Below are 56,146 nucleotides of genomic sequence, written 5' to 3' on the forward strand. Positions count from 1 at the left end.
AGAACCAGCCCGCGCATCTGACGCTGAAAGACCCGACCGTGCCGGTCAACGTCAACTGGCAGACCTATGCGGGTCCGGAGTCGCGCTACTGCCCCGCTGGCGTGTATGAATTCGTCAAGAACGATGAAGGCAACGAGCGGCTTGTGATCAATGCGCAGAACTGCGTGCACTGCAAGACCTGCGACATCAAGGACCCGACGCAAAACATCGTGTGGGTCACGCCGGAAGGTGGTGGCGGGCCGAACTACCCGAATATGTAACCAAGCGGCGAAAGCGACTTCGAGCATGACTCGAACATCGTTGACGCTTCATGAATTTTTTAGTATTTTCATGTATACGCGTGTTTTTCGAAGCACGCTAACCAGGACAGGAGAAGTTTGATGACGCAGGCCAAGTACGACGTCGTGGTGGTGGGGGGCGGCAATGCAGCGCTGTGCGCGGCGCTATCGGCGCGTGAGAAGGGCGCAAGCGTGCTCGTGCTGGAACGCGCACCCGAGGATAAGCGGGGCGGCAACAGTGCGTACACCGGGGGTGGCTTCCGCATGGTTCATCACGGCGCCGACGACATCAAGGCGATTGTCCCTGACCTGACGGAAGATGAGATCGGCCGCACGGATTTCGGCCAGTACACGCGCGAGGATTACCTCGACGATCTCGGCCGCATCACGCAGTACTACATCGATCCTGATCTCGCCGAAGTCATCGTCGACAGCAGCACCGACACGGTTCACTGGATGCGCGGGCGCGGCGTCAAGTTCGTCCCGAACTATGGCCGCCAGGCGTACAACGTCAACGGTCGATTCAAGTTCTTTGGCGGCGTGGTGATCTACGCGAACGGCGGCGGACGCGGCCTCGTCGATCAGCTGTACAAGGCGGCCGAAGCGCAGGGCATCGATGTGCGTTACGGCGTGCAGGCCAAGGGACTCGTCGTCGACGAGCGCGGTGTGTGCGGTGTGCGCGTCGTGGCGAATGGCCGCGAGAGCGTCATCGACGCGAAAGCGGTGGTGCTCGCGTGCGGCGGCTTCGAGGCGAATCGGGAGATGCGCACACGCTATCTCGGCCCCGGCTGGGATATGGCGAAAGTGCGCGGCACCCGCTACAACACCGGAGACGGCATCCAGATGGCGCTCGACATCGGTGCCCAATCGTACGGGCAGTGGTCCGGTTGTCACTCGGTCGCGTGGGAGCGCTATGCGACGGACTTCGGCGATGTCGATCATCCGCATGCGGGTTATCGGCACAGCTATCCGATGGGTATCATGGTCAATGCCGACGGCAAGCGTTTCGTCGACGAAGGCGCCGATTTCCGCAACTACACGTACGCAAAATACGGTCGCGTTGTGCTGCAGCAGCCGGGCAGTTTCGCATGGCAGATCTTCGACCAGAAAGTGAAGCCGCTGCTGCGCGACGAATACAAGCTGCGCGGCGCGACCAAGGTGCTTGCCAACACGCTCGAAGAACTCGCCGATCGTCTGCAGGACGTCAACGGCCGCCAACTGCTCGAAACGATCCAGCAGTACAACGCGTCGATCCGCAAGGACGTGCCGTTCGATCCGAACGTGCGCGACGGACGCTGCACCGAAGGGCTCGACGTCAACAAGACCAACTGGGCCAACACGATCGAAGACGGTCCGTTTGAAGCGTATTCGGTGGGCTGCGGCATTACGTTCACGTTTGGCGGCCTGAAGATCGACACGTCGGCAAACGTGCAGGACATCGAAGACCAGCCGATCGCGGGTCTCTACGCGGCAGGCGAACTGGTCGGCGGCCTGTACTATTTCAACTATCCGGGCAGCACCGGTCTGATGGCCGGTTCGGTGTTCGGACGCATCGCGGGCCGCGAAGCCGCCACGCATGCGGCTAGCGTGCAGGCAGCCGCCACTGCGTAGCAGCGCTATCGACGGATACGGTCCGGTTCGCGCTGCGTCGACGAACAACGCCGCTGCATACACTGATCGAAACGTCATTTAAGGAAATACGCTGACATGGCAACCACATCCACGCGCTCACGCAAGAAGGCAACCGTCGAGGCCGCCGAGCTGGAAGTACGGGACGAAAAACAGCACGGCTCGCGTAGCGACTACGTGTACCAGATGCTGCGCAAGCGCATTGAAAGCGGTGAACTGAAGCCGGGCGACCGCGTCATGGAAGTCGAGATCGCGGAGCAGCTCGAGGTCAGCCGCACGCCGGTGCGGGATGCGTTGCGGCGGCTCGAAAGCGACGGCATGGTGGTCATCGAGCCGCGCGTCGGCTTGCGGATCGCATCGCTTAGCCGCGGCTCGATTCTCGAGTTGTATTTGATGCGCGAACTGCTCGAAGGCACCGCGGCGGGACTGTGCGCGACGCATGCGACGGAACTCGAGCTGATGGAGCTCGAAGAGCTGGTGCGCAAGGAGAAGTCGTTGCAAGGCGACTACGAAGCGCTGGCGCGCCACAACCGGCGCTTCCACGAAGCGATCTATCACGGTGCGCACAACCGCTATCTCGAGAAGAGCCTGAACGCGGTGAACGATTCGATGTGGCTGCTTGGCCGCAGCCTGATGTATAAGCCCGAGCGTGCGGAAACCGCGTACCTGCAGCATCGCGAACTGCTCGAAGCGATTCTCGCGCGTGACAGCGTGACGGCCGAAAAGCTTGCGCGCGAACATATCGCAGCCGCGAAGAAGGTCAGATTGCGCGCTCTTTTCGATAGCCAGGAATAGGGACAAGGAGGCCCAGATGGGTCAGACGATCGCTGAGAAGCTTTTCAGCAAGAACAATATTCACGGACAGCCCGCCTATGCGGGCGACGTGATCGAAGCGCGCATCGATGGCGCGATGATGCACTATCACGCGTCCGAGCCGATGCATGACATGGCGCAGCAAGCCGGCTTCAAGAATGGCTTGCCGCGTGTGTGGGATCCGGAGCGCATCTTCGTGCTGCTCGATCATCATCAGCCGACTCTCTCCCAGAAGCAGGCCGACGAGAACGCGCTGGTGCGCAGCGAAGTCGAGCGTCTCGGCATTCGCTGCTTTCACGATTCCGAGCCCGGTATCGCGCATCAGATGATGGCCGACTACGGCCTGATGCGTCCGGGCGAACTCGTCGTCGGCAACGATTCGCACACGATCTCGTACGGCGCGCTCAACGTCGGCGGCACGGGCATCACGCGTGCCGACATGTTCTACGTGCTGTTGTTTGGCGAATTGTGGTTCCAGGTGCCGGAGTCGATCCGCATCACGCTGAACGGCACGCAGCCGAACTATCCGATCGCGAAAGATATCATCCTGTATCTCGCCGGCCAGTACGGTGACGATTTCGCAAGCGGCAAGTCGATCGAATACACCGGTTCGCTGGTGCCGCAGATGTCGATCGACAGCCGCATGTGCCTGTCGGCACATGGCGTCGAAGTGGGCGCGAAGCTTGCAATGTTTCCCTACGACGAGCGTACGCGCGACTATGTACAGAAGCGCACCGATCGCGGATACGAGCCGATCGTTGCGGACGCTGACGCGAAGTATGTGCGCGAGATCACCGTCGATGTCGATTCGATGCCGTTCGTGGTCGCGAAGCCGCATCAGTTCGGCAATGTCAGTCCGATCGACGAGGTGCGCGGCCAGCGCATCCATCAGGCGCAGATCGGTTCGTGCGCGAATGGCCGGTTCGAGGACATCGAGATCGCCGCGCGCGTGCTAAAGGGCCGTAAGGTCGCAAAAGGCGTGCGCTTCCTGATTTCGCCAGCGTCGCAGAAAGTTTATCTCGAGTGCATGAAGGCAGGCCTGATCGAAACGCTGCTGGAAGCGGGCGCGCAGGTCATCACGCCTGGCTGCGGCATTTGCCAGCCGAAAGTGGGTTTTCTGTCGAACAAGGAAGTGTGCATCACGTCGACGACGCGCAACTTCAAGGGACGCAAGGGCAGCCTCGACGCCGAGATTTATCTGGCGGGTCCGCTTTCCGTCGCGGCGGCGGCGCTGGCTGGCGAAATCGTCAATCCGAAGGAGCTCGTCAATGCGCTTTGATATGAACCGCCCGATCCAGGGCCGCGTATGGAAATTCGGCGATTCGATTGAAACGGACGCTATCAATCCGTACTACCACTATCCGACGATGGACGAGATGAAGCTTCACACGATGGAAGCGTATCGTCCGGAGTTCGCGAAAGAGGTCAAGCCCGGCGACATTCTGGTCGCGGGGCACAACTTCGGTTGCGGTTCGAGCCGGCCGGGCCTCGTGCTGCGCGAAGTCGGCATCGCGGCGATCGTCGTCGAATCGGTGTCGCGGCTCTTTCTGCGCAACAGCATCGCGCGCGCGATTCCGATCTTTCTCGCGCCCGGTATCACGAGTCTGGTCGACGACGGTCAGACACTGCGCATCGATTATCCAGGCGGTAAGGTGATTAACGTCGACAACGGCAACGAGATTGCGATGCGCCGCTTCCCGCCACTGATCGAAGCGATTTTCGGCGCAGGCGGTTTGCCCGAATACGCATACGAGCGCTACATGCGCGAGCAGCAGATCGTTTGACGCGGCGAGGCGTGTCACTGCGCCGCGATGTTCTCAAATTATTTTGGTTGACTAAGTAAAAGGAGGCGAGGTGCGTAACCGGTTCAATCACTGCGTGAGAGCAGGATTGTCTTTGCTGGCGCTGCTTGGCGCGATATCGACGGCACATGCCGCCGACGCGTATCCCGACAAGCCCATCCGCATGCTTGTCGGTCAGGCGCCGGGCGGCGGCACTGACGTGGTCGCGCGTCTGGTGGCGAAAGAAATGACGCAAACGCTCGGTCAGTCGGTCGTGGTCGAAAACCGTACCGGCGCCGCGGGCTCGATCGCCGCGAGCGTGGTGTCGAACAGCGCGCCGGACGGCTACACCGTGTTGCTGGTATCGAGCAGCTACGCGATCGATCCGAACCTGATGAAACTGCCGTTCGATCCGATGAAGGATCTCGTGCCGGTGAGTCTGCTTGCACAGGTGCCGTTCCTGCTCGTCGTGAATCCGAAACTGCCGGTGAAGAACGTCGGCGATCTGCTGGCGCTCGCGAAGCAAAAGCAGGGCAGCCTCACGTTCGCGTCGGGCGGCCCGGACAGCTCGGGGCATCTCGCGGGCGTGCAGCTCATGAACCTGTCGAAGATCCCGATGACCCACGTTCCGTATCGCGGCGCGGGGCCGGCTCTCGTCGACGTGATTGCCGGGCAGGTCGACTTCATGTTTGCGAGCGTGTTGTCGGCGACGCCGCTCGTCAAGCAAGGCCAGTTGCGCGCGATCGCCGTGTCGAGCGACAAGCGTTCGGCGTCGAATCCGCAACTGCCGACGGTCGCTGAATCCGGCGTGCCCGGATATCGCTCAGGTAGCTGGTACGCACTGCTCGCGCCGAAGAATGCGCCGCCTGCCGTGCTCGACAAGCTGCAGGACGCGGCCGCTAAAGCCGTGCATGCGAAGGTCGTGCGTGACACGTTGAGCCTGGACGGTGCCGAGCCGGTCGGCAGCACGCGGCAGGAATTCCAGAGCTTTCTCGCCGGCGAGATGGACAAGTTCAAAAAGCTCGTGGAGATGGCGCGTGCGTCGGTCAAGTAATGTAATCGCAAGAGGGTATAACGCATGAAGGTTCTGGTAACCGTGAAGCGCGTCGTCGATCCGAACGTCAAGGTGCGTATCCGCGGCGACGGTTCGGGGGTCGATCTGGCCAACCTGAAGATGACGATGAATCCGTTCGACGAAATCGCCGTCGAGGAGGCGGTGCGACTGAAGGAGCAGGGCGTCGCGAGCGAGGTCGTGGCGGTGTCGGTCGGGCCGTCGCAGTGTCAGGAGACACTGCGCACCGCGATGGCAATGGGCGCGGATCGAGGCATTCTTGTCGAGAGTGCGGCAGGGCTGGAGCCGCTCGCTGTCGCCAAGCTGGTGCGCGAAGTCGTCAAGGCTGAAGCGGCCGATCTGGTTATCGTAGGCAAACAGGCGATCGACGACGATTGCAATCAGACTGGCCAGATGCTTGCCGCGTTGCTTGGCTGGCCGCAGGCGACGTTCATTTCGAAGCTGGAATTGCGCGACGGGCATCTCCTGCTGACGCGCGAGATCGACAGCGGCAGCGAGACGCTCGAATTGCCACTGCCTGCCGTCGTGACTACCGATCTGCGGCTGAACGAGCCGCGCTATGCGACCTTGCCCAGCGTGATGAAAGCCAAGCGCCTGCCGCTCGCGGTGAAGAAAGCCGATGAGCTCGGCATCGATCTTACGCCGCGCCTGACGCAGCTTGGCGTCGAGGAACCCGCGATGCGCGCGCCGGGCGTGCGTGTCGCCAGCGCAGCCGAGATGGCTAGCAAACTCCACTCCGTTCTGGGAGCCGATTGACATGGCAGTACTGGTGATCGCCGATCACGACGGCGAAAAAATGAGCGAGAGCGTACGCAACGTGGTGACCTGCGCGCGCGAACTGAGCAATGAGGTCGACGTCATCGTCGCGGGCGAGACGGTCGGTGCGCTGGCCGAAAGCGCGCGGCGTATCGCGGGCGTGCGCGTTGTGAAGACACTCGAGGCGACCTGCTATCGCGGCAGCGCGGCGGAGAACGTCGGGCATGCGCTCGCCGCGATGATCGACGGCTATACGCACGTGCTGGCCGCCGCGAGCGGCTATGGAAAGAATCTGGTGCCGCGCCTCGCCGCGCTCGCCGACGTACAGCCAGTTTCCGATGTGATGCAGGTACTTTCCGCCGACACGTTCAAGCGGCCGACGTACGCCGGCAACGTGATCGCGACGGTTCGCTCGAGCGACCGCATCAAGCTGATGACGGTGCGCGTCACCGCGTTCGCGGCCGCACCGCTGGATGGTGACGCACCCGTCGAAGCGTGCGGCGCCACCGCGGATCTGCAACTGTCGCGCGTGGTGTCGATCGACATCGCGCACTCGGATCGTCCCGATCTGTCGAGTGCGCGCGTGGTCGTGTCGGGTGGGCGCGGGATGGGCAGCGCGAAGAACTTCGAGGTGCTCACGCCGCTCGCCGACAAGCTCGGTGCGGCGATCGGCGCGTCGCGCGCGGCGGTCGATCTCGGTTTTGTGCCGAACGACTATCAGGTCGGGCAAACGGGTAAAGTCGTCGCGCCGGAGGTCTACGTTGCGGTCGGCATTTCCGGCGCGATCCAGCACCTCGCGGGCATGCGCGACAGCAAATACATCTTCGCGATCAACCGCGATCCCGAAGCGCCGATCTGCGCGGTTGCCGATTATTGGCTCAACGAGGATCTGTTCGAAGCCGTACCCGCACTGGTCGATGCGCTGTAGTCACGCGTGCGATGCATGAATCGCGCTATGACGTGATGGACCGCAGAGTCCACGCGAAGTCGAAAGACGTAGGAGACATAAGATGCAAAGTACTAGCCGGATTGGGCGGCTCTTTAACCGTCGCAATCAGGATTACTACGCCGGCACGCTGATGATGATCATCGGGTTGTCGGCGGCCTATACGGGCAGAAGCTACGGCGTCGGTTCGTTCTCGCGGATGGGCGCCGGCTTCTTTCCGGTCGCCCTCGGCGGACTGCTCGTGCTGGTGGGTATCGGTATCGCGATGAGCCGCAAGCACACCGATACCGCCGTCGAAAGTCAGGTCTCGACCGAGATGCCGCGCAAATCCGACGTATCGCTGGGTCTGCGCATGCGCGGCTGGCTTTGCATCATCGCGAGCATCATCGCGTTCGTCGTGCTCGGCAGATACGGCGGCCTGCTGCTGGCGTCGTTCGCCGTCGGTCTGATCGCGGCGCTGGGAGACCCCGACAACCGCCTGCGCGATGCGTTGCTGCTCGCGCTCGCGCTGTGCGTCGTCGCGACGGTCGTGTTCTGGTGGGCATTGCGCATGCAGTTCCCGCTGTTTACCTGGGGTTAAGCCGATGCTCGCTCAATCCCTCTTCGATCTGTGGCACGGCTTCGCCATCGCGCTCGAACCGCACAACCTGATGTGGGTGTTTTTCGGCGTACTGGTAGGCAATCTGATCGGCGTACTGCCCGGCATGGGAGCGCTCTCGGCGATGTCGATCCTGTTGCCGCTGACGTATGCAATGCACGCGGTGCCGGCCGTGCTGATGCTCGCGGGCATTTTCTACGGCTCGCAGTACGGCGGCGCGATCGGCGCGATCCTGCTTAATCTGCCGTGTCATCCGCCGCACGCGGTCACCTGTCTGGACGGCTATCCGATGACGCGGCAAGGGCGCGGTGGCGCGGCGCTCGGCATCACGATGATCGCGTCGTTTGTCGCGGCGTCGTTCGGTATCGTCGTGATGGTATTTGCTTCGCCGGCGCTGGTGCGTATCGCCTTCAAGTTCGGTCCTGCGGAACTGTTTTCGATCATGCTGCTCGGGCTGATCGTCGGCGGCACGATGTCGCGCGGTGCGCCGCTCAAGGGCATCGCGATGGTGCTGGTCGGCCTGCTCGTCGGCATGGTCGGTACCGACGTCAATACCGGCACGATGCGCTTCACGTTTGGTTTCATCGATCTGGCCGACGGCGTGCAACTGGTCGCGCTCGCGCTGGGCCTGTTCGGCGTTACCGAATTTCTGCGCAACGTCAACTGCATGGACGCGGTCGGCAGCGGCACGAAGGTGAGCCTGCGCGACATGCGACCGAGCGGTGCGGAGTTGAGGCAGGCGGCGGGGCCTATCGCGCGCGGTACGCTGATCGGTACGCTGTTTGGCGCGATGCCCGGTACGGGGCCGACGATCACGACGTTCATCGCGTACGCGCTTGAAAAGCGTATCGCGCGTCAGCCAGGACGCTTCGGGCAGGGGGCGATCGAAGGCGTTGCGAGTCCCGAGGCGGCGTCGCATTCGAAGACCCAGGTCGACTTCATTCCGACGATGTCGCTCGGCATTCCCGGCGATGCGGTGATGGCGCTCATCCTCGGCGCGCTGCTGATCCAGGGCATCCAGCCCGGCCCGCAACTGATCGTGCAGCATGCCGATCTGTTCTGGGGCTTGATCGCGAGTTTCTGGATCGGCAACGTCCTGCTGATCGTGCTGAACGTGCCGCTGATCGGCCTGTGGGTACGCATGCTGCGCGTGCCGTACCGGCTGCTGTTTCCTGCGGCGCTGTTCTTCATCGCGGTTGGTGTGTACTCGACCAACAACAGCCTGTTCGAAGTGCTCGAAGTGCTGGTCTTCGGACTGGTGGGCGCGGTGTTCGTGCTGCTTGAGTTTCCGGTCGCGCCGATCCTGCTCGGTTACGTGCTCGGTCCGATGGTCGAAGAGAATTTCCGTCGCGCGATGGTGCTGTCGCAAGGCGATCCGGCGATCTTCGTCGAGCGGCCGATCAGCTGCGCGTTCGTATCGTTGTGCGCGTTACTGATCGTCGTGCAGTTGGGCTTCTGGCTGCGCCGGCTGATTGGCCGACGGCGCAGCCGCGATGTCGGCATGGAGCGGCGGGCATTCGAAGGCAAGTAACGTCGTGGCCCGGCGCACCGATCTGCGCGCGGCCGGGCGCGACCGGAGAGTAGCGATGGCATCCCGATACCGGCTGGTCTTGCTGTTGTGGGCTATGCAGTTCGTCAACTACCTCGATCGCATCAATATCTCGGTCGCTGCGCCGACGATGATGCGGTCGCTATCGATCGATGCGGGCGCGTTCGGCATGGTGCTCGCCGCGTTCACGCTCGGTTACGCGCTGATGCAGATTCCCGGCGGCATGCTGGCGGACCGCTATGGCGCGAAAAGATTGCTGGTGTGTGCGCCGATCGCATGGTCGCTGTTTACAGGGCTCACCGGGTTCGTGCAGACGCTGACCGCGCTGATCGCGGTACGGCTGTGTTTCGGTCTCGCGGAAGGTTCGGCGAACGCGTCGCTGTACAAGCTGGTCGGCGACAACTTTGCATCGCGCGAACGCGCCGCGGGCAACGGCGTGTGGCAAAGCGCGCTCGCGATCGGACCGGCGGCGGTCGCGCCGCTTTCCGCATGGCTGCTGCTCGAAGCGGGATGGCGGCAGATGTTCTTCTGGTTCACGATTCCAGGTTTGCTGATCTCGGTGGTGCTGTATTTCGGTGTACCGTCGCGTGGCGAGATCGTGCGCGATGCCGAACCTATCGCTAAAGACCTGTCATCCGGCTGGTCCGGGCTGTTCCGCCGTCCGGGCACGTGGCTCGTGATGCTCGGCTACATGACGTTCAACATGGGCTATTGGGGGTTTCTCGGCTGGATGCCCGGCTATCTGGCGCTCGAGCGTCATCTGGATCTGCACGCGCTCGGCTACGGCGCGTCGATTCCGTATCTCGCGGGGCTCGTCGGGCTGATCCTGTCTGCGTGGCTGAGCAGCACGGTGCTGCATCGCTATCGTCCGCAACTGATTGCGGCGGGCTATCTCGCGGCAGCCGTCGCGCTGTATATGACGTTCAACGCGCAAAGCCTGTCGGGCTGCCTTGCGTATCTATGCGTCGCGGCGTTCTTCATCTACGGCAATTTTCCGCCCACGGCGGCCGTGCTGCTCGATGTCGGTCCGCAGAAAGGCCGCGGCACGTTCGTTGGTATCGCGAATACCTTCGGTCAGGCGGGCGGTTTCGTCGCGCCGCTGATGGTCGGTTTTGTCGTGCGCATTACGCATTCGTTCGCGGGCGGCTTCGCGTTCATGGTGTTCGCGCTGGTTTGCTCCGCTTTGAGCTTTCTTGCGCTGTATCCCTATGTGGCCAGGGCGAAATCGTCTGCGTGGGTGCGAGGTGAGGTTTAGGAGAAGCCGTAGTCGTGGGGCCGTCGTGCAACACTTGAGTTTCCCGGGCACGTTGGAGCTGTGGTGTCCGGTTTTTCATGAGTCTTCGACCGTAGGGCGAAGCCTGTATTGCCGGGCGATTTCACCCGGCGGCAAATCTACTGCCCACACATCGCGCGAAGTGCCTGCACCACTTCATCGGGGATTTCGAGCCGGTCGGTCTCGACGCGCGCCGCACGCTCTGCCATCGATCGCTCGAACGGCATACGTACGGGCGCACCGTTTTCGACCGGGCGGGTGGAGTGGATTGCATCCGTATAGCCGTCGACGGCGGCCTTGTAGTCATCGAGCGAGGTGAGCAGATCGGGCCGCACGGCGATCGCCAGAAAACCGAAGTCGCGCAACTCGCCCGGCATGATGGGCGAGCCGGCCAGCATGCCGAGCAGATGCACGATGATCGCGAGGCCGCTGCCTTTGTGGCCGCCCCATGGCGCCAGCGCGCCGCCGAGCGCGGCGGTAGGATCGCGCGTTTCGCGGCCGGCCGCATCGAATGCGACACCGGCCGGCAATGCTTCACCAATGCGTTGCGCGAGTTTCACCTGTGCATGGATGATCGATGAGGTGCCGATATCCCAGATCACCGGCTGGCGGTTCGACGGAAAGCCGAAGCAGATCGGATTGGTGCCGAAGCGGCCCTCGGTACCGCCATGCGGGGCAACCCACGGTGAGGCGTTCGACGCGAGCATGACGATGAGATCCTGCGCAACGGCCATTTCCGCGTAGTAGGACAGCATGCCCGTGTACCAGGTGTTGCTCGCGCCGACGATCGCGATGCCTGCGCTCGACGCTTTGTCGATCGCCAGCCGCGTGGCGCGTTCTGCGACCAGATAGCCGAGCTGATCGCCGCCGTCGAGCCGCGCCGATACCGCGGACTCCTTGACGACGGCAATCGGGTGCGTCGGACGTGGCGTGTCCGCGAGACGTTCCGCAATGCTCAGAATACGCGCGAGTCCACTGAAGCCGAGTCCGCGCAATTCGCAATCCATCAGGTGCGCCACGATGATCCGCGTTTCGGCGTCGCTATAGCCGAGTTGCATCAGCGATGCATGTGCGAGTTCGCGCGCTGCTGTAACGGTCAGATTCATCTACGATCCCCCATGCAATCCATTAGCGCGGCGCAGCGTCGAGCCGCACGATCCAGTCCTCGGTTTCCTTGCTGTGCGCCGGATAGCGCGTCAGCACGGCGGGATCGTGGCCGGGTATCACATGTTGTGCGGAGCCGGCCAGTTCATGCACGAGGCGGTAGCCTTCGATCATGTCGCCGACGTTGTAGACGGCCGGAAACGGACGGTTCTGCTCCATGTTCGCGTACAGGTGCGACGCATCCGACGCGAGCACGACCCAGCCGCGCTCGGTATGCACCCGTACGACCTGCAGGCCGTCCGTATGGCCGCCGACACGATGTACGCTGAGTCCCGGCGTAATGTGCGACGTCCCGTCATGAAACACCACGCGACCGTCGAAAATGCGGCCCACCATCGACTTCACGTCTTCGGGATCGAACGGATGATTCAGCGCGCCATGGCACATGCAGCGGCCGGTGCAATAAGCCATCTCGCGATCCTGCACGTGATAGCGCGCTTTCGGAAACAGCGAGCGGTTGCCGGCGTGGTCGTAGTGCATGTGCGTGACGATCACGTCCTCCACCGCGCTGGAGTGAATGCCGATCGCGGCGAGGCCCTCTTCGACCGGACGCGTGATGATACGGCGGCGCTTCGCGCCCACTTCGGCATCGAAGCCCGTATCGACCAGAAAGCTGCGACTCTCGCCGACGACGGCCCACACGAAATAGTCGAGCGGCATGTTCACGTCATGCGGATCGCCGCCGAGAAAGTTGTCTCGCGCGGGGCGGTCGTGATGCGCGTACTTGATCGCGTAAATCTTGTAATTTTCGAGTGCGGTTGTCATGACGAGTGTCTCCTATCCTCAATGTATGAGAGCGCTATCATAACTCTCTCGCGGCTCGTTGTGTTGAGTCGTCGCGCGGGTTGCTGCAGGCGCGAATGGCGTGCCGCTGTTGTCCGTTGTCATGGGCGAGCCTCGTCTGGCCCAAGGGCGGGGGGCGTTCAAGGCGGCGTGGAGCGCCGTGCCGCATGCGCTACAATCCATCATCGAACTGAAGAGTCGGATGGACGAGTGAAAAAGCGTGTGGCGGCCGTCGACGACGGAAAGACCGGGTTGAAAAGCGGAACGAAAGCCGCGCTGAAACCAGCTGTCGGTACGGGCAAGACACGCACGGGCGGACAGGCGGTGCGCATGATCGACGTGGCGAACGCGGCGAACGTGTCACTGATGACTGTATCGCGGGCGCTCAACGAACCCGAGCGGCTCTCCGAGGAAACCCGTAAGCTCGTGCTCGATACGGTGCGCCGCATTGGCTACGTGCCGAATCACATCGCATCGAATCTCGCGTCGGCACGCTCGAATGTGGTCGGCCAGATCGTGCCGAGTATTCAGAATTCGCTGTATTCGCACAGCATCAAGGGCTGCGCGGACGTACTGCGTGCCGCCGGCATGCAGTTGCTGTTGGCCGACAGCGGCTATTCGCTCGAAGAGGAAGAGGCGCTGATCGATGCGTTTATTGCACAGCGCGTGTGCGGACTGGTACTGCACAATACGGTCCATACGCCGCGCGCCGCGCAGGTGATCCGCGCGGCCGGCATCCCGATCGTCGAGACGGGCGACCTCGCGCGCACGCCGCTCGACATGGCGATCAGCTACTCGAACTACGCCGCCGCCAGGGAGATGACGCTGTATCTGGCCGGCCGCGGCTACCGGTCGATCGGTTTCGTCTGCCTGACTACCCGTAACAACATGCGCGCTCGCGAGCGTCTGAAGGGCTATCACGCGGCGCTCGCCGCGCTCGGCCGTGAGCGCAATCCGGCGCTGGTGCGTGAAGTGGAGGGCGGCCTGACCTCGGGCGCGCACGCGCTCGTGGACATGATGCAGCGCGTGCAGGACGTCGACGCGATCTTCTTTGCCGGCGATGTGCTGGCTATCGGTGCGCTATTCGAAGCGCAGCGGCGCAACTGGAAAGTGCCGGAGCGCATCGCGATTGCCGGCTTCGACGACCTCGACATCCTGCGCCATACGGTGCCGCGTCTCACCTGCCTGAATCTGCCACGGCTCGAAATCGGCCGCCGCAGTGCCGAAGCGTTGCTGCAACGCTTGCGCAGCAACGAGCCAGCCGTGCCGACGCGGCTCGATCTCGGCTTCGAGATCATTCAGCGCGAAAGCACCTGACCCGGCGGGCACTCTGCCCGTCATGTGTCCGAAGCGGCCCCGTTCCGCCGCCGGTTTGTCAGCATCAGCGTGCGATATGCCGCTTACTTTTTCGATGGTTCCAGCCACGGCGTTCCACGCATGAGTTTCGCGTGGCGCCGCGCGTATTCCATTTTGCGTTTTTTTCCGGCCTGCTGCCTAGCAATGCTCCGGGCAACTCCCTATGTTGCAGCACTTTGTCTTTTCATATAAGTTAGCGCTACCATTTAACGCGGCGGGTAGTCTATACTTCGCCGAAGCCCGGCGACGGGCGCGCCAGTCGACAAGGAAAATCGCAGAATGAAGGGGAAAACTGCACTCGTAACGGGATCGTCTCATGGTTTGGGCTTTGCGATGGCCGATGCACTAGCGACAGCCGGCTGTCAGGTCGTGCTGCATGGCGTCGAGCCGCCCGCGCACGTCGAGGAGGCACGCGCGGCCTTCGAGGCAAAGCATGGCCGCCGCGCCGATTACCTGCAGGTGGATCTCGGCGATGCGTGCGCCGTCGAGCGGATGATGTTCGAAGTGATCGAGCGGCTCGGCTCGATCGACGTGCTGGTCAATAACGCGGTAGTACGCCATTTCGCGCCGATCGATGCGTTTCCGGTCGACAGGTGGGAGCAGGCGCTGGCGGTCAACCTCAGTGCGGCCTTTCACTCGATTCGCCTCGCCTTGCCGGGGATGCGCGAACGCGGCTGGGGCCGCATCTTTAATATGACGTCGGTGTACGGTATGCGCGGCACGGTCAACCGCGTCGATTACGTGACGACCAAGTCCGCGCTGCTTGGCCTTACGCGCGCGGTCGCCGCCGAAACGATGGGGCAGGGGATTACCTGCAACGCGATCTGCCCGGGTGCGGTGCATACGCCGACTAGCGAAAACCGGATTCAGGCATTGATGGAAGACACGGGACTCGACCGCGAGACGGCGGTCGAGCGTTTTCTGACCGGCAAGCAGCCGACCGGCCGCTTCGTCGAAGCGGCGCATGTCGCCGATCTCGTCGTGTTCCTGTGCGGCGATGCGGCGGCGCAGATGACAGGCGCGATGCTACCGGTGGAGGGAGGCTGGCTCGCGATCTGAGCCGTGGCGCTGCGAACGGGCCGTCATGGCAAGCTCGGGCATGCTGCGCTTGCCGTGCTTCGCTACCCGATCACGCAACTCAGCGCGAACAGATCCACCTGTGGTTCGCGCACGCGGCTCGCCACGCTTTCAATTGCGCGGCACGCAGCCGCCACACAAGCTTCGAGTGCGGTTGCTCGCGCGCTTTCGAGCATCAGCAGATGTCCGACGGTATCGTCGTGATCCGGCTCCGCATGACGTTCGACCGCGCAATGCACACCCATCATGCGCGGTTCGCGCATGATTGTGTCGCATAGCGACACGCCCTGTCGCGCATCAATTTCCCTCGGTATGCGCAGACGCAGTGTTGCCAGTGCGCCGCCGATGCCGTCTCCCGTCGTAGCCAGCACGCCGAAAGTGCCGCGCGCCGAGGTGCGCAGATGCGGCTTCATTTGCTGCGTCCATGGCGTTGGTGACGCGACGCGCGCCTGATAGGGGGCTTCGGTCAGCACCTGGTCATTGGCCAGCTCATAGCAGGCGAAATAGGCCGGGTGCCCGGTATCTAACGACGTATAGCGCCGTGCCCGCACGAAGCCGGGAATATCGACTCGCTCGCGCAAGTGTTCGCGCGTGATCCACGCGTCGTATTCACTTTCGTGAAGTTCGGGCGCGATCGTATTCCAGATCGCGAGCACTGCCTTGCCGGCAACGGCCATCGTGACGTCTCCTCGTGGTTGAAGGGATCGCGGCACACCGATTGCACGGCCGGCCGCGCTGCCAGGACTTACGATGGTAGCGCTATCCATTCGAGGCGGCAAGCAGTGAGGCGGTATGACCGATAACCTCGGATGATATGAACTATCCTGACTTTATCGGCCCGCGCGAGGTCGTGACGGGCAGCGGCACGGCATTGAGCCGCGAAGTGGTTTCGCGTTTCGTACGACGTGGCACCGAAGTCATGGCGGCAGACATTCCGCGGCGAATGCCGGGTCCGTCTCCTGCCCGGAAAGCCGGCTTCAGCCCATCAGTTCGCGCCAGCTAACTTTGGGGTCGGCGAGCGCTATCGGGTCGAGTCGTCCGTTTTTCGCCAGCACGCGGCGCAATGCGGAAATATCGCGGCCGGCATCGAAGGCGATGGCGCCCGTTACGCGGCCGTCCGCATCGAAGGCGAACAGGCTGTGCGCACCGTCCGCCGTACCGCGCATGACCCACACCGGCGCATCCGGAATGTGGCCGAGCATCTGGATGTTCACGCCCAGTTGATCGGACCAGAACCACGGTACGTCGTCGTAGCGTCGCGGCTCACCCGCCGCCGTTGCGCCGGCCGCCCGCGCCTGCAGTTCGGCGACTTGCCACGACTCGATGCGGTGCAGGCCGCTGCGGCCCTCGACCGGATGGCGCGTTACCTCTCCCGCCGCGAAGATGTACGGGTCGTCGGTACGTCCGTATGCGTCGACGAGAATGCCGTCGTCGACAGCGAGGCCCGCCTGCTGCGCCAGCTCGGTGTTCGGTATGACGCCGATGCCGATCACGATCAGGTCCGCATGAACCGGATGCGCGGCGTCTTGCAGCGCGATGCGCACGCCGCCTTGCGGTCCCTGTTCGATACGTGCGATCCGTGCACCGAGCCGCACATCGACGCCCGCCGCTCGATGCATGGCCAGTACGCGACGGCTCGCGGCGTCGGGAAACACACGTGCGAGTAGCCGGTCAGCCAGATCGATCACGGTGACGGTGCAGCCGTGGTGCCGCGCTGCCGCGGCCACCTCGAGGCCGATGAAGCCGCCGCCGATCACGGCCACATTCGCGCCGGCCCGCAGGCGCGGCTGCAAACGATGCGCGTCGTCGCGCGTGCGCAGATAGAAAACATCGTCGTCCAGTTCGCGCGGCAGCGGCAGACGTCGCACGCGCGAGCCGGTGGCGAGAATCAGTTGCCCGTAGCGATAGCGATGACCCGCGGCGGTATCGACCACGCGGGCCGTTTTGTCGACCGCTGTCGCGCGCTCGCCTGGTCGCACCTCGATACGTTCGTCGGCGAACTGTGCGGCGCTGAGCTTTTCGCACGCGGCGCTATTGGCCAGATCATGCAAGACGTCTTTCGAGAGCGGCGGGCGATCGTAGGGCAAATGCATCTCATCGCCGAGAATCGCGATGCGCGCGTCCGGCCGTACCGCGCGTGCGGCTTGCGCGGCGCATCGTCCTGCCTGACCGCCACCGATTATCAGAATGTCGAACTGTTGGTTCATGGATTCACGCAAATGAAAAGGACGGGACAGGAGCGCAAGGATTGCATGCAATCCGTTTTCGCGAATGTCGGGTATCTACTCATTCCATGCATTTAGGTTAGCGCTATCATAGCGCCACGCGAAATCGATACGGTGAAGTCGAAAGGGTCCAATACCAGGGAGACACGACGCATGAGATTCGGGGCATTCTGCTGTGCGGCCATCACGGTACTTTCCGCCGGCTGGTCAATCCAGGCATCGGCGCAGATTTCAGGCGACGCCGTGAAAATAGGCTTTCTCACCGATATTTCGGGAACCTACGCCGACAACGACGGGCAGGGCGGCGTGGAGGCGATCAGGATGGCAGTCGCCGATTTCGGCGGCACGGTCAACGGCAAGAAGATCGAGCTGCTGTATGCGGATCATCTGAACAAGGTGGACGTCGCGAACAACAAGGCGCACGAGTGGTTCGATCAGGACGGCCTCGACATGATGATCGGCGGCGCTAACTCGAGTGTCGGCCTCGCGCTGGCGAAACTGTCGGCCGAGAAGAAAAAGCCGTTCATGGCGGTCACCGCGGCAACCGCGCGGCTCACCAACGAAGACTGCACGCCGTACACGGTTGCCTACGCATACGACACGATCTCGGTGTCGCGCGGCACGGGGGGCGCGATCGTCGATCAGGGCGGCAAGACCTGGTTCTTCATCACCGCGGACTACGCGTTCGGTACATCGCTGCAGGACGAAACGGCGAAGGTCGTGCAGGCGAAGGGCGGCAAGGTATTGGGTTCGGTCAGGCACCCGGTGGGTGCGTCGCCTAACTTCTCCTCGCTGGTGTTGCAGGCACAGGCGTCGAAAGCGCAGATTCTCGGCTTGGCCACCAGCGGCGGCGATCTGATCAATGCGGTGAAAACGGCGAACCAGTTCGGCGTCAACAAGACGATGCACCTCGCCGCGATTCTTACGCACATCACCGAGATAAATTCTCTCGGCCTCAATCTGACCCAGGGCATGTATCTCACGGACAGCTGGTACTGGGATCAGGATGACGAATCGCGTGCGTGGTCCAAACGCTTCTTCGCGATCGTGCATCGCATGCCGACCGCGATGCAGGCGGCCGACTACTCGGCCACACTCACTTATCTGAAAGCGGTCAAGGCGCTCAATAGCGATGACGGCGACAAGGTGATGGCCTACATGAAGACGCATCCGATCGACGACCTGTTCACGAAGCATGGCACGATCCGTCCCGACGGACGCATGGTGCACGACATGTATCTACGCCAGGTGAAGACGCCGGCCGAGTCGAAATATCCGTGGGATTACTACAAGACGATTCGCACGATTCCAGGCGATCAGGCATTCAACACGAAAGCCGAATCGCAATGCAAGTTGTGGAAGTGACGCGGCGGGCTTGCGGAATCAGATATGGAAATTTTCGGCTATCCGGTACAGGCTGTCCTGTCCCAACTGGTGATCGGTCTCGTCAACGGCTCGTTTTACGCGATGTTGTCGCTCGGTCTCGCGATCATTTTCGGTTTGCTCAATGTAATCAACCTGTCGCACGGCGCGCTGTACATGCTCGGCGCGTTCGCGACGTGGATGGGGCTCGACTATCTCGGCCTCAGCTACTGGGCAATGCTGATTCTTGCACCGCTGATCGTCGGGTTGATCGGCGTCGTGATCGAGAAGACGATGCTGCGCTGGCTCTACAAGCTGGATCACCTGTACGGGCTGCTGCTGATGATCGGCCTCGCGAGCTTTCTCGAAGGCCTGCTGCAGTCGTTCTATGGCGCCTCGGGCGTGTCGTATTCGGCGCCCGACGCGCTGAACGGTGCCGCCGATCTCGGCTTCATGGTGCTGCCGGTGTATCAGGCGTGGGTCGTCGCGGTAAGCCTCGTCGTATGTTTCGCGACCTGGTATGCGATCGAGCGCACACGTCTGGGCTCGTATCTACGGGCGGGCACCGAGAACCCGCGCCTCGTCGAGGCTTTCGGCATCAACGTGCCGCGCCTGATCACGCTGACCTACGCTTTCGGCGTGGGCCTCGCCGGACTGGCCGGCGTGCTGGCCGCACCCACGGTGCAGGTGTCGCCACAGATGGGTTCGAACCTGATCGTCGTGGTGTTCGCGGTGGTGGTGATCGGCGGGTTGAGTTCGATCGTCGGCGCGATCGTCACGGGGCTCGTGCTCGGGGTGGCGGAAGCGCTGGTCAGCCTGTTCTATCCGCAGGCGTCGGCTACGGTCGTATTCGTCATTATGGCGATCGTACTGGTGCTGCGCCCAGCGGGCCTGTTCGGCAAGGAGCGTTGAACATGCATGCATCCGACCGTTATGTGCTTCACGGGAGATTCGCGCGATGATCGACAGAAAAGTCGCTTATGGCTTCGCAGTCGTCGTATTCCTGCTGGCTCCGCATTTCGTTTATCCGCTGTTTCTGATGAACGTGCTGTGCTTCGCACTGTTCGCGTGTTCGTTCAATCTTCTGATCGGCTTCGCCGGGCTGGTGTCGTTCGGGCATGCCGCGTTCTTCGGTGGCGCGGGTTATATCGCCGGCTATGTGCTCGCGACGCTGCACTGGCCGTTTGCGCTCGGCATCGTCGCCGGCATCGTGACGGGCGCATTGATGGGGCTGGGCTTCGGCCTGCTGGCCGCACGTCGCAACGGTATCTATTTCTCGATGATTACTCTCGCGCTCGCGCAGATGATTTACTTCGTATTCCTGCAGGCACCGTTTACCGGCGGCGAGGACGGCTTGCAGGGGATTCCGCGCGGCACGCTCGCGGGTCTCGATCTGACCGACGATATGACGTTCTATTACGTCGTGCTTGCAATCACCTCCCTCGGCTACGTGCTCATGCTGCGGGTCGTGCATTCACCGTTCGGCCAGGTACTGCTCGCGATCCGCGAAAACGAAGCGAGGGCCGTGTCGCTCGGGTATGACGTTACGCGTCACAAGCTGCTTGCGTTCGTGCTGTCGACCTCGCTCGCCGGGCTCGCGGGAGCGACGAAGGCAGTCTCGGTCGGCACGCAGACGCTCACCGATGCGCACTGGGCGATGTCCGGCCTCGTCATCCTGATGGTGCTGATCGGCGGTATGGGCACCTATTTCGGTCCGGTGATCGGCGCGTTGGTCATCGTCGCACTCGAGAGCAAGCTCGGCGACTTCGGCAATCTGCTCGCGGAGACCACGCATGTCGACTGGTTCAGGCAGATCGGCGTCTCGGTGACGATGGTGACGGGGCTGATCTTCGTGGTGTGCGTGCTGACGTTCAGGCGTGGCATCGTCGGTTCGATGCTGGCGTTGTCGCGCAAGGCGGGTGGGCAGGGAGCGCGTCAACATGGATGACCTGATTCTCGAAACGCGCGATCTGAGCAAGGACTTCAAGGGCTTCACCGCGGTCAATCGCGTGAACCTGAAAGTGCGGCGCGGGCATATCCATGCGCTGCTCGGGCCGAACGGCGCGGGCAAGACGACCTGCTTCAACCTGCTGACGAAGACGCTGGCGCCCACTTCCGGCCGCATCTTGTTCAACGGAATCGACATTACCTCGCAACGGCCGTCGCAGGTCGCGCGACGCGGCATTGTGCGTTCGTTCCAGATTTCGGCGGTGTTTCCGCATATGACGGTGTTGCAGAACGTGCGTGTCGGCTTGCAGCGCGCGACGGGCACGTCGTACCAGTTCTGGCGTAGCGAACGGGCGCTGAACGTGCTTAATGAGCGCGCCATGCAGTTGCTGGAGGAAGTCGATCTCAGCAGCTTCGCGGATCGCGTCGTCACGGATCTGCCGTACGGCCGCAAACGCGCACTCGAAATCGCGACCACGCTTGCGATGGACCCGGAACTGATGCTGCTCGACGAGCCGACCTCCGGCATGGGACACGAAGACGTCGAACGCGTGACCGAACTGATCAGGAAAGTGTCGGCGGGACGCACGGTGTTGATGGTCGAACACAACATGGCAATGGTCGCGGGTATCAGCGACCGCATTACGGTGCTGCAGCGCGGCGCGATTCTCGCCGAGGGCGATTACCAGACCGTGTCGACCGATCCACTGGTTGTCGAAGCGTATATCGGCGCGCCGCAGGAACCGCAGCGCAGGGAGGTTGCATGAGCGAGGCCGCATTGCAAGTCAGCAACCTGCATGCCTGGTATGGGGAGTCGCACGTGCTGCATGGCGTCGACCTGACGGTCGGACACGGCGAAGTGGTCAGCTTGCTCGGTCGCAATGGTTCCGGCCGTACGACGCTGCTGCGCGCGGTGTTCGGCCTGACAGGTGCCCGTAAGGGGTCGATCCGGATCGGCGGGGTCGAGGCGATCGGCCGGCCCACGCATCGTATCGCGCATATGGGCGTCGGGTATTGCCCGGAAGAGCGTGGCATTTTCGCGTCGCTGAACGTTGAGGAAAACCTGCTGTTGCCGCCCGCGTTGTCGAAGCATGGCGAAGGGATGTCGATGCAGGAGATCTACGAGGTGTTTCCGAATCTGCACGAGCGCCGCACGAGCCAGGGTACGTGGCTGTCGGGCGGTGAGCAGCAAATGCTCGCGCTCGCGCGCATCCTGAGAGCCGGTGCGCGGATTCTGTTGCTCGACGAGATTTCGGAGGGGCTCGCGCCGGTGATCGTGCAGGCGCTCGGCCGGATGATCCGCATGCTCAAGGAGCGCGGCTACACGATCCTGATGGTCGAGCAGAATTTCCGCTTCGCCGCGCCGCTCGCGGACCGTTTCTATGTGATGGAGCACGGCGAGGTCGCCGAATATTTCGCGGCGCCCGAGCTGCCGTCGAAGATGGCGCGCCTTGGCGCGTTGCTCGGCGTCTAGCGCATGGGCGCACGGGCACGGCGCGCAGTCGCCGGTTTGATCGTGAAATGTTACGCGCTGGGTTGGGTTTGGATGGATGGCGCTAACACGAAGTTTTTTCCGTATTCAGGCGGATCGCCCGGACTCAGACGCTCGCGGCCCGGGCGCGGTGAGTGAAGGACGACAACGAGAGCGGCAACGCTCCATTTGGGAGAACGTGAATGTCTAGTCGGACCGGTGCGCAGGTATTGATCGAACAACTGGCGGCTCGCGGCGTGACGCGGATTTTCGGCGTGCCGGGCGGCGATTGCAGTCTCGATGTGATCGAGGCGGCAAACGAGGCAGGGATCGAATTCGTCGTGACGCGCACGGAAAACTCGGCTGCGATGATGGCGGCAGTCACGGCCGAACTGACCGGCAGTCTCGGCGTCGTGCTGACGACGCGCGGCCCCGGTCTCGCGAACGGCGTGAACGGTGTCGCGTATGCAGCGCTGGACCGCGCGCCGATCGTGCTGATAGGCGACGGTTACGAGCACGAGCAGGCTTTTATCAGCCATCAGCGTTTCGATCAGACGCGCGTGCTGGAGCCGCTGATCAAGGGCGCCGCGCGGCTCGACACGCCGGTTGCGCTGCCGGCCGTCGGCGCGTTGCTCGACACCGCGTTGAGCGCACCGTACGGACCGGTCTATCTGGAAGTCACCGGCGCGGGCATGCGCGGTACGGTGCCGGCCGATGCGGTGCCCGTGCAGGTCGCGAGGCCAGTGCCCGCCGCTCCCGGGCCCGCCGTCTTCGAGCATGCGCGCAAGGTGCTGGCAGCGGCGAGGCGGCCTGTGATCATCGCTGGTTTGCAGGCGGCCGAGGCGCGTGCCAGCGAAGCCTTGCGCCGGCTCGCCGCAAAGCTGCAATGCCCGGTGTTGGCGACGTACAAGGCGAAGGGCGTATTGCACGACGCCGATCCGCTCATGCTCGGCTCGTACATCGGTGGTGCCGCGGAAGACGAGACGCTGCGCAGTGCGGATCTGTTCGTGCTGTTCGGCGCGGACCCGGTCGAATTCGCGCCGCAGCCGTGGCGCTATACGACACCGGTGCTCGATATCGCGCTGCATTCATTCCCGCGTCACTACTTTAACCCGGTCGCATCCGTGATCGGCGATCTGGCCGTTGCCGCCGCGCAACTTGAGGTCGGTCTTGCACGCAGCGACTGGCACAGCACGCAGCTCGGCACGCTGAAGGAAGGCATGCGTGCGCGCGCGCTGACGCACGGCGGCGGCCCGATTACGCCGCAGTCGCTAACCGAGGCCGCCTGCGCGGCGCTGCCGGCGAACGCACGTATCACTGTCGATGCAGGCGCGCACATGCTGCCCGTGATGGCGCACTTCCAGGCGAACGCGCCGCGCGACGTGCTGATCTCGCGCGGTCTCGCGACAATGGCCTTCGCGTTGCCGGCCGCGATCGGCGCGGCGCTCGCCGAGCCGAACCGGCCAGTGGTCGCCTTCACCGGCGACGGCGGGCTGATGATGTGCGCGGCCGAATTCGCCACCGCCGTGCAGGCAGGCTGCAAGCTGACGGTAGTGGTTTTCAACGACTCGAGCATGACGCTGATCGGCGTCAAGCAGCGTCGCCGCGATCTGCCGCATGCCGGGGTCGATTATTCGCACACCGACTTCGCGCAGGTCGCGCGTGGTTTCGGCGCCAGGGGCTGGCGCGTCGAGGATCCGGCGCAACTGGCCGATGCGCTGAGTGCGGCGCTCGCGGCCGACGGTCCGAGCGTGGTCGACGTCGTGATCGATCCGGAGCCGTATCACGCGCAGATCCGCTCGCTGCGCGGCTGAACGCCGCGTGGCGCGACGCAGTAGATATCAGGACCACTGAAGGAGAGCCGCAACGATGACTCAGCAACCTGGGAGCATGCAGGACCTCGACGCTGCCGGCCGTGCGCAGATACGCGCCGAACTGCGCGATTTCTACGACGACTATGCATTCGCGCTCGACGAATTCGACCTCGATCGCTGGTCGACATTTTTCACCGACGATTGCCTGTATCGGGTGGTGTCGCTCGAGAACCATACCGCGCAACTGCCGCTGTCGACGATGCAGTGCGAGGGCATCGGCATGATCCGCGACCGCATTGCCGGCATCCGCGAGACGGCCGTGTTCGAGCCTCGCGTGCTGCGCCATATGGTGAACGGCGTGCAGGTCAACGCGATCGACGCGCAGGGCTGGTCGTCGCAGGCGAACTTCGCGATTTTCGAAAGCATGTCGGACCGCGAAGCGCATCTGCTGCTGGTTGGCCGCTATATCGACCGCGTCGTGCGCGAGGGCGGCGCGCTGAAATTCCGTCAGCGGATCTGCGTGTTCGACAATTACCGCATCCGCACGTCGTTGATTTATCCCGTCTAACGAGGCACGCCGAATGAATACGAGCACGGTTTCCACCGCGCAGTTGCGCCGCTGGCCAGAACAGCGCGACGCGCGCATTCCTGCCTGGATCTATTCCGATCCGGATCTGTTCAAGCGCGAAATGGAAGTCTTCTACGAAGGCTCCACCTGGAATTTCGTTGGTCTCGCCTGTGAAATCGCCGAGCCGGGCGCGTTCAAACGCAGTTGGATCGGCACGCGCCCGGTACTGATGGTGCGCGATGAAGACGGCACCATCAATGTGGTCGAGAACCGCTGCGCGCATCGCGGATCGATGCTGTGCTGGAAAAACAATGGTGTCGTGAAGGACTTCACTTGTCCCTATCACCACTGGAGCTACGATCTGAAGGGCAACCTGCTCGGCCTGCCGTTTTTACGCGGCGCAATGGGCAAGGGCGGCATGCCGCGGGATTTCGCCAAGGGCGAGCACGGCCTGCGCAAGCTGCGCGTAGAGGAACGCAAAGGTCTCGTGTGGGCGACCTTCGACGAATCGGCACCGGATCTCGAGGCCTATCTGGGTGACGAAATCGCCGCGCTGATCGATCGCGCAACCGGCAACGGCCGTCTCAAACTGCTCGGCTACAACCGCCAGCTATTGCCATGCAACTGGAAACTGTATGTCGAGAACAGTCGCGATCCGTATCACGCGACGCTGCTGCACAGCTTTTTCCTGACCTTCGGCCTGCTGCGTGCGGATACCGCGTTCAAGGCGGTGCCGACGCTCGGCGGCCGCCACGCGATCATGGCGTCGACCTATTCGGCCGCTACCGCGAGCGAGAAGAACGAAGTCACGCAGCAGCTTGCGTCGCTGAAAAGCGATTTCTCGCTGCAGGACATGGACATGGTGCGGCCCGTTGACGAATTCGGCGACAGTTCGATGATCAATTTCTCGGTATTGCCGTCGGTGTTCTTTCAGCAGCATGGAAATTCGCTGGCGATCCGCCATGTGATTCCGAAGTCGGAATCGCAGACGGAGCTGTCGTGGACGCACTACGGCTTCGAGGACGACGACGAGACGATGCAGAACCGCCGCATCAAGCAGGCGAATCTGATGGGGCCGGCCGGCTATGTCGCGGTCGACGACAGCGAAGTGCTCGCGCTGATGCAGCCAGTTGCGCAAAGCGCGCCGGATTCGGTGCAGGCCGTCGAGATGGGCGGGCGCGATTACGCGCCGCAGGAAACCATGCTGACGGAGACGCTGATCCGCAGCTTCTATCACTACTACCGCGAAAAAATGGGCCTCTGAGCTGCCCGACTGGGAGACAGACACGATGAGCGAATGGCACCCCGCAATCCAGGCCGACGCCGTGGCGGAGGGCACGCCGTGCCCGCTGCTGATCGGCGATACGCCAATCGCGCTGTACCGGCTGGGCCGCGAAGTCTATGCGATCAGCGACCGCTGCACGCACGAGCCCGAGGTGCGGCTGTCGGATGGTTTTATCGACGGCGACGTGATCGAATGCCCGATGCACCAGTCGTGCTTCTCGATCCGCACCGGCAAGGTGATCGGTCCTCCCGCGCGTGAAGACGTGCGCGCGTATCCGATCAGGATCGAAGACGGCACCGTCTACGTCGAGTTGTAGCAGGCGGTTATCGCGCCGCGGTTCATGCGATCGCGGTTCGGAAAAGGGCAGGTAGCAGCGGTAAGAGGCAGGCCACGGTCCGCCCGCAAACACATCGGCTTGCGATGCGCGCGATGCCGGGTGGCATTAGGTTGCATCGCCAGTTAAGTGTTTAGGATCACATATAAAAATCTCAAAATCACATTCAATGGAGACACCGGGGTGGACTTGCACCTCCCGGTCAGGAGAACAACGATGAAGAAGAAACTGATTCTGGCTTCGCTCGTGCTCGGCACGGGCGCCGGCGCGGCCTGCGCGCAAAGCAGCGTGACGCTGTACGGTATTCTCGATGCCGGCATCGGGTATTCGAACAACCAGGCGGTTACCGTGACACCGGGCGCGGCGGGTCGGCCCGCGATGCTGGTGAACCATTCGAAGCTCGGCTTCGTCAGCGGTTCGACCTTTGCGGATCGCTGGGGTCTGAAGGGCGTCGAGGATCTGGGCGGCGGCTATCGTGCGGTATTTACGTTGGAGAACGGTTTCAATATCGGCACCGGCGCGTTCGCGTCGGCCGGTACGATGTTCAATCGTCAGGCGTTCGTCGGTCTGGGCAATACGCGCTATGGCACGTTGACCTTTGGGCGTCAGTACGATCCGCTGGTCGACCTCGTCGAGCCGCTCGGGCCGACGCGCTTTCTGAACGGTATTGCAGCGCATCCGGGCGACCTCGACGATTTCGACAATAGCCTGCGCATCAGCAACTCGGTCAAATACACGAGCCCCGTGATGGGCGGCTTTACCATCGAGGCGTTGTACGGTTTCGGCGGACAGCCGGGATCGATGCACGACAAAAGCACCTACGGTATCGGGGCGGTTTATGCTCGCGGTCCGCTCGCGGGCAGCGTCGCGTACTACCGTGCGGACAATAGCAAGACGGGTCCCGACGACGTGACGAACGGCACGTGGGTCGGCTCGTCGGACAGCATTTTCAATTCGTCGATCAACGCGGGTTTCGCGTCGGCGGAAACCTTGCAGATCATCGGCACCGCGTGGAATTACGTGATCGGCCCGGTCACGCTCGGCTTGAACTACAGCAACGTGCAGTACAGGCCGGGGCCGTTCTCGCTGTTCCATCGCAATCAGAAATTCAACACGGGCGGCGCCGTTGCGTCGTGGCAAGTCACCTCGACGCTCGCGCTTGCCACGGCGTACGCGTATTCGCGCGGCAGTTCGGTGGACGGTTCGTCATCGCCTCCGCAGTACAACCAGATCAGCGTCGCTGCGTTCAAGAATCTGTCGAAACGGACCATCCTGTTCCTCGTCGGCGGCTATCAGCATGCGTCGGGCCGCACGCTCGACGCGTTCGGCAACGTGGTCGACGCAACCGCTTCTGTGGGCGATGCGTCGAATGGCGGCGGCTCATCGGCGTCGAATTCACAGGTGGTCGTGCGTGCCGGCATCCGGCATCACTTCTGACGGGCGCCAGGTTCTGCGCCCGGCGCGTCGGTTGCGCCGGACGCTTCTTTTGCATGGAGGAATAACAGCGTGAGCTTTGCATCGCTTCAAGGAAAAGTTGTCATCGTAACGGGGGCCGGCAGCGGCATCGGCGCGGCAACCGCACGGCGGCTCGCCGAGGACGGCGCGCGCGTCGTCGTGGTCGATGTCGAGCGCGCACTGGCGCAGGAGGTCGCGGCTTCATTGCCGGAACCCGGCAACGCACTGGCTGTTCAGGCAGACGTGTCACGCGAAGAAGATGTCGAGCGCTATATGCGCGAGACGCTCGATAGATTCGGACGCGTCGATCTGCATCACCTGAACGCGGGCATCGTCGGAACGCTGGCGCTCTTTCCGGACATCGGCGTCGACGAATTCGATGCGGTCATGCGCGTGAATCTGCGCGGCCCGTTTCTCGGTGCGCGCGCGGCCTTTCGTCAATACGCGGTGCAGCAGGGTACGGGCTCGATCGTGATTACCGCATCGATCGGCGCGCTGCTCGGCAGTGACGACCTGTTGCCGTACCAGACCTCGAAGCACGGTGTGCTCGGGATCGTGCATGGAGGGGCGATGTACGGGGGGCCGCGTGGTATTCGCGTCAACGCGGTTGCGCCGGGACTGGTGCCGACCGCGCTGTTCGCTGCCAATGCCGCTGGCTCCGGCGCCGGCGGCGATGTGGTGCAGCGCGGCACGACTGTGCCGATGCGGCGAGTCGGCACGCCGGACGAAGTCGCCAATGCGGTCGCATTCCTGCTCAGCGACGAGTCCAGTTATATCAACGGCGACGTGCTGTCGGTGGACGGCGGCTCGGCGATCGTGAGCACCGTGAGGCCAAGCGGTGGCGCGGGACAGTGGAATACGGCGGGGGTGGACGGCCGCGTCTGATACCGGCTGGCGGGCGCCACGCACGCCGTACTGTACCGGTATGCGCTCCAATCGCATTGCAACATACGTACGTGTTTTCTCCGTGCATCGGCAGAAAAAATCTTGCCAGGGTAAATGTCTTCTTGACCGATTGTATTACGCGAATATAATCGATCTTTATGGTAACGCTCACATTCGATGAGCGACGCAGCGTGAAGCCGCAACCCGACAACAAGAAAAGTGCCTTTGACGGAGACAGTACCTATGCAGAACGAAGCGAGTATTGGATACCGACTGGACAGCGTGCCGCTGTCCGGTTATCACTGGCGGCTGCTTGGCTTGATCGCGGCGGGTATGTATTTCGACTCGTTCGACATCTACATCGCCGGCACGGTGCTTGCCGCAATGATCCACAGCGGCGAATCCACGCTGAAGCTCAACGCGATGTTCGTGTCCGTCACGTTCCTCGGCATGATGGCGGGCGCATGGCTGTCCGGTCTGCTCGGCGACCGCTTCGGGCGGCGTTTCTGCTATCAGTTCAATCTCGGCATCTACGGCTTCGCATCGATTGCCGCGGCGCTTGCGCCTTCGATGTACTGGCTGATTTTCTTCCGCCTCGTGATGGGCATCGGCATGGGGGCGGAGATCGTCGTTGGCTACGGCACGCTGAGTGAATTCATTCCGGCTGCGTGGCGCGGCCGGTTCGGCACGATCCTCAATCTCATCATCAATACGTCGCTGTTCCTGTCAACCTTCCTCGGCTGGCTGATCGTGCCGCACTACGGCTGGCGCTGGATGTTCGCGATCGCGGGCTGCGGCGCGCTTGTCGTGTGGTTCCTGCGCAAGTCGATGCCGGAGTCGCCGCGCTGGCTCGCATCGCGCAATCGCGTCGCCGAGGCGGACCGGATCGTGTCGAACATCGAGACCGCATGCGGCGTCGATTCAACCGCGGCGATCGCGGCTGCGGCTCAGCAGCTGCGCCATCCCGACACGCGGGACAACGGACGTCTCGGCGATCTGTTCGCGCGCCGACTGCTCACGCGCACGATTACCGGCATCACGGTGCTAGTCGCGCTGTTCGTCGTCAACTACGCGTTCGTCAGCTGGATTCCGACTTTTCTTGTCAAGCAAGGCCATAGCGTCTCGAATTCGCTGGGACTGACGGCAGTGATGTTCGCGGGCGGCCCGGTGGGTTCGCTGATCACCTTTGCACTGGCGGAGCGTGTCGGCCGCAAGTGGGGCATCGTGCTGTTTTCGCTGATCTGCGCGGGGTTTGGCGCCGCTTATCCGTTCGCGCAGTCGGAAGTGGCGATTGCCGCGCTCGGTTTCGCGATCACCTGCTGCATCTACGTGCTGTCGTCGTTCAGCGTCGCAACGTATGTGCCGGAACTGTTCCCGACCGAGCTGCGTTTGCGTGGCTCGGGCGTGTCGAATACGGTGGGCCGCGCGGTGAGCATCGTGGTGCCGTATGTGGTGGCGTCGGCGTTCACGGATTTCGGCATCGCCGGCGTGTTGGCGCTGATCGTCGGCACGCTGCTCGTGCAGGCCGCGATCGTCGGCGTACTCGGCACGGAAACGCGGCGGCGTTCGCTCGAATCGATCGCGGCCGAAGTCGGCAATACGTTTGCAGCAGGTGGCCAGCCGAACGACGATCGTGCGGCATCGGCTACGAGGCCGTAGAGGACAGCGGTGTTATCCATCAGAGCAGACCGGATCGCATTGTGCGGGCTCATCCGCATGCTCCGCGAAAGATCCGGCGAAAGCGTCACACTGTAGAGGACAAATCCGCCCATGGCAGCACAGTCAGAGAGCAGTTCCAGCCAGAGCAGCACCAACCGCCACGCCGGCCATGCGACGCAACGCATCGCGCAATGGGGTGCTGCGGCGACCTGGCGCGACGTGCCCGCCGCAGTGCGGCACGAAGCGAAGCGCGCGCTCGTCAACTATATGGCGGTCGCGCTGGCGGGCTGCACCGATCCGACGCTCGACAAGGCGGTGCGCGTCTACCAGCGCTTCGGCGCAGATCGCAGTGCGGGCATGATCGGCCGGTGCGAACGCTTCGACATGCTGAACGCCGCCGCGCTCAACGCGATGAGCGCAAACGTGTTCGATTTTGACGACACGCATATCCCGACCATCATTCATCCGAGCGCGCCGGTCGCCGCTGCGCTGTTAGCGCTCGCTCAAACACGGCCGATGACGGGCGAAGCACTGCTGCTCGCGTTCGTGCTCGGCGTCGAGGTGGAGTGCCGCATCGGTAACGCGGTTTCGCCGGAGCACTATCAACGCGGCTGGCACATCACGTCGACGTGCGGCGTGTTCGGCGCGGCCGCCGCCGTGGCCAAGGTACTGGGCCTGAACGCGCGGCAGATCGCGTGGGCGCTCGGCAATGCATCCGCGCAGGCGGGCGGTCTCGTCGAGACGCTGGGCACGATGTCGAAGAGCATCAGCGTAGGCAATGCGGCACGTAACGGCCTGCTGTCGGCGCTGCTCGCCGCCGACGATTTTTCCGGTCCCGATGCGCCGCTCGAAGGCACGCGCGGTTTTCTGCGCGTCACGGCCGCGCAGCCGAAGATCGAGGCACTGACCGACGGTCTCGGGCTCGAATGGTCGCTGCTGTCGAATACCTACAAGCCGTATCCGTGCGGCGTGGTGTTGAACCCGGTGATCGACGCGTGTCTCGATCTGCGTCGCGATGCGCATTGGAGCCTTGACGATGTCGAACGGGTCGAGCTGACGGGCCATCCGCTGCTGCGCGAACGTACCGACCGGCCCGCTGTGCGCAGCGGTCGCGAATCGCAGGTCAGCGCGCAGCACGCGGTGGCCGTCGCGCTCGCGACGGGCAAGGCCGGCCTCGCGCAGTTTAGCGATAGCGCAGTGGGCGATCCGTCGCTGCGCGCATTCGGCGCGCGCTTGCGTTTCATCGACGATCCGTCGTGGCCGGTCGAGTCGGCTCAGGTCGCTGTCGTGCTGCGCTCGGGCGACACGATATCGCGGCGTATTCAGGCGGCGCGCGGCAGTTTCGCCGCGCCACTCGCCGACGTCGAACTCGCGGCGAAGCTGCATGAACTTGCCGCATACGGCGGCTCGGGGGTCGCACCGCAACCGCTGATCGATACGCTGTGGCGTTTCGACGGCGAAGCGGATGCGGCGGTGCTGATGAAACTAGCGTGCGCGAACTGAGTAGCGCGATCGATCGATTTTCAACGGATGAGGATAGTCATGTCAGGCAGCGAACAAAGCAGCAAGCAGATCGGTTTTATCGGCGTAGGTGTGATGGGGCGGCCGATGGCGCGCCGTTTGATCGAAGCGGGGCATACGCTCGTCGTGTTCGATCGCGATGAACAGGCGGTCGCGGAACTCGCGGCGATCGGCGCGCGCGCGGCGAAGTCGGTGCGCGAAGTGGCCGACACCGCGCGCGTCGTTTTCACGAGCTTGCCGACGCCGGCGATTTTCAAGGCGGTGGCGCTCGGCGACGGCGGCCTGATCGAAGGTAGCGCGGTGAAGATTCTCGTCGATCTGTCGACGGTCGGTTCGCGCATCGAAAGGGAAGTGGCCGACGCTCTGCTCGCGAAGGGCATCGAAACCGTCGACGCGCCGGTAAGCGGCGGCGCTGCGGGCGCGAAGAAAGGCACGCTGGCGATCATGACGGCGGGCAAGCCGGCCGCGCTCGACGAGGTTCGCGCGCTGTTCGACGTGTTCGGCAAGGTGTTCGTCGTCGGCGATCAGCCAGGGCAGGGACAGTTGCTGAAGCTGCTCAACAACATGTTGTCGTCGACTGCTTTTGCGATCACGTCGGAAGCGTTCGTTGCCGGCATGCGCGGCGGCCTCGATCCCGAAGTGATGATGTCCGTGATCAATTCGGGCAGCGGCAAGAACGGCGCGACGATGGACAAATTCCCGAAACACGTGCTGACACACGGCTTCGATTTCGGTTTTCCGGTCGGCAGCGTGTGCAAGGACATCGGCCTCGCGGTGGACGAATGCCAGGCGCTCGGCGTGCCGATGTGGGTCGGCAGCGTCGCGCGTCAGGTGTGGAACTACGCGGCGATGCAGGACGGCGCGAAGCGTGACATGACCGAACTCGTCAAATACGTCGAGCGCTGGTCGTCGTCGGAGGGGCTCGCCGACTGAGCGCCTCGCAATCACTTCCGCAAACAGGCATCTGGCCGGACTTCCGGCCCATCGTACCGGATCAAACAGGGGTTATTCATGATCGTTGAAATGCGTATTTACCACTGCGCGCCGACGCGCTTGCCGGCACTGCTCGATCGCTTCACGTCGACCACGCTCGGCTTTTTCGAAAAATACGGCATCGAGCAGCTCGGTTTCTGGACCACGTTGATCGGACCGAGCAACCACGCGCTGACCTACATGCTCAAGTGGGAAAGTCTCGCCGAGCGCGAGCAGAAGTGGAACGCGTTCCAGTCCGACCCCGACTGGATCGTCAAACGCGCGGCGACGGAAGCCGAGAAGCCGATCGTCGAGCGTATCGAAAATCATTTTCTGACGCCGACCGTATTCTCGGCGCTGCGCTAGACGAGGTCTCGCAATGACACAACTCAAGCGGATCGGTTTCGTCGGTCTCGGCATGATGGGCGCGCCGATGGTGCAGTGTCTGTGCAGAGCCGGCTTCGAACTGTTCATCGCCGACGCTGACGCCGCACGCGCCGCCGCGCTCGCCGAGCAAACCGGTGCGCAGCGTCTGAATGACGACAACGCGGCATCGCTCGATGCATTGATCACGATGCTGCCGAACTCGGCGATTGTCGAGGCCGTGGTGCTCGGCGACGGTTGGGCCGCGAAACTCGCGCGGGGCGCTGTCGTCATCGACATGAGTTCGTCGGAACCGGAGCGCTCGCGCGAACTCGGCAGGACGCTCGAAGCGCGCGGCCTTGCGTATCTCGATGCGCCGGTGTCGGGCGGCGTCAAGCGCGCGAAGGAGGGCTCGCTCGCGATTCTCGTCGGCGGCGACGCGCAGGTGCTTGCGCGCTGCAAGGCGTTGCTCGATGCGATGGGCGCGAGTGTGCTGCATATCGGCGGCGCGGGCGCCGGTCATGCGGCCAAGGCGCTCAACAATTATGTGTCGGCGGCGGGACTGACCGCGACGGTCGAGGCGCTGCAGATCGCGAGCCGTTTCGGCATCGAGCCGGCCGTGATGACAGACGTGCTCAACGCGTCGTCGGGGCGCAGCAATACGTCGGAAAACAAGGTCAAGCAGTTCATGCTGAGCGGCACGTTTGCGTGGGGCTTCGCGCTGCAGTTGATGAACAAGGATCTGAAGATCGCGTATGCGCTCGCGCAGGCGGTCGGCCATCCGATGACATTTGGCACGGCCTGCATCGAGGTGTGGAACGAAGCGGCACAGCAGTCGACGCCCGTGACCGATCACACCGAAATGTACCGGCTGTTGCCAGGCGCGGCTTCCTGAGGCCGCCTTCCGATTCACCGATTCTGGAGCCTGTCATGTCACATGCTGCACAGTTCTATATCGACGGACAGTGGGTCGAACCCGCGTCCGCCGTCTGGTTCGACCTCGTCGATCCATCGACGGAAAAGGTCTTCGACAAGCTTGCGCTCGGCAACGCGGCCGATGTCGATCGCGCGGTCGCCGCCGCGCGCCGCGCATTTCCGGCGTGGTCCGCGACCAGCGTGGCCGAGCGGGTGGCGTTGCTCAAGCGCGTCGTCGCCGTCTACGAACGTCGTTACGACGAATTCGCCGAATTGATGCGCCGCGAAATGGGTGCGCCGATCACGTTTGCGCGCAACGGTCAGGCCGCGCGCGGACCGGCGCATCTGAACGCATTGATCGAGGTGCTCGAGCGTTTCGAATTCGAGGAACAGCGCGGCAATACGCGTGTCGTGCTGGAACCGATCGGCGTCTGCGGACTCATCACGCCGTGGAACTGGCCGATCAATCAGATCGTCGTGAAGATCGCCCCGGCGCTGGCCGCGGGCTGCACGATGGTGCTCAAGCCGAGCGAGTATTCGCCGCTCAGCGCGCTGGCGTTCGCGGAAGTGCTGCATGACGCGGGCGTGCCCGCCGGCGTGTTCAATCTCGTCAATGGCGATGGTCCGGGTGTCGGCGCGGCGATTGCGAGTCATCCGGACATCGACATGGTGTCGTTTACCGGCTCGACGCGCGCGGGCGTGCTGGTCGCACAATCGGCGGCCGAGACCGTGAAGCGCGTCGCGCAGGAACTCGGCGGCAAGTCCGCCAACCTCCTGCTCGACGACGTCGATCTCGAACAGGCGGTTACACGCGGCGTGGCAGCGTGCTTTACGAATTCGGGCCAGTCGTGTTCGATCCCGACGCGCATGCTGGTGCCGCGTCATCTGATGAACGACGCGGCGCAGATCGCGAAGCACGCGGCGCAGGCGTATCGCACCGGCCCGACCGACGATCCGGCGACGCAGCTCGGCCCGCTTGTCAACGCGAGTCAGTTCAAGCGTGTGCAGGCGCTGATCCAGACCGGTATCGACGAAGGCGCGCGCCTCGTCACGGGCGGCATCGGACGGCCGGACGGCATCGACGCGGGCTACTATGCGCGCCCGACAGTGTTCGCCGATGTCGCGCCGCACATGACGATCGCGCGCGAGGAGATCTTCGGGCCGGTGCTGTCGATGATTCCCTACGACTCGGAAGAAGAGGCGATCGCGATCGCGAACGGCACCGACTACGGTCTCGCGGCCTACGTGCAATCCGCCGATCTCGCGCGTGCGCGCAAGGTGGGCCGCGCGTTGCGCGCGGGCGGCGTACATCTGAATTACCCGCCCGCCGATTTCCAGGCGCCTTTCGGCGGCTATAAGCGCTCGGGCAACGGGCGCGAGTGGGGCGAAGCCGGCTTGCGCGAATACCTGGAAACCAAGGCGATGGTCGGTTACGGCGCAGAGTGAAAATTTCCGCGCGCAGACCGGTTCGCATCATGCCTGCCTGGCGCACCGTTTTAAAAACAGTCTGAATTACTGAGGAATCGCGATGGATACCAACGACCGTTTCAACAAAGGCTTCAACAACCGCAAGGAAGTGCTCGGCGCCGCGCACGTCGAGAAATCGTGGGCGAATGCCGACGACTTCAACCGGCCGATGCAGAAGTTCGTCACCGAAAGCTGCTGGGGCGACATCTGGGGCGACCCGACGCTGTCGTTCAAGACGCGCAGCATGCTGAACCTCGGCATGCTCACCGCGATGAGCCAGCACCACGAGCTGGCGGTGCATGTAAAGGGCGCGCTGCGCAATGGCGTGACGAAGGAAGAGATCCGCGCGGTGCTGATGCAGGCGGCTGCGTATTGCGGCGCGCCGCTCGCGCTGGCGGCGTTTCGCGTCGCGAGCGAGGCGATCAAGGCATACGAAGCCGAAGCGGCGGCTTCCTGATCCGGCAAAAAAGCACACGAAAGCCACGGGGTAACGCAGGGAGAACCCGCACCGCGCGCGGTGCGCATAACGAATGGAGACAGCCATGAAAGCGCTGACTGCGCATGACGTCGTAGAGTCGGAGGGCGAACAGTCGATCGAAACGAAGAGACGCAACGCGATCAAGGGCGCGTTCTTTTCCGAATTCATCGACATGTTCGATATCTATTTGCCGGTGGTGGTGCTTTCGCCCGTACTCGGCTATTTTCAGCCGCCGCATCTGTCGGCGGGCATGGAGGCGATTCTCGCATCGCTGGTGTTCATCACGACGCTGCTCGGACGGCCGGTCGGCTCGCTGCTGTTCGGCATGATCGCGGACCGCATCGGGCGTCGCAAGGCCTCGATCTGGTCGGTGTCGGGCTTCGGCGTGGTGACGTTGCTGATCGCGCTTCTGCCTGGCTATCAGCACATCGGCATCGCGTCGTACTGGCTGCTGGTGCTGCTGCGGTTCGTCGACGGGATCTTTCTCGGCGGCGGCTACACCGGTGCGATGCCGCTCGCGATCGAGTATGCGAAGAAGGAGCAGCGTGGTTTCGTCGGCGGCTTCATCATTGCCGGATTTCCGGCCGCGTACGTGACGATCAACCTCGTTGCGATGCTGATGTTCGCGCTCTTTCCGCTGAGCGGCATGAATTCGCCGTACGCGCAATGGGGCTGGCGCATTCCGTTTGTGCTCGGTGCGGCGCTCGCGGGCCTGCTCGCGATGTACTACGTGCGCAAGGTCGCCGAATCGGAAGTCTGGAAGAGCGAGGCCGCCGACAAGCCGACGGTCACCGAAAAACTGCCGCTTTCCGATCTGCTGCGCGGCAAGAGCGGGCGCAACCTGCTGCAGGTGCTGGTGATGATGACGGGCTTCTGGCTCACGCAGAACATCATTACGATCTTCCTGCCCACGGGGCTGCTCGTGAAGACGCTGCACCTGACCGGCTTCCAGATGACCGCCACGCTGATGCTCACGTACTTCGTGCTGTTTTTCAGCTACATCGCCTCGGGTCTGGTCGCGCAGCGTATCGGACGACGTCGCTTCTTCGTGATCGTCGGTCCGCTGATCGCCACGCTCGGCGCCGTGCTGCTGTACGTGCTCGCGAACGTGGACGGACTGTCGTTGCCGGCCATCATGCTGCTGACCTGCGTACTCGCGGTGCTCGTCACGTCGCCGTGGGGCGTGATCGTCACGTACATCAACGAGCGGTTCGTGACGGACGTGCGCGCGACCGGCTTCGGCGTCGGCTTCAGCCTCTCGGTCATCATCCCGTCGTTCTACGCGTTCTATATGAACTGGCTCGGCGCGTTCATGCCGCTGCGGCTCACGTCGGTCGTGCTGCTGTGCGTGGGCGGGCTGCTCGGCATGATCGGCGCGATGATGGGTCCGGAAACGAAAGATGTCGATTTCTAATTGCGAAGCAGAGGAACGGAAGTCATGAACAAGGAAAGGGTAGGTTTTATCGGCCTCGGCAACATGGGCGGACGCATGGCGCAGCGCCTCGTTGGCGCGGGCATCGCGGTGCTCGGTTACGACACGGCGCGGGAGCGCGTCGAAGCAGCCGGCGCGCAGGCTGCCGGCACGCTGCGCGAAGTGGTCGGCTACGCGGACGTCGTGATGCTGTCGCTGCCTGACAGCAAGGTGGTCGAAGCGGTCGTCGAAGGCGAGGACGGTGTGCTCGCGCATTGCCGCGCCGGACAGATCGTCGTCGATCTGAGCACGGCCGCCGCGAGTTCGACGATCCGCCTCGCGAAGCGCTTCGCCGAGCGCGGCGTGCGTTACGTCGACGCGGGTATTTCGGGTGGCGCGGCCGCAGCCGAGAAGGGCACGCTGACGCTGATGGTGGGCGGCGAGGCCGAAGCGGTTGCCGAACTGCAATGGGCGTTCGGGCCGATCAGCTCGAAGGTCGCATACATGGGCGGGAGCGGCGCCGGTCACACGACCAAGCTGCTCAACAACTTCCTGAACGCAGTGAGCCTGGCTGCGAGTGCCGAGGTGATGGTGGCGGGCAAGAAGGCCGGGCTCGACCTGCACCTGCTGCTCGATGTGCTGAACAGTAGCAGTGGTGTCAACTTCGCGACGCTCAACCGTTTTCCGAAAATCGTCGACGGCGATTATCTCGAAGGTGGCCTGACCGGCAAGCTCATGACGAAGGACGTCGTGCTGTACGTCGATCGCGTGCGCGAACTCGGTGTGATGTCGCTGAACGCGGCGGGGCCGCTCGCGAGCTTCGGGCTTGGCACCGCGCTCGGCTATGGAGATGTGATCAGCAATCGGGTCGTCGATGCGATCGGCGACGTGTCGGGCGGCGTCCGGCTGTTCGACGGAGCAAAGGAGAAAAAAGCATGAAAGTCTTTCACGGCAGAGCGGCAGGCGCAATGTCCGAGCGTCGCGGCGATACGTTCACGGGGACGGTCTGGGCCGATCCGGTGATGCCCGCGACCAACGGCGTGACGATCAACACGGTGTGTTTCGAACCGGGCGGACGTACCTACTGGCACACGCACGAGTACGGCCAGGTGCTGCAGGTGACGGCCGGCCAGGGCTGGATTTGCCTCGACGGCGAGGAGCCGCGGCCGATCCGCCAGGGCGACATCGTGTTCATCGGCCCGAACGAGCGTCACTGGCACGGCGCGAGCGAAGGCAGCTACATGGTTCATATCGCGACGTCGATCGGCAAGGGGACGTGGCAGGAAGAGGTCGCGCAAGCCGATTATCCGAAGGGTGTGGGGGGCTGAGGTTCGTGCCGTCGCGCGCGTCGATGTTCCAGCCTGCGTTCGGGCCGACTTTCGCGTCCGGTTCGCCGCGAAGCTGAAGCTGTCCGGCGCGCGCCACCGATGTGAGGTTGCCGATATTGTTAAGCCTTCGATGGAATTGACATCATGACCCAGACTCCGCCGCAACCCGATCTGTCACGCCTGCGCGACGAACTCGCGAGCCTGCACGGTCAGGCGAGTCCCGAGTGGGACAGCCTCATGAGGCTCGCCCCGGTTTTCGTCGCCGCGTATCTGAAGTTCGCCGGCGTACCGCGGCGGCGCAACCATCTCGACGACAAGACCCGCGCGTTCATCGCGCTGGCTGCCGACGCCTGCGCGACGCAGCTCTATGCGCCCGGTGTGGCGCGTCACATCGAGCGGGCACTATCGTTCGGCGCGACGCGCGATGAACTGGTCGAAGTACTCGAATTGATCAGCACGATCGGTATTCATACCAGCAACGTCGGCGTGCCGGTGCTGCTGGAAGTTCTGGAAGAAGAGGGCTTGCGCGACGGCCCGGCCCCACTCGACGAGCGGCGGCAGGCGCTGAAAGCCGCGTTCGAGAAGAACCGCGGCTACTGGCATCCGAGCTGGGAAGGGCTGCTCGAACTCGATCCGGACCTGTTCGACGCATACGTCGAATTCTCTTCGGTGCCGTGGCGTAGCGGTGTGCTGAGCCCGAAGCTCAAGGAATTCATGTATTGTGCGTTCGATGCGTCGGCCACGCATCTGTACGTACCCGGCCTCAAGCTGCACATGCGCAATGCGCTGCATTATGGAGCGACGGCTGAAGAACTGATGGAATTGCTGGAGATCGTCAGCGTGACGGGCATCCACGGCGCGGAACTGGGCGCGCCGCTGCTCGAAGCCGCGCTGGCGAATGCCGCTGGCGCGCCGGAGAAACCGCATGCGTGATGCCACAAAACCCGAGCCGATGTTTTCGTTGCGTGCCGCGCCGGGCGACCTGTCCGACTCGCACAATGTCGATGCGCCGCGCACGATATTCACCTCTGCGATTGCGTCCGCGTTTTCGTCCGCATTTTCATCGGTAGCCGGCAAGACAGCTGGGCCGTGCCATTCCGCGTGGCGCGCAATGCAATCGCCGCCCCTGTCGGCACTTGCGTCGAACGGCAACGAGCACACGAGTGTGCGGGCCGTCGCGATTCTCGGCTACAACTGACGTGCGATGCTCCCCATGAGCAGTCAATCCGCCACGCTTGTCGTATTGCGACACGGCCAATCGGTATGGAATCGCGCGAACCGCTTCACCGGCTGGAGTGACGTCGGACTCTCCGCGCAGGGCGTGACGGATGCCCAGCGCGTCGGTGAGCAGTTGCGCGCTGCGGGTCTGCACTTCGACCTTGCGGTTACGTCGGCATTATCACGAGCCACCGATACGCTCACGCACGCGTTGCACACGTTCGACCGGCCGGTGTCGAAAACGATTCGCTCGTGGCGGCTGAACGATCGGCACTACGGGGCGCTGACCGGCATGGAAAAAGATGAGGCAGCGCTCGCGTATGGCGCGCAATGCGTGCGGCAATGGCGGCGCGGTTTCGACCTTGCGCCGCCGCCGCTCGATGCCGTCGCGCATGCGAAGCTGGTGGGCGCGCTGTGCGATGACGCGATGCCCGCGCCCGCTGCGCTGCCGCGCACCGAGAGCCTGCGCGATACGCTGCATCGCGTGCTGCCGCTGTGGGACGACTGCGTCGCGCCGGCACTCGTGCGTGGGCAGTCGGTGCTGATGGTCGGTCACGGCAACTCGTTGCGCGCACTGTTCAAGCAGCTCGACCAGATTGGCGATGACGCGATCGCGCAGGTCGAGGTCGCGCATGCCGAACCGCTCGTGATGAGGTTCGACGCCGCGCTTGAGATCTGTTCGCGCATGCCGCTCGGCGCGCTGCTCCCGACCCGCTGAAAGGCATGCCGTTTCTCGCCGTGATGGGCTATGGATGCTGTCCGTCACGATACCGGTGAAGTATCATGGAGGCTGAATTTTGTCGGACGGGAATACAATAATGCTAACAGACATGGACCTGGTGAGGCCTGAGACGCTGCGTCATCAGGTGGAAAATGTGCTTCGGCAAGCGATTGTAAGCGGGCGTTTCGCACCTGGTGCGCGCCTTATCGAACGGGAATTGTGCGAGACGCTCGGCGTGAGCCGTACGTCGGTGCGTGAGGCGCTGCGCAGGCTCGAAGCCGAAAAGCTCGTGCGCAACGTGCCGCACAAGGGGCCGATCGTCGCCGTCATGTCGAAACACGAAGCCAGCGAGCTGTACGCGCTGCGTGGTCTGCTCGAAGGTTTCGCCGCGCATGAGTTCGCCCGCCTTGCCAGCGACGATGCAATCGCGCGCTTTGGCGAGGTCGCGAAGGAGCTGCGCGCGGAAGCTGTCGCGCAGAACCAGGACGGCGTGCTGCGCGCGAAGACGGCACTCTATGGCGTGCTGCTCGATAACTGCGGCAACACGCTCGTCAGGGAAGTCCTTAACAGTCTTTATTCGCGCATCAATCTGCTGCGTACGACGTCGTTGATGAATCCGGACCGGCTGCCCAATAGTCTGCGCGAAATCGACAAGCTTTATAAGGCGCTGAAGGCACGCGACGCCGATGCGGCCCAGGAGCTTGCGCGGCTGCACGTAGCGAATGCCGAGAAGGCAGCGCAGCGGATGCTGGAAGACACCGAGTAGCGTCTGCGCATCCGCGTGGTGCAGCTGTTGTGCGCCATGATCCGAAGCGATGAGAGTCGTTCTCCGGGCCCTGCCTCAACTCTCCCGCTGCTTTTCAAACCCCACGGTAATCGCCGCCGACATCTCCGCCGCGTATCGCTTCATTGTTTCAGCCAGCTTTTCGATTCCCTGGTCCACCACCCGGCGATAGGGCCCCGTAATGCCGAGGCTGAAAATGACCTCGCCGCGTCCGAGCATCAGGGGGACGCCGATGGCCGCCAGTCCCTCGTCGACCTCGCCCAGGCACGTTGCGTATCCCCGTGCACGCACGTTCTCCAGATCCGCCATCACTTCCGATTTTTCGCTCTTGGTCTTGCTCGTCCTTTGCGTGAGCGGCTGGGCGAGAAGGTGCTCAACCGTTTCGGCATCCTGATAGGCGGCGATGGCTTTAGCCGTCGCGGCATTGAAGACGTGCATCTCGCTGCCGGGCAGCACATAACCGCGCCATGGCGTGTCCGGTGCTTCCGTGAGGATGGAGCGGACCACACCGTGCTCCAGTTTCGTGATGTAGGCCGTTTCGCCCGTCTCCTGCACGAGTTCGCGCAGATAGCCTCGCACCACGGAGTCCAGCCACGCATTCTTCGTCGTGGCGTAGATGAGGCGGCGCATCCGCGCGCCGACCAGATAGCTCGTCGCCCCCCCTTTTCTCGTCTCCACCAGCCGGCATTCCAGCATCGACTTGAGCAGCCGGTGACCGCTCGGTTTCGGCAAGCCCAGCATGGCCGTGATTTCCGACAGCGATAGACCGTCCGGAAAGCCGGCCAGCAATTCAAGGATGCGCATGTAGCGCTCGAGCGGGGGGGCGTCGTCCAGACCCGGCATGTCGTTCTTCCTGATTTTTGATGGATTAAAGGGCGTTGCCTGGCTTGACAACGCTTATTTGGCCACGCACCATGAATCGTAAATCGAAACTATATTTCGAAAATCGAGACACTGCAATAAATCGCTAGCCCTTGGAGATCCAACGATGATCACGTACCTGAAGCGCGCAATGTCACTTCGTATCGCCTGTGCATGGCTCACCGCTGGCGCAGCCGTTTCACCTTGCGCGGCATGGGCCCAGCAGATACCCGTCGGCGTGACAGCGCCGATGACGGGAGCATTGTCCCTGACGGGCAAGGGCTATGTCGATGCGCTCAAGCTGGCGGAGCAGGACATCAACGCGGGCGGCGGTATCAATGGTCGCAAGGTCGGCCTGTCGTTCCAGGATGCGCAGGCGTCGAACGGCACTGCGATCAACGCGTTCATCAAGGTCGTGCAGGAGCAGAAGCCCGATTTCGTATTCCTGACGAGTTACAGCACGCAGAACGTCGCGGTCGGCCCGGAAGTGCTGAAGGCGCAGCGTCCGGCCATGTACGCGGGCGGTGCCGACATCGTCGCGGAGCAGAAGAACCCGTGGATGTTCCGCATCCGTCCGAGCGACGGCCTGACGGCCGAGGCGATGGCGCGTTACGCGCACGAACAGTTGCACTCGACGAAACCCGGCATCCTCTACATCCAGAACGACTTCGGCCAGGGCGGCGCGAAGGCCGCGCAGAAGGCATTTGCGGCAGCGGGGATTACGGTGGTGGGCGCCGAAGCCTATGGCCAGAACGACAAGGACATGTCCGCGCAGATCCTGTCCCTGAAGAACAAGGGTGCCGATTCGATCCTCCTGTTCGTCTATCCGCAGGACGGCGCGTTGCTGCTGCATCAGATCAAGCTGCTCGGCCTCAAGACGCCGGTCGTTTCGTCGTCGGCCGCGTTCGTGCCGGCCGCGATGCAACTGATTTCGCCTGACGATCTGCAAGGCGTCTACGGCGTCGTCGATGCGATGCTGACCTCGCAGCCCGCGGCGCAATCGTTCCTCAAGCGGTTCAAGGCCGCCTACGGCGTGGACGCCGATCCGTATGCCGCCGCCTATTACGACGGCGCGATGATGATGGCGCAGGCGATGCGCACAGTCGGCACCGATCCGGTCAAGGTGCGCGACTATCTGCGCACGTTGAAGGACTTCAAGGGCGTGGCGCACATCTATACGTTCGATGCCGCGGGCAACGGCGTGCATGACGTGTCGATCGTGAAGTTCGCACCCGGCACCAAGGACATGCAACTGATCCAGCAGATCACGAGCAAGTGATGCCGAGCGAGGCGCCATTTCCATTCGCCGCGTTCACGCGCGTTTCCCTGTCCCGCGGACCCGGATCATGCAACAGCTTCTTCAACTCCTGGTGAACGGCGTCGCGCTCGGCAGCGTCTATGCGCTTGCCGCGCTCGGCTTCGTCATCGTCTATTCGGCGACGGGCGTCGTGAATTTCGCTGCGGGCCAGTTCGTCATGCTCGGCACGTTCTTCGGCGTCGCGGCCATTGTGCAGGCGCATTTTCCGATCGCGCTCGGCTATCTCGCCGCGGTGATCGGCATGGCGCTGTTCGGCGTGCTGTTCTTTCTCGGCGTGCATCTGCCGTTGCGCAAGAGGCCCGTCGTCTCGGTCATCATCGGCACGGTGGCAATCGGCATCGTCATGCAGAACGCGGCGCTGCTGATCTGGGGACCGTGGCCCGCGCGCCTGCCGTCCCCGTTCGGCGACACCGTGATATCGATTGCGGGCGCGGCGATCAGCATGCACGCGCTCGCCACCATCGTGATCACCGCGCTCCTGATCGCGGCGCTGTACGCGCTGCTGTATCGCACCGGTATCGGTCGCTCGATGCGCGCAATCGCTCAGGATAGCGAAGCGGCGCGTCTGATCGGCTTGCCGGTCACGCTGACGCTGATCGTCACCTGGGTGCTAGCGGCTGCGTGTTCGGCGTTTGCGGGCCTGCTGGTCGGCCCCATGTGGTTTGCCGACGTCAACATGGGAGAACCGGTGGCGCTCAAAGCGTTCGCGGCGACGGTGATCGGCGGCTTCGGCAGCGTGCAGGGCGCGATTCTCGGCGGACTCTTCGTCGGTCTCGTGGAGATTCTCGGCGCCTCGTATCTCACGTCGACCTACAAGGACCTGTTGGCCTTCGGCGTGATGATCGCCTTCCTGCTGGTGCGTCCTCAGGGCATCTTCGGCGAAAGAATTGGAGATCGCGGATGAACCGCTCACGCTTTCTGTCGGCTGTACCGGTTGGCGTCGCGCTGGCCGTGGCGCTCGCGCTGCCGGCGTTCTGTTCCGACTATATGGTGCGGCTGTTGTCCACGGCCGCCATCGCATCGATCGCCGTGCTCGGCCTGAATCTGGTGTTCGGTTATGCAGGTCTGATTTCGCTCGGGCAGGCGGCGTTCATCGGCATTGGCGCGTACACGGTGGCTGTGCTGACCACCCAGACGGGCTGGAGTCCATGGCTCGCGAGCATGGCCGGTGTGGCGCTGTGCGGCGCGTTCGCCTATGTCGTGGGCATCGTACTGCTGCGTCTGAAAGGTCACTATCTCGCGCTCGCGACGCTGGGGCTGAACGTCAGCTTCGGCATCGTCGTGTCGAACTGGACCAGCCTGACGGGCGGCACGGACGGCATCGCCAGCATTCCCTCGCTAACGCTCGGATCGTTCGCGCTCGACACCGACGCGAGACTGTACCTGTTTGCCACCGTCGTGCTGGTTGCGCTGTGTGCGCTGACGCAAGCCGTCCGCACGAGTCACCTGGGCCGCAGCATGATCGCTGTGAACGACGACGAGATGGCGGCCGGCATGAGCGGCATCGCCGTCACGCGCGCGAAGGCCGCGGCGTTTGCGATAGGCGGTGCGTTTGCCGGCGTATCCGGATGCCTCTTCGCGGTCCACAACCGCTTCGTTTCGCCGGACGACTTCTCGTATGTGCAATCGATTCTCTATCTGTCGATGCTGGTGGTCGGCGGCGCTGGCTCGATCGTCGGCGCGGTGATCGGCGCGGTGGGCGTCACGTTGCTGCCCGAGTTGCTGCGCGGCGCCGGCAACGCGTATCTGCTGATCTTCGGCGTGCTGGTGCTGGTCGTCCTGATCGTTTTGCCCGACGGCCTCGTCAGTCTCGCGCGGCTGCCCGTGTTCCGACGCCGTCAGCGCTCGCCACGGCTCGATCCGATCGCGGAGGAAAAATAATGCCGCTACTCGAAGCCAATGGTTTGGGCGTGACGTTCGGCGGCCTGAAGGCGCTCGCCGACGTCGATCTGCGGATCGACACGGGGGAACTGCTCGCGGTGATCGGGCCGAACGGCGCGGGCAAGAGCACGCTGCTCAACGCGCTCACCGGTCTCTACAAGCCGAGTGCGGGACGCGTCGCGTTCGACGGCAAGGACATCACGGGGATGCGGCCCGACATCATCGTGCGTGGCGGGGTGGGACGCATCTTCCAGAACGGCAAGCTGTTCCGGCGCCTGAGCGTGGTCGAGAACGTGATGCTCGGCGCGGCTATCGCGCCGGCGCCGGCCGGTTCGTTCGCGTCGCGCCGTCACGCGGAAGCGGCGTGGCGCGACGCCGCGCTGCAGATGCTCGAACGCTTCGGACTCGCGTCGCTCGCCACGCGCAGCATCGATTCGCTGTCCTACGGCAATCGCCGTCTCGTCGAAATGGCCAAGGTGCTGGCGGGCCGTCCGCGTTTGCTGCTGCTCGACGAGCCCGCCGCAGGTCTCAATCTCGGCGAGGTCGAGGCGCTGATGACGCGGCTCAGGCAATTGCGAGCCGATCACGACCTGACGATCCTGCTGATCGAGCACAACATGAGCATGGTCATGCGCCTGGCCGAGCGGATCGTCGTGCTGAATTTCGGGCAAAAACTCGCCGAGGGCACGCCCGCCGAAATCCAGCGCGATCCTCGCGTGCTCGAAGCGTACTTGGGAACCGGTTACGAACATGTTGAAGTGCAACCAGATTAAGGTCGCGTACGGCGACATCAGCGCGCTGCGCGGCGTGGATATCGAAGTGCGCGAAGGCGAGGCGATTGCGCTGATCGGTGCGAACGGCGCGGGCAAAACGACGCTGCTGCGCGCGATCTCCGGGCTGGTGCCGCTGAAATCGGGCAGCGTCCAGTATCAGGGCGGCGAACTCGGCGCACGCACGCCGGAAGCGCGCGTGCGGCTCGGCATCGCGCATGTGCCTGAAGGGCGCCGTATTTTCCCCGGTCTCACGGTGATCGAGAACCTGCTGGTCGGCGCGACCGCGCATCGCTCGACGAAGGCGGAAATTGCCGAGGATCTCGAATGGGTCCACGACCTGTTCCCGCGCCTTGCCGAACGGCGCACGCAACTCGGCTGGTCGCTGTCGGGCGGCGAGCAGCAGATGCTCGCGATCGGCCGGGCACTGATGTCGCGCCCGCGTCTGCTGATGCTCGACGAGCCGTCGCTCGGCCTCGCCCCGCGTCTCGCGGAAGACGTCTACGCGCGGATCGGCGCGATCAACCGCAAAGGCCTGAGCATGGTGATCGTCGAACAGAACACGGTGCTCGCGCTCAAGGTGGCGGCGCGCGCCTATGCGCTGGAGAACGGCAGCATTGCGATTGCCGGTTCGTCGAAGGAGCTGGCGAACAATCCGCGCATTCGCGAGGCCTACCTCGGCAAATAGCAACGGCGCGGCGAACCGGCGATAGCGCCGGTTCGCCCGATGAGAAAAGGGCGAACCATCCGGTAAATATTACGGATGGCTAATAAATATCGGCGAAGCGGGGTCCGCGAGCTCGGGCATGCCGTAACGGACATTCATCAAGTCATTCATCCTGGAGTAAACGTAATGACGACTACGGTCGGAATCGATGTGGGGGGTACGTTCACCGATCTCGTGCTCATCGACGACAGCACGGGCGACGTGCGGCTCGCCAAGGTGCCGAGCACGCTGGACAATCAGGCGCGTGGCGTATTGCAGGCGCTCGAACAGACCGGTGTCGCGCTCGACACCATCAGCAGCATCGTGCACGGCACGACCACGACGACCAATGCGGTACTGGAGCGCAAGCTGGCGAAAGTCGGCCTGATTACGACGCGCGGCTTTCGCGACGTGCTCGAACTCGGGCGCCGCACGCGCCCGACCGCATACGGTCTGCGCGGCAACTTCGTGCCGCTCGTCGCGCGTAACCTGCGTGTCGAAGTCGACGAACGCTGCGATGCATCGGGCAACGTGGTGACGCCGCTCGACGAGCGGCAGTTTATCGAGGCCATGAATCGACTCGTCGAGCAGGGCGCCGAGTCGCTGCTGATCCACTTTCTGCATGCCTATTCGAATCCCGGGCATGAACAGCGCGCGCTCGAACTGGCCGCCGAGCATTGGCCCAACGAATATGTAACGGCGGCCCATCAGATCACGGCGGAGTTTCGCGAGTACGAGCGAGGTACGGCGGGCGCGGTCAACGCCTCGGTTCAGCCGATTCTCGACCGCTATGTGCGGCGGCTTCAGGACGAATTGCAGAACGCGGGCTTCGGCACCGATCTGCTCGTGATGCAAGGCAACGGCGGCACGGTGCCGGCCCGCGCGGTAAGCCGCACGGCCGTCAACACGGTGATGTCCGGACCCGCATCCGGCGTGATGGCCGCCGCGCACGTGTCGCGCGTGTGCGGCTTTCCGAACCTGATTACTTACGACATGGGCGGCACTTCGTCCGACGTGGCGTTGATCGAAGGGGGCGTGCCGAAAGTCTCGAGCGAACTCGAACTCGAATATGCGATGCCGATCCATGTGCCGATGGTCGACGTGCATACGGTCGGCGCGGGCGGCGGCTCGATTGCGCGCGTGAACGCGGGCGGCATCCTCAAGGTCGGGCCGGAAAGCGCGGGCTCGATGCCGGGCCCGATCTGCTATGGACGGGGCGGCACGTTGCCGACCATCACCGACGCCAATCTCGTTCTCGGCCGTCTGAATCCCGACAAGCTCCTGAGCGTCGACAACAAGGTGTCGATGGATTTCGTCGCCGACTGTATTCGCAAGGAAGTCGCGGAGCCGCTCGGTCTGAGCGTGCATGACGCGGCGGCGGCGATTCTGCGCGTCGGCAATCAGAATATGGCGAATGCGATCCGGCTCGTCAGTCTCGCGCGCGGTTACGATCCGCGCGATTTCGCGCTGTTCGGTTTCGGCGGCGCGGGGCCGCTGCATTCGACGGCGCTTGCGCGCGAGCTCGGTATCCCGACCGTGCTGATTCCGGTGCGACCGGGTTTGACCAATGCGCTCGGCTGCCTCGTCGCCGATGTGCGTCACGATCTGGTGCAGTCGTTCAACAAACCGCTGGGTCTCATCGACGACGCCGATCTCGAAGCCAGCCTCGCGCACCAGACCGCGGAAGGGCGCCAGCGTATCGAGAAAAGCGGCATCGCCGTGTTCGACATCGAGTTGCGCTACACGGCGGAAATGCAGTTCCAGGGGCAAAGCCATCTGCTGGTCGTCGACATTCTCCGCGAGCAGGCGACGCGCGCCGCGCTGGCCGCAGCGTTCGAAAAAGCGTACTGGCAGCGCTTCAAGGTCAAGCTGTCCGAACTGCGGCCGGTACTGGTATCGCTAAACACCAGCATCGTCGCGAAGCGCTACGTGCCGGACCTCGGCACGCTCGCGAAAGCCGAGCCCGTAGCGTCGCTTGCCGATGCGCGAGTCGGCATCCGGCCGGTGTGGTTCGAGCAGGGCGGCTGGCACGACACACCGGTCTTTCGCCGCGAACGCCTGCCCGAATGCGAATTCGCGGGCCCCGCAATCGTCGAGCAGCTCGATTCGACCACCGTGCTCGAACCGGGCAATACCGCGAAACTCGATAGCGCGGGCAATCTCATCGTGAAAGTTGCTGGATAAAAGAGGCTCTTATGAAGACCATCGATTCGGTCACCCTCAGCGTTATTCAAAGCGGGTTGCAGCAGGTCTGCAACGAAATGGATCTGGCGTTCTGCCGCGCCGCGTTTTCGCCGGTGATTTCGGAATCGCAGGACCGCTCGAACGGCATTTACGATCGCGAGACGGGGCGCCTGATTGCACAAGGCGATTACGGTCTGCCGATTTTCGTCGGCACGATGCAGTTCTCGACGCAGGAAGTCATCCGGCGTGCGAAGGAGATTCGCGAAGGCGACATCTTCGTCATCAACGATCCGTATATGGGCGGCACGCACCTGATGGACGTGCGTTTCACAATGCCGTTCTTCTATCGTGGCGAACTGTTCGCGTGGCTCGCGAATACCGGCCACTGGCCCGACATCGGCGGCATGGTGCCGGGCGGCTTTTCCGCGCACGCGACGGAGATCGAGCAGGAAGGCCTGCGCTTGCCGCCCGTCAAGCTCTTCAAGGAAGGTCAGCTCGATGAGGAGCTGCTGTCGATCATCATGTCGAACATCCGCATTGCCGAGCAGCGGATCGGCGACATCAAGGCCCAGGCCGCGGCGCTGACGATCGGCGCGGAACGTCTGACGCAAATGCTCGATCGTTACGGCAAGGACACGATAGAAGCGGCAATCGCGGCGCTCAACGATCGCTCCGAGGCACAGATGCGCGATTGCATCCGGCAGATTCCGGACGGCGAATATCGCGGCCGCTCGTATCTCGATTCGGACGGCGTGGTCGACGAGCCGCTCGTCATCGATCTCACGGTCACCAAACGGGGCGACTCGCTGACGTTCGATCTGTCGCAATCGAGTCCGCCGTGCCAGGGGCCGATGAACAGCGTGCTGGCGACCACCAAGGCATCGGTGTACCTCGCGATGAAGCACATCTTTCCGGACGTGCCGATCAACGCGGGAACGTTCGCGCCGATCGAGGTGCTCGATCCGGTCGGCACGTTTCTCGACGCGCAATATCCACGCCCGGTATCCGGCTGCGCGGCCGAAGTGAGCCAGCGCATCGCCGAGGCCGTGTTTCATGCGCTGGTCGATGCGCTGCCCGATCTGCTGTTCGCGGCGCCGGCCGGCACGACGGCGAATCTCGCGATTGGCGGCCACGATCCCGAACGCAACCGCTCGTACGTGATGTATGCGATTTCGGGCGGCGGCTATGGCGGCTATTCAGGCGGCGACGGATTGACGAACGGCTGCTCGACCATCGGCATTTCGAAGTCGCAGCCCGTGGAAATTCTGGAGCAGAATTATCCGATACTGTTCGAGCAATATGCGATTCATGAAGGATCGGGCGGCGCGGGCACGTATCGCGGCGGCATGGGGATTCATTTCCGCCTGCGTCTGCTGCGCGGCACGGCGAAGGCGTCGATGGTGATGGACCACGGCCGGTTCGGGCCGCCGGGCGCGCGCGGCGGCAAGGACGGCGGCAAGACGCGCATCGTCATCTATCGCGACGGCGAGCCGTATGAGCCGCCTCACGTCAGCAAGGATCAGGGCATCGTGCTGAAGGCGGGCGATATCGTCGAGGTGTTCACGCCGGGCGGCGGCGGCTTCGGCAATCCCGGCGAGCGCGCGCACGATGCGCTCGAGGCCGATATCGAACTCGGCTATTACACGCGCGAACTGGCCGAAGCGCTGTTTTCGTAACCCGGAGCGCGGCGCACAGCAGGTCGCGCGCGTCGCATTTTCTTCTTACGTCACGCAATCAGATCCATCAAATCATGACATATCCAGCCGATTCGTCCGCATCACGCGCCCTGTTCGAACGGGCACAACGTTCTCTGCCGGGCGGCAATACCCGCACGACGGTTTTCATGAAGCCGCATCCCGTGTATGCCGTGCGCGGCGAGGGGTGTCGCGTGTGGGATGCAGACGGTGTTGTCCGCATCGACTGCATCAACAATTTCACGTCGCAGATTCACGGCTATGGACATCCCGCGATCAAGGCGGCGATACAGGAGCAGCTCGAACTCGGCACTGCATTCGGCATGCCGACCGAATCGGAGATCGAACTGGCCGAGTTGCTCTGCGAGCGCATTGCATCAGTCGAAACCGTGCGGTTCATGAATTCGGGCACGGAAGCGGTGATGAATGCGCTCAAGGCGGCGCGCGCCTACACGGGCCGCGCAAAGATCGCCAAGGTGGAAGGTGCTTACCATGGCTCTTACGATTACTCGGAAGTCAGCCTCGATCCGACGCCGGAAAACTGGGGCGGCGTGCAGCCCGCTTCGGTCGCGTACGCCGCGGGAACGCCGCGCGGTGTGACCAATGACGTGATCGTCCTGCCGTTCAACGATCCCGAAGGGGCGCGACGTCTGATCGAACAGCATGGCGACGAACTCGCGTGCGTGCTGGTCGACCCGATGCCTAATCGCGCGGGTCTCGTTCCCGCAACGAGCGACTATATTCGCGCGCTGCGCGAGGCGAGCACCAAGGTCGGCGCGCTACTGGTTTTCGACGAAGTGATTACGTTGCGCATCGGCTATCACGGCGCGCAACCGTTCTGGAACGTCGAGGCGGATCTGACGGCGATGGGCAAGGTCATCGGCGGCGGGTTTCCGGTCGGCGCGGTGGGCGGAAGGCGCGACGTCATGGACGTGTTCAGCCCGCTGCGCGGCAAGCCGGCGTTACCGCACGGGGGCACGTTCTCGGCGAATCCGATGACGATGCGCGCGGGCCTTGCGGCGATGAAGCTGCTCGATCGGGAAGCGTTCGCCCGTCTCGACGCGATCGGCGATGCGGTGCGGGATGGGATGCGGGCTTCGTTGCGCCGGCATGGCGTACCGGGGAGTGTCGTCGGGTGCGGTTCGCTGCTGAAGGTGCATTTGACCGCGCGGGAAGTCTCCGACTATCGCAGCGCGCTTCCCGACACGACCGAGGCTCAGCGGTTGAATGCTTTCAATCTCTCGCTGTTGAACCGGGGCGTCATGGCCGCGAGTTATGGCCTGATGGCGCTGTCCACGCCGATGACGGACAGTGACGTTGCCGAAATCGTCGCGGCCATGGACGGTGCGGTTCAGGATGTGGCAAGCCTGATGTAAGCACGGTTCCACGTAGGGCGAAGACGGTGACGGGCGGATCGGCAGGATTCGCCCGAAGTGTCGGTGCTAACACGTAAGATCGCAACGAACTCCTTATTAACACTAACGGCAGAAATTTCCTCTGCCGCGCCGAACTCAGAGATCGATAACCAGCACCGGCGTTTTCGAGCGCGAACAACACGGCAAAAACTGATCGTTTGCCGCGCGCTCCTCATCGGTCAGATAGACATCGCGATGATCCGGCTCTCCGGCCAGCACGCGAGTCAGACACGTCCCGCACACACCTTGCTCGCACGATACGGGCACCTCGATGCCGCACGTGCGCAAAGCCTCGACGACGGTCGTGCCCGCGGGAACCTCCACCAGCTTGCCGGAACTCGCGAGCGACACCTGGAACGCCACATTGCTGTCGCTGCTACCCTCGACCTCCTGCCTCGCGCCGAAGTATTCGCGATGCAGGTTCGCGGCGGGCCAGCCTGCGTTCGTCGCCGCGCCGAGCACTGCGTCGATGAATCCGGCCGGGCCGCATACGTACACATGCGTGTCCTGGTCCGGCTGGGCAAGCACGGCTTGAAGGTCGATCCGTTGCTCGGCCGTGTCGCTATCGAAGTACAGGTGCGAATGCTCTTTCAGTCCGGCTTGCGCGAGGCGATCGAGGAATGCCGCGCGCGCGGGCTCGCGTGTGCAGTAGTGCAGTTCGAACGAGCGGCCGGTGTCGAGAAGCTCCATCGCCATGCACAGAATCGGCGTGATGCCGATGCCGCCGGCCAGCAGAATGGTGTGCTTTGCATGCGCGTCGAGCGGAAAGTGATTGCGCGGCTCGCTGATCTCGAGCGTGGCGCCGGCGGCGTAGGCATGCATCGCGATGGACCCGCCGCGCGAGGCGGGATCGCGCAGCACGCCGATCTGATACACCCCGCGTTCGGCGGGGCTGTTGCACAGCGAATACTGGCGCGTAAAACCGTCGACGTGCACGTCGATATGCGCGCCGGCCGAGAACGGCGGCAGCGGCTCGCTATCGGCGGACGACAGTTCGAACAGGCAGATGTCGGTGGCGAGGGGCAGCTTGCGTGTAATGATGGCTTTCATGGCGCTTCGAATAACGGTGAGGCGTTCACGGCGGCCGTGCGGCCGCCTCGCTCGCAACCTCGAGTTAGCATTCCTGCTGCAGGATTCGATCCAGCACACGGCGCGACTGCACGCCGCCTGCATCGATGTTGAGCTTCATGATCGGCCGCTCCGGCCAGCGCGACAGGTTGCGCTGCTGCGCCTCGAGAATTTCGAGGTCTTCCGAGAAGATGCGGCCCTGGCCCGTGCGGATCGTCTCGGTCAGTGCCGTGTCGTTGACGGCGAAATTGCGCGCCATGCCCCAGAAATACCAGATCGACGTTTCGGTTTCCGGCGTGATGAAGTCGACCACGATGCTCGACACCTTGTGCTCGGAGTTCGCGTCATAACCGCCGTGGCCGGCATGCGCAACGCCGACTTCGATCATCACGTGGCTCGGCGGCGTGAAGTGGCAGATCTGCCAGCGATCGCACGGCACGTCGTCGGCGAGGCCGTTGCCGCGCAGCGCGGCGGCCCAGAACGGCGGCGGCGCGATGTTCTCCATGAAGCGGCTCGTCGTGACGGTGTCGCCGTCGACCTTCGTGGCGGGCGGGGCTTCCTCGATCTCAGGCTGGCCGATGCTCGTCGCGTGCACGTAGGTTTCGTGCGTCAGGTCCATCAGGTTGTCGATCATCAGGCGGTAATCGCAGTCGATGTGATAGAGCCCGCCGCCATAAGCCCACGCGGGATTCTCCGCCCAGTCGAGATGATGGATCGTCGCGGGGTCCGCCTTGCCGGCGTCGCCGGGCCAGACCCAGATAAAGCCGTATCGTTCGACGGTCGGGAACACGCGCACCGACGGAATGCCGCCGACACGCTGACACGGCATGCTCACGCACTTGCCGTTCGCGCCCATGGTGAGACCGTGGTAGCCGCACACGAGCAGGCCGTCGCGCACGCTGCCGAGCGACAGCGGCGCGCCGCGGTGCGGGCAGAAGTCTTCGAGCGCGGCCACGGAGCCGTCCGCCGAGCGATAGAACACCATGCGCTCGCCGCAAATCTGCCGGCCGAGTGGCTTGCCGTCGATTTCATCGGGCGTGCAGGCAACGTACCACGCGTTTTTGGGAAACATGTTCTCTCCTCCATGGCGCATCGCGGCGCCCTGTGTCTATGGGATAGGTCAGGCGGTGGGGTGACCGCGTGCGCGGTCCGGGATCTAGCGTGTGCCGCGGCGGATCAGATTCCCGCCGATCAGGCGCGATAACGCGCGCTGGTTTTCGAGCACGCGGTTCAGGTTCTGGTGCGCGATTCGCGCGTGCTCGCGCATCAACGCTTCGGCGCGCGCACCTTCGCGATTCTCGATTGCCGAGAGCACCGCGCGATGCTGGGCCTGGGCGACGACCAGCGTTTCGCGCGCGCGCGGGTCCAGCGACTGCACGACGACGAAGGCGCTCGCCGACGCGAACGGCAAGGTCGACGCTTTTTCGATCTGGCGCTGCACGACCTGACTGCCCGACGCGCTGGCGAGGAGCCGATGGAAGTTCGCGTTCGCTTCCACGTAGCGCGAAAAGGTTTCTTCGGAAAGTTCGCCGACCAGCAAGGCGTCGATTTCGTCGACGCAATCGTTGAGGTCGCGAAACATCGTATGCGAGATGCCGCGCTCGGCCGCGAGCCTGGCCGCGAGTCCTTCGAGCGTGCCGCGCAGTTCGATCGAATCGCGGATTTCGTATTCGCTGAACGAGCGTACCGCAAAGCCGCCGGACGGGATCGGCTCGACCAGACCTTCTTCCTGCAACCGGATCAGCCCGGCCCTCACGGGCGTGCGCGACACGCCGAGGCGCTCGACGACCCAGAGTTCGGAGATGCGTTCTCCCGGGCTCAGGTCGCCGCCGAGAATCAGTTCTCTCAAGCCGAGAAGGGCGCGCACGGTTTGCGATGCCGAGGCGGCGGATTTGCTGTCGACGGTGGAATTTTCGATGTCGGGCATGGCATGTCCGGAAGGGTTGCGCGGGCGGGCCGATTCAGGAAATGGCTCGGCTGCCTCGCTCGATGGATACAGAGTGTATACATCGAGGCGCTATTTTCAAAACATAGCAGGGGGAGTTACGGGTAAACCACGAGATTTTGTGAGCGACAAAACATAAATTGTGTACAACGTAAGACGATTAAAGATCGCGCATCGTATTTCCACGCGGCTCGAAAGACGATCGCGCGAGCCGCGCTGCGCCAGCCGGCGCGCGCTATAGCCCCGCGCTCAGGTGCATCCGTTTCGTATTCGGCAGCGGTTCGTGCTGCATCGGTCCCTTGATGAGTTCGCTCATCGCGTTGCGGGCCCAGCGGTTGGCCGGCTCGTGATGAAAGCGCGGATGCCAGTACAGATAGAGGTCGTACTTGGGCGCGGGGAACGGCAGCGGCAACAGCTTGACGTTCACGAACTCCGCGAAACGCCGACCGACCGCCTGAGGGACGGCCGCGATCATGTCCGACCCGGCCACGATGAACGGCACGCCGATGAAGCGCGGCACGCTGAAGCGCACGTTGATGCGAATGCCGAGGCGTTCGTGAGCGCGTTCGAGCACGTCCTGCTCGCGGCCCTCGGGATGGACGATCACGTGCGCGGCGTTGCGGTATTGATCGAGCGATAGCGTGTCGCCAATCTCGGGGTGATCGTCGCGGGCGATGCACACGTAGGAGTGCCGGTACAGCGCCTTGCGCTTGAGCGCCTCGCTCTTGAGCCCCGGGAAGTAGCCGATCGCGAGATCGACTTCGCCGCTCGCGAGGCCTTCCTCGAGCTCCGGCATGCTGAGCGCGACGGTCTTGATGCTCACGTGCGGCGCGGTTCTGGCGAGAAAGCTTTGCAGACGCGGCAGAAACACCATCTCGCCGATATCGGACATGCACAGCACGAAATTGCGCGACGACTCCGCGGGCCGGAATTCAGGGGCCGGAAGAATCTCGGTCTGCACGAGATCGAGCAGCCGCGCCACCGGATCGCCGAGCGCCTGCGCGCGGGGCGTGGGTTCCATGCCGCGCCCGGTACGCACGAAGAGC

55 protein-coding genes (1 of these 55 cut by a window edge) are annotated in these 56,146 nt (G+C 63.5%); 46 read left to right on the forward strand and 9 right to left on the reverse strand.

Annotated features, from left to right (window positions below; genetic code table 11):
- From F3J20_RS09740 to F3J20_RS09790, 11 genes are all read left to right on the forward strand, one after another.
- On the forward strand, positions 1 to 260 hold a 260-nt coding region (locus F3J20_RS09740), incomplete at its 5' end, for a 4Fe-4S dicluster domain-containing protein (RefSeq protein WP_205299263.1).
- 120 nt (positions 261 to 380) lie between these two features.
- Positions 381 to 1,889 (forward strand): FAD-dependent tricarballylate dehydrogenase TcuA, encoded by a 1,509-nt coding sequence (gene tcuA / locus F3J20_RS09745; protein WP_167044462.1) that lies wholly within the window; start codon positions 381 to 383, stop codon positions 1,887 to 1,889.
- A gap of 96 nt (positions 1,890 to 1,985) precedes the next feature.
- Entirely contained in the window at positions 1,986 to 2,702 is a 717-nt protein-coding gene (locus F3J20_RS09750) for a GntR family transcriptional regulator (protein ID WP_167283289.1), read from the forward strand.
- A gap of 16 nt (positions 2,703 to 2,718) precedes the next feature.
- Complete coding sequence (locus F3J20_RS09755) at positions 2,719 to 3,999, forward strand: aconitase/3-isopropylmalate dehydratase large subunit family protein (RefSeq protein ID WP_167044456.1); 1,281 nt, start codon at positions 2,719 to 2,721, stop codon at positions 3,997 to 3,999.
- Positions 3,989 to 4,504, forward strand: a complete 516-nt coding sequence (locus F3J20_RS09760; RefSeq protein ID WP_167044453.1) for a 3-isopropylmalate dehydratase small subunit — start codon at positions 3,989 to 3,991, stop codon at positions 4,502 to 4,504. Before F3J20_RS09755 ends, F3J20_RS09760 begins: the two co-directional genes overlap by 11 nt.
- A 112-nt stretch (positions 4,505 to 4,616) precedes the next feature.
- Positions 4,617 to 5,555 (forward strand): tripartite tricarboxylate transporter substrate binding protein, encoded by a 939-nt coding sequence (locus F3J20_RS09765; protein ID WP_167044450.1) that lies wholly within the window; start codon positions 4,617 to 4,619, stop codon positions 5,553 to 5,555.
- A gap of 24 nt (positions 5,556 to 5,579) precedes the next feature.
- A complete protein-coding gene (locus tag F3J20_RS09770; protein WP_167044447.1) occupies positions 5,580 to 6,329 on the forward strand; it encodes an electron transfer flavoprotein subunit beta/FixA family protein in 750 nt (249 codons plus the stop codon).
- 1 nt (position 6,330) lies between these two features.
- Entirely contained in the window at positions 6,331 to 7,257 is a 927-nt protein-coding gene (locus F3J20_RS09775) for an FAD-binding protein (RefSeq protein ID WP_167044444.1), read from the forward strand.
- An 82-nt stretch (positions 7,258 to 7,339) separates the two neighbouring features.
- The gene (locus F3J20_RS09780) at positions 7,340 to 7,855 is read left to right on the forward strand and encodes a tripartite tricarboxylate transporter TctB family protein (protein ID WP_205193018.1); all 516 of its coding nucleotides are present in this window, start codon (positions 7,340 to 7,342) and stop codon (positions 7,853 to 7,855) included.
- A 4-nt stretch (positions 7,856 to 7,859) separates the two neighbouring features.
- Positions 7,860 to 9,404, forward strand: a complete 1,545-nt coding sequence (locus F3J20_RS09785) for a tripartite tricarboxylate transporter permease (protein ID WP_167044441.1) — start codon at positions 7,860 to 7,862, stop codon at positions 9,402 to 9,404.
- A gap of 55 nt (positions 9,405 to 9,459) precedes the next feature.
- Positions 9,460 to 10,677, forward strand: a complete 1,218-nt coding sequence (locus F3J20_RS09790) for an MFS transporter (protein ID WP_167044438.1) — start codon at positions 9,460 to 9,462, stop codon at positions 10,675 to 10,677.
- Between the two features lie 137 nt (positions 10,678 to 10,814).
- Here the strand turns inward: F3J20_RS09790 and F3J20_RS09795 are convergent, their stop codons facing one another.
- Both F3J20_RS09795 and F3J20_RS09800 read right to left on the reverse strand, forming a co-directional pair.
- Positions 10,815 to 11,801 carry an Ldh family oxidoreductase gene (locus F3J20_RS09795; RefSeq protein WP_167044435.1) on the reverse strand — a complete coding sequence of 329 codons (987 nt, stop codon included), beginning with the start codon at positions 11,799 to 11,801 and terminating at the stop codon, positions 10,815 to 10,817.
- Positions 11,802 to 11,823: 22 nt separating this feature from the next.
- Positions 11,824 to 12,624, reverse strand: a complete 801-nt coding sequence (locus F3J20_RS09800) for an N-acyl homoserine lactonase family protein (RefSeq protein WP_167044432.1) — start codon at positions 12,622 to 12,624, stop codon at positions 11,824 to 11,826.
- 228 nt (positions 12,625 to 12,852) lie between these two features.
- Between F3J20_RS09800 and F3J20_RS09805 the strand changes: the two genes are divergently transcribed.
- The gene (locus tag F3J20_RS09805) at positions 12,853 to 13,959 is read left to right on the forward strand and encodes a LacI family DNA-binding transcriptional regulator (RefSeq protein ID WP_167044429.1); all 1,107 of its coding nucleotides are present in this window, start codon (positions 12,853 to 12,855) and stop codon (positions 13,957 to 13,959) included.
- Positions 13,960 to 14,277: 318 nt separating this feature from the next.
- Positions 14,278 to 15,057, forward strand: a complete 780-nt coding sequence (locus F3J20_RS09810) for an SDR family NAD(P)-dependent oxidoreductase (RefSeq protein ID WP_167044426.1) — start codon at positions 14,278 to 14,280, stop codon at positions 15,055 to 15,057.
- Positions 15,058 to 15,119: 62 nt separating this feature from the next.
- Here F3J20_RS09810 and F3J20_RS09815 read toward each other — a convergent pair whose 3' ends face one another.
- Complete coding sequence (locus F3J20_RS09815) at positions 15,120 to 15,752, reverse strand: DUF4286 family protein (protein WP_167283290.1); 633 nt, start codon at positions 15,750 to 15,752, stop codon at positions 15,120 to 15,122.
- A 300-nt stretch (positions 15,753 to 16,052) separates the two neighbouring features.
- Positions 16,053 to 17,282 carry an FAD-dependent oxidoreductase gene (locus tag F3J20_RS09820; protein ID WP_167044419.1) on the reverse strand — a complete coding sequence of 410 codons (1,230 nt, stop codon included), beginning with the start codon at positions 17,280 to 17,282 and terminating at the stop codon, positions 16,053 to 16,055.
- 171 nt (positions 17,283 to 17,453) lie between these two features.
- On the opposite strand from F3J20_RS09820, the gene F3J20_RS09825 reads away from it, so the two are divergent.
- From F3J20_RS09825 to F3J20_RS09945, 25 genes are all read left to right on the forward strand, one after another.
- Complete coding sequence (locus F3J20_RS09825; protein WP_167044417.1) at positions 17,454 to 18,665, forward strand: ABC transporter substrate-binding protein; 1,212 nt, start codon at positions 17,454 to 17,456, stop codon at positions 18,663 to 18,665.
- A gap of 24 nt (positions 18,666 to 18,689) precedes the next feature.
- The gene (locus F3J20_RS09830) at positions 18,690 to 19,574 is read left to right on the forward strand and encodes a branched-chain amino acid ABC transporter permease (protein WP_167044414.1); all 885 of its coding nucleotides are present in this window, start codon (positions 18,690 to 18,692) and stop codon (positions 19,572 to 19,574) included.
- A 49-nt stretch (positions 19,575 to 19,623) separates the two neighbouring features.
- Positions 19,624 to 20,610: a branched-chain amino acid ABC transporter permease gene (locus tag F3J20_RS09835; protein ID WP_345889859.1), complete on the forward strand. Its 987-nt coding sequence runs from the start codon at positions 19,624 to 19,626 to the stop codon at positions 20,608 to 20,610.
- Positions 20,603 to 21,376: an ABC transporter ATP-binding protein gene (locus tag F3J20_RS09840; protein WP_167044409.1), complete on the forward strand. Its 774-nt coding sequence runs from the start codon at positions 20,603 to 20,605 to the stop codon at positions 21,374 to 21,376. Before F3J20_RS09835 ends, F3J20_RS09840 begins: the two co-directional genes overlap by 8 nt.
- Positions 21,373 to 22,083, forward strand: a complete 711-nt coding sequence (locus tag F3J20_RS09845) for an ABC transporter ATP-binding protein (protein WP_167283291.1) — start codon at positions 21,373 to 21,375, stop codon at positions 22,081 to 22,083. The genes F3J20_RS09840 and F3J20_RS09845 overlap by 4 nt, the downstream gene beginning before the upstream one ends.
- Before the next feature lie 200 nt (positions 22,084 to 22,283).
- A complete protein-coding gene (locus tag F3J20_RS09850; protein ID WP_167283292.1) occupies positions 22,284 to 23,894 on the forward strand; it encodes a thiamine pyrophosphate-binding protein in 1,611 nt (536 codons plus the stop codon).
- 55 nt (positions 23,895 to 23,949) lie between these two features.
- Positions 23,950 to 24,462: an aromatic-ring-hydroxylating dioxygenase subunit beta gene (locus tag F3J20_RS09855; RefSeq protein WP_240159076.1), complete on the forward strand. Its 513-nt coding sequence runs from the start codon at positions 23,950 to 23,952 to the stop codon at positions 24,460 to 24,462.
- A 13-nt stretch (positions 24,463 to 24,475) separates the two neighbouring features.
- On the forward strand, positions 24,476 to 25,726 hold the full coding sequence (locus F3J20_RS09860) for an SRPBCC family protein (RefSeq protein ID WP_167044402.1): 1,251 nt from the start codon (positions 24,476 to 24,478) through the stop codon (positions 25,724 to 25,726).
- A 25-nt stretch (positions 25,727 to 25,751) separates the two neighbouring features.
- Entirely contained in the window at positions 25,752 to 26,063 is a 312-nt protein-coding gene (locus F3J20_RS09865; RefSeq protein WP_167044399.1) for a non-heme iron oxygenase ferredoxin subunit, read from the forward strand.
- 234 nt (positions 26,064 to 26,297) lie between these two features.
- On the forward strand, positions 26,298 to 27,518 hold the full coding sequence (locus F3J20_RS09870) for a porin (protein WP_167283293.1): 1,221 nt from the start codon (positions 26,298 to 26,300) through the stop codon (positions 27,516 to 27,518).
- A 69-nt stretch (positions 27,519 to 27,587) separates the two neighbouring features.
- Positions 27,588 to 28,421, forward strand: a complete 834-nt coding sequence (locus F3J20_RS09875) for a glucose 1-dehydrogenase (RefSeq protein WP_167044395.1) — start codon at positions 27,588 to 27,590, stop codon at positions 28,419 to 28,421.
- Positions 28,422 to 28,664: 243 nt separating this feature from the next.
- Positions 28,665 to 30,080: an MFS transporter gene (locus F3J20_RS09880; RefSeq protein ID WP_167283294.1), complete on the forward strand. Its 1,416-nt coding sequence runs from the start codon at positions 28,665 to 28,667 to the stop codon at positions 30,078 to 30,080.
- 111 nt (positions 30,081 to 30,191) lie between these two features.
- Complete coding sequence (locus tag F3J20_RS09885) at positions 30,192 to 31,583, forward strand: MmgE/PrpD family protein (RefSeq protein WP_167283295.1); 1,392 nt, start codon at positions 30,192 to 30,194, stop codon at positions 31,581 to 31,583.
- Between the two features lie 39 nt (positions 31,584 to 31,622).
- Positions 31,623 to 32,534 (forward strand): NAD(P)-dependent oxidoreductase, encoded by a 912-nt coding sequence (locus F3J20_RS09890; RefSeq protein ID WP_167044387.1) that lies wholly within the window; start codon positions 31,623 to 31,625, stop codon positions 32,532 to 32,534.
- A 78-nt stretch (positions 32,535 to 32,612) separates the two neighbouring features.
- Entirely contained in the window at positions 32,613 to 32,939 is a 327-nt protein-coding gene (locus F3J20_RS09895; RefSeq protein ID WP_167283296.1) for an NIPSNAP family protein, read from the forward strand.
- Positions 32,940 to 32,952: 13 nt separating this feature from the next.
- On the forward strand, positions 32,953 to 33,831 hold the full coding sequence (locus tag F3J20_RS09900; RefSeq protein ID WP_167044381.1) for an NAD(P)-dependent oxidoreductase: 879 nt from the start codon (positions 32,953 to 32,955) through the stop codon (positions 33,829 to 33,831).
- 35 nt (positions 33,832 to 33,866) lie between these two features.
- On the forward strand, positions 33,867 to 35,297 hold the full coding sequence (locus F3J20_RS09905) for an aldehyde dehydrogenase family protein (protein WP_167044378.1): 1,431 nt from the start codon (positions 33,867 to 33,869) through the stop codon (positions 35,295 to 35,297).
- Positions 35,298 to 35,379: 82 nt separating this feature from the next.
- On the forward strand, positions 35,380 to 35,775 hold the full coding sequence (locus F3J20_RS09910; RefSeq protein ID WP_167044375.1) for a carboxymuconolactone decarboxylase family protein: 396 nt from the start codon (positions 35,380 to 35,382) through the stop codon (positions 35,773 to 35,775).
- Between the two features lie 85 nt (positions 35,776 to 35,860).
- On the forward strand, positions 35,861 to 37,210 hold the full coding sequence (locus tag F3J20_RS09915) for an MFS transporter (RefSeq protein ID WP_167044372.1): 1,350 nt from the start codon (positions 35,861 to 35,863) through the stop codon (positions 37,208 to 37,210).
- Positions 37,211 to 37,234: 24 nt separating this feature from the next.
- On the forward strand, positions 37,235 to 38,146 hold the full coding sequence (locus F3J20_RS09920; RefSeq protein ID WP_167044369.1) for an NAD(P)-dependent oxidoreductase: 912 nt from the start codon (positions 37,235 to 37,237) through the stop codon (positions 38,144 to 38,146).
- The gene (locus F3J20_RS09925) at positions 38,143 to 38,535 is read left to right on the forward strand and encodes a cupin domain-containing protein (protein ID WP_167044366.1); all 393 of its coding nucleotides are present in this window, start codon (positions 38,143 to 38,145) and stop codon (positions 38,533 to 38,535) included. The genes F3J20_RS09920 and F3J20_RS09925 overlap by 4 nt, the downstream gene beginning before the upstream one ends.
- 144 nt (positions 38,536 to 38,679) lie before the next feature.
- Positions 38,680 to 39,468 (forward strand): carboxymuconolactone decarboxylase family protein, encoded by a 789-nt coding sequence (locus tag F3J20_RS09930; protein ID WP_167044363.1) that lies wholly within the window; start codon positions 38,680 to 38,682, stop codon positions 39,466 to 39,468.
- Positions 39,461 to 39,733 (forward strand): hypothetical protein, encoded by a 273-nt coding sequence (locus F3J20_RS09935; protein WP_167044359.1) that lies wholly within the window; start codon positions 39,461 to 39,463, stop codon positions 39,731 to 39,733. Before F3J20_RS09930 ends, F3J20_RS09935 begins: the two co-directional genes overlap by 8 nt.
- Before the next feature lie 15 nt (positions 39,734 to 39,748).
- Complete coding sequence (locus F3J20_RS09940) at positions 39,749 to 40,471, forward strand: 2,3-bisphosphoglycerate-dependent phosphoglycerate mutase (protein WP_167044356.1); 723 nt, start codon at positions 39,749 to 39,751, stop codon at positions 40,469 to 40,471.
- A gap of 100 nt (positions 40,472 to 40,571) precedes the next feature.
- A complete protein-coding gene (locus F3J20_RS09945) occupies positions 40,572 to 41,240 on the forward strand; it encodes a GntR family transcriptional regulator (protein ID WP_167044353.1) in 669 nt (222 codons plus the stop codon).
- 75 nt (positions 41,241 to 41,315) lie between these two features.
- Here the strand turns inward: F3J20_RS09945 and F3J20_RS09950 are convergent, their stop codons facing one another.
- Complete coding sequence (locus tag F3J20_RS09950; RefSeq protein ID WP_167044350.1) at positions 41,316 to 42,101, reverse strand: IclR family transcriptional regulator C-terminal domain-containing protein; 786 nt, start codon at positions 42,099 to 42,101, stop codon at positions 41,316 to 41,318.
- A 169-nt stretch (positions 42,102 to 42,270) separates the two neighbouring features.
- Here F3J20_RS09950 and F3J20_RS09955 point away from each other — a divergent pair, with 169 nt between their 5' ends.
- The 8 genes from F3J20_RS09955 (at position 42,271) to F3J20_RS09990 (ending at position 52,048) form a co-directional block, all read left to right on the forward strand.
- The gene (locus tag F3J20_RS09955) at positions 42,271 to 43,398 is read left to right on the forward strand and encodes an ABC transporter substrate-binding protein (protein ID WP_167044348.1); all 1,128 of its coding nucleotides are present in this window, start codon (positions 42,271 to 42,273) and stop codon (positions 43,396 to 43,398) included.
- Positions 43,399 to 43,465: 67 nt separating this feature from the next.
- A complete protein-coding gene (locus tag F3J20_RS09960) occupies positions 43,466 to 44,341 on the forward strand; it encodes a branched-chain amino acid ABC transporter permease (protein WP_167044345.1) in 876 nt (291 codons plus the stop codon).
- Positions 44,338 to 45,318, forward strand: coding sequence for a branched-chain amino acid ABC transporter permease (locus tag F3J20_RS09965; protein WP_167044342.1), 981 nt, complete (start codon positions 44,338 to 44,340; stop codon positions 45,316 to 45,318). Before F3J20_RS09960 ends, F3J20_RS09965 begins: the two co-directional genes overlap by 4 nt.
- Complete coding sequence (locus F3J20_RS09970) at positions 45,318 to 46,091, forward strand: ABC transporter ATP-binding protein (protein WP_167044340.1); 774 nt, start codon at positions 45,318 to 45,320, stop codon at positions 46,089 to 46,091. Before F3J20_RS09965 ends, F3J20_RS09970 begins: the two co-directional genes overlap by 1 nt.
- Positions 46,069 to 46,776, forward strand: a complete 708-nt coding sequence (locus F3J20_RS09975; RefSeq protein WP_167044337.1) for an ABC transporter ATP-binding protein — start codon at positions 46,069 to 46,071, stop codon at positions 46,774 to 46,776. Before F3J20_RS09970 ends, F3J20_RS09975 begins: the two co-directional genes overlap by 23 nt.
- 165 nt (positions 46,777 to 46,941) lie before the next feature.
- Positions 46,942 to 48,978: a hydantoinase/oxoprolinase family protein gene (locus F3J20_RS09980; RefSeq protein ID WP_167283297.1), complete on the forward strand. Its 2,037-nt coding sequence runs from the start codon at positions 46,942 to 46,944 to the stop codon at positions 48,976 to 48,978.
- Positions 48,979 to 48,989: 11 nt separating this feature from the next.
- Entirely contained in the window at positions 48,990 to 50,654 is a 1,665-nt protein-coding gene (locus tag F3J20_RS09985) for a hydantoinase B/oxoprolinase family protein (protein WP_167044331.1), read from the forward strand.
- A gap of 167 nt (positions 50,655 to 50,821) precedes the next feature.
- Positions 50,822 to 52,048 (forward strand): aspartate aminotransferase family protein, encoded by a 1,227-nt coding sequence (locus tag F3J20_RS09990; RefSeq protein WP_205193016.1) that lies wholly within the window; start codon positions 50,822 to 50,824, stop codon positions 52,046 to 52,048.
- A 135-nt stretch (positions 52,049 to 52,183) separates the two neighbouring features.
- On the opposite strand, the gene F3J20_RS09995 is transcribed toward F3J20_RS09990, so the two are convergent.
- The 4 genes from F3J20_RS09995 to F3J20_RS10010 form a co-directional block, all read right to left on the reverse strand.
- On the reverse strand, positions 52,184 to 53,137 hold the full coding sequence (locus F3J20_RS09995; protein ID WP_167044325.1) for a PDR/VanB family oxidoreductase: 954 nt from the start codon (positions 53,135 to 53,137) through the stop codon (positions 52,184 to 52,186).
- A 64-nt stretch (positions 53,138 to 53,201) separates the two neighbouring features.
- Complete coding sequence (locus F3J20_RS10000) at positions 53,202 to 54,227, reverse strand: aromatic ring-hydroxylating dioxygenase subunit alpha (protein ID WP_167044322.1); 1,026 nt, start codon at positions 54,225 to 54,227, stop codon at positions 53,202 to 53,204.
- 84 nt (positions 54,228 to 54,311) lie between these two features.
- Positions 54,312 to 55,082, reverse strand: a complete 771-nt coding sequence (locus F3J20_RS10005; protein ID WP_167283298.1) for a GntR family transcriptional regulator — start codon at positions 55,080 to 55,082, stop codon at positions 54,312 to 54,314.
- Between the two features lie 253 nt (positions 55,083 to 55,335).
- Positions 55,336 to 56,146: the 3' portion of a LysR family transcriptional regulator gene (locus F3J20_RS10010; RefSeq protein ID WP_167044316.1), read on the reverse strand. The gene runs 152 nt beyond the window's last position; only the last 811 of its 963 coding nucleotides appear in the window; its start codon lies off the right edge, out of view; its stop codon occupies positions 55,336 to 55,338.

Source organism: Paraburkholderia sp. Cy-641, assembly GCF_011752945.1.
In the GTDB taxonomy this organism is placed as follows: Bacteria; Pseudomonadota; Gammaproteobacteria; order Burkholderiales; family Burkholderiaceae; genus Paraburkholderia.

What these genes read in the sequence shown, in the direction of transcription:
- F3J20_RS09790 (WP_167044438.1), top strand. Translation starts at nt 9,460, where the DNA reads ATGGCATCCCGATACCGGCTGGTCTTGCTGTTGTGGGCTATGCAGTTC.
- F3J20_RS09985 (WP_167044331.1), top strand. Translation starts at nt 48,990, where the DNA reads ATGAAGACCATCGATTCGGTCACCCTCAGCGTTATTCAAAGCGGGTTG.
- F3J20_RS09860 (WP_167044402.1), top strand. Translation starts at nt 24,476, where the DNA reads ATGAATACGAGCACGGTTTCCACCGCGCAGTTGCGCCGCTGGCCAGAA.
- F3J20_RS09850 (WP_167283292.1), top strand. Translation starts at nt 22,284, where the DNA reads ATGTCTAGTCGGACCGGTGCGCAGGTATTGATCGAACAACTGGCGGCT.
- F3J20_RS09900 (WP_167044381.1), top strand. Translation starts at nt 32,953, where the DNA reads ATGACACAACTCAAGCGGATCGGTTTCGTCGGTCTCGGCATGATGGGC.
- tcuA (WP_167044462.1), top strand. Translation starts at nt 381, where the DNA reads ATGACGCAGGCCAAGTACGACGTCGTGGTGGTGGGGGGCGGCAATGCA.
- F3J20_RS09915 (WP_167044372.1), top strand. Translation starts at nt 35,861, where the DNA reads ATGAAAGCGCTGACTGCGCATGACGTCGTAGAGTCGGAGGGCGAACAG.
- F3J20_RS09955 (WP_167044348.1), top strand. Translation starts at nt 42,271, where the DNA reads ATGTCACTTCGTATCGCCTGTGCATGGCTCACCGCTGGCGCAGCCGTT.
- F3J20_RS09750 (WP_167283289.1), top strand. Translation starts at nt 1,986, where the DNA reads ATGGCAACCACATCCACGCGCTCACGCAAGAAGGCAACCGTCGAGGCC.
- F3J20_RS09895 (WP_167283296.1), top strand. Translation starts at nt 32,613, where the DNA reads ATGATCGTTGAAATGCGTATTTACCACTGCGCGCCGACGCGCTTGCCG.
- F3J20_RS09945 (WP_167044353.1), top strand. Translation starts at nt 40,572, where the DNA reads ATGCTAACAGACATGGACCTGGTGAGGCCTGAGACGCTGCGTCATCAG.
- F3J20_RS09795 (WP_167044435.1), bottom strand. Translation starts at nt 11,801, where the DNA reads ATGAATCTGACCGTTACAGCAGCGCGCGAACTCGCACATGCATCGCTG.
- F3J20_RS09930 (WP_167044363.1), top strand. Translation starts at nt 38,680, where the DNA reads ATGACCCAGACTCCGCCGCAACCCGATCTGTCACGCCTGCGCGACGAA.
- F3J20_RS09785 (WP_167044441.1), top strand. Translation starts at nt 7,860, where the DNA reads ATGCTCGCTCAATCCCTCTTCGATCTGTGGCACGGCTTCGCCATCGCG.
- F3J20_RS09845 (WP_167283291.1), top strand. Translation starts at nt 21,373, where the DNA reads ATGAGCGAGGCCGCATTGCAAGTCAGCAACCTGCATGCCTGGTATGGG.
- F3J20_RS09905 (WP_167044378.1), top strand. Translation starts at nt 33,867, where the DNA reads ATGTCACATGCTGCACAGTTCTATATCGACGGACAGTGGGTCGAACCC.
- F3J20_RS09810 (WP_167044426.1), top strand. Translation starts at nt 14,278, where the DNA reads ATGAAGGGGAAAACTGCACTCGTAACGGGATCGTCTCATGGTTTGGGC.
- F3J20_RS09940 (WP_167044356.1), top strand. Translation starts at nt 39,749, where the DNA reads ATGAGCAGTCAATCCGCCACGCTTGTCGTATTGCGACACGGCCAATCG.
- F3J20_RS09815 (WP_167283290.1), bottom strand. Translation starts at nt 15,752, where the DNA reads ATGGCCGTTGCCGGCAAGGCAGTGCTCGCGATCTGGAATACGATCGCG.
- F3J20_RS09880 (WP_167283294.1), top strand. Translation starts at nt 28,665, where the DNA reads ATGCAGAACGAAGCGAGTATTGGATACCGACTGGACAGCGTGCCGCTG.
- F3J20_RS09990 (WP_205193016.1), top strand. Translation starts at nt 50,822, where the DNA reads ATGAAGCCGCATCCCGTGTATGCCGTGCGCGGCGAGGGGTGTCGCGTG.
- F3J20_RS09960 (WP_167044345.1), top strand. Translation starts at nt 43,466, where the DNA reads ATGCAACAGCTTCTTCAACTCCTGGTGAACGGCGTCGCGCTCGGCAGC.
- F3J20_RS09755 (WP_167044456.1), top strand. Translation starts at nt 2,719, where the DNA reads ATGGGTCAGACGATCGCTGAGAAGCTTTTCAGCAAGAACAATATTCAC.
- F3J20_RS09890 (WP_167044387.1), top strand. Translation starts at nt 31,623, where the DNA reads ATGTCAGGCAGCGAACAAAGCAGCAAGCAGATCGGTTTTATCGGCGTA.
- F3J20_RS09970 (WP_167044340.1), top strand. Translation starts at nt 45,318, where the DNA reads ATGCCGCTACTCGAAGCCAATGGTTTGGGCGTGACGTTCGGCGGCCTG.
- F3J20_RS09980 (WP_167283297.1), top strand. Translation starts at nt 46,942, where the DNA reads ATGACGACTACGGTCGGAATCGATGTGGGGGGTACGTTCACCGATCTC.
- F3J20_RS09775 (WP_167044444.1), top strand. Translation starts at nt 6,331, where the DNA reads ATGGCAGTACTGGTGATCGCCGATCACGACGGCGAAAAAATGAGCGAG.
- F3J20_RS09920 (WP_167044369.1), top strand. Translation starts at nt 37,235, where the DNA reads ATGAACAAGGAAAGGGTAGGTTTTATCGGCCTCGGCAACATGGGCGGA.
- F3J20_RS09925 (WP_167044366.1), top strand. Translation starts at nt 38,143, where the DNA reads ATGAAAGTCTTTCACGGCAGAGCGGCAGGCGCAATGTCCGAGCGTCGC.
- F3J20_RS09825 (WP_167044417.1), top strand. Translation starts at nt 17,454, where the DNA reads ATGAGATTCGGGGCATTCTGCTGTGCGGCCATCACGGTACTTTCCGCC.
- F3J20_RS10005 (WP_167283298.1), bottom strand. Translation starts at nt 55,082, where the DNA reads ATGCCCGACATCGAAAATTCCACCGTCGACAGCAAATCCGCCGCCTCG.
- F3J20_RS09995 (WP_167044325.1), bottom strand. Translation starts at nt 53,137, where the DNA reads ATGAAAGCCATCATTACACGCAAGCTGCCCCTCGCCACCGACATCTGC.
- F3J20_RS09870 (WP_167283293.1), top strand. Translation starts at nt 26,298, where the DNA reads ATGAAGAAGAAACTGATTCTGGCTTCGCTCGTGCTCGGCACGGGCGCC.
- F3J20_RS09885 (WP_167283295.1), top strand. Translation starts at nt 30,192, where the DNA reads ATGGCAGCACAGTCAGAGAGCAGTTCCAGCCAGAGCAGCACCAACCGC.
- F3J20_RS09800 (WP_167044432.1), bottom strand. Translation starts at nt 12,624, where the DNA reads ATGACAACCGCACTCGAAAATTACAAGATTTACGCGATCAAGTACGCG.
- F3J20_RS09780 (WP_205193018.1), top strand. Translation starts at nt 7,340, where the DNA reads ATGCAAAGTACTAGCCGGATTGGGCGGCTCTTTAACCGTCGCAATCAG.
- F3J20_RS09910 (WP_167044375.1), top strand. Translation starts at nt 35,380, where the DNA reads ATGGATACCAACGACCGTTTCAACAAAGGCTTCAACAACCGCAAGGAA.
- F3J20_RS09965 (WP_167044342.1), top strand. Translation starts at nt 44,338, where the DNA reads ATGAACCGCTCACGCTTTCTGTCGGCTGTACCGGTTGGCGTCGCGCTG.
- F3J20_RS10000 (WP_167044322.1), bottom strand. Translation starts at nt 54,227, where the DNA reads ATGTTTCCCAAAAACGCGTGGTACGTTGCCTGCACGCCCGATGAAATC.
- F3J20_RS09760 (WP_167044453.1), top strand. Translation starts at nt 3,989, where the DNA reads ATGCGCTTTGATATGAACCGCCCGATCCAGGGCCGCGTATGGAAATTC.
- F3J20_RS09950 (WP_167044350.1), bottom strand. Translation starts at nt 42,101, where the DNA reads ATGCCGGGTCTGGACGACGCCCCCCCGCTCGAGCGCTACATGCGCATC.
- F3J20_RS09770 (WP_167044447.1), top strand. Translation starts at nt 5,580, where the DNA reads ATGAAGGTTCTGGTAACCGTGAAGCGCGTCGTCGATCCGAACGTCAAG.
- F3J20_RS09855 (WP_240159076.1), top strand. Translation starts at nt 23,950, where the DNA reads ATGACTCAGCAACCTGGGAGCATGCAGGACCTCGACGCTGCCGGCCGT.
- F3J20_RS09865 (WP_167044399.1), top strand. Translation starts at nt 25,752, where the DNA reads ATGAGCGAATGGCACCCCGCAATCCAGGCCGACGCCGTGGCGGAGGGC.
- F3J20_RS09830 (WP_167044414.1), top strand. Translation starts at nt 18,690, where the DNA reads ATGGAAATTTTCGGCTATCCGGTACAGGCTGTCCTGTCCCAACTGGTG.
- F3J20_RS09820 (WP_167044419.1), bottom strand. Translation starts at nt 17,282, where the DNA reads ATGAACCAACAGTTCGACATTCTGATAATCGGTGGCGGTCAGGCAGGA.
- F3J20_RS09975 (WP_167044337.1), top strand. Translation starts at nt 46,069, where the DNA reads ATGTTGAAGTGCAACCAGATTAAGGTCGCGTACGGCGACATCAGCGCG.
- F3J20_RS09840 (WP_167044409.1), top strand. Translation starts at nt 20,603, where the DNA reads ATGGATGACCTGATTCTCGAAACGCGCGATCTGAGCAAGGACTTCAAG.
- F3J20_RS09935 (WP_167044359.1), top strand. Translation starts at nt 39,461, where the DNA reads ATGCGTGATGCCACAAAACCCGAGCCGATGTTTTCGTTGCGTGCCGCG.